Source organism: Azospirillum agricola, from assembly GCF_017876095.1.
GTDB classification, from domain to species: Bacteria; Pseudomonadota; Alphaproteobacteria; order Azospirillales; family Azospirillaceae; genus Azospirillum; species Azospirillum agricola.
This window is the reverse complement of the sequence record NZ_JAGINM010000008.1, coordinates 111,414-166,970: the sequence shown is the minus strand read 5'-3', so window position 1 is coordinate 166,970 and position 55,557 is coordinate 111,414. Positions and strand designations below refer to the sequence as shown.

Genomic DNA, 55,557 nt, shown 5'->3' with positions numbered 1-55,557 from the left:
GGCGCTGGGCCGGCCGCCGCGCTTCGGCGACCTGTTCCGCCACTACCATGTCTTCGCCGCCTGCCTGCTCGACCGCGTCTTCTTCCTGAACGACCAGACCGCCGCCTTCGACATCCGCGTCCATGGCGAGGACATCGCCATCGAGCTGATGGAACGGGGGGAGGGCTGCCTGCTGCTCGGCGCCCACATGGGCAGCTTCGAGGCGGTCCGCGCGCTCGGCCGCCGCCAGCGCGACCTGCGCGTCAGCCTCGTGATGTACGAGGAGAACGCGCGCAAGATCAATTCGGTGCTGAACGCCATCAACCCGGCGCTGTCGCTGGAGGTGATCGCGCTGGGCCGGCCGGAATCGATGCTGAAGGTGCGCGAAAGCCTCGATCGCGGCCATTTCGTCGGCATGCTCGCCGACCGCACGCTGGACGGCGAGGAGGAGATCCGCCTGCCCTTCCTGGGCGAGCCGGCGGCCTTCGCGCTGGGCCCCTTCCAGCTCGCCGCCATGCTGAGGCGGCCGGTCGTGCTGATGGTCGGGCTCTACCAGGGCGGCGGACGCTACGACGTGCATTTCGAGCGGATCGCCGACTTCTCCGACGTGCCGGCCGCCGAACGGCCCGGCCTCGTGCGCTGGGCCGTCGGGCGCTTCGCCGACCGGCTGGAGCACCACGCCCTTTCCTCCCCCTACAACTGGTTCAATTTCTATGATTTCTGGAAATAGCCCGGCCCGGCGCCGCATCGCGGCGGCCGTCGCCGCCCTGCTGGCCGCCGCCCTGCCGCCGGCCGGAGCGGGCGCGGCGGACCGGCCGTGGGGGCTGACGGAGCTGTTCGCCGCCTTCGCGCAGGTCCAGGCCTCCAGCGCCCGCTTCACAGAGACCCGGACGGTCAGCCTGCTCGACACCCCGCTGGAGAGCAGCGGCACCCTGACCTACCGCCGCCCCGACCGGCTGGAGAAGACGACGCTCCAGCCCCAGCAGGAGAGTCTGCGGGTCGAGGGCGACCGGCTGACCCTGACGCGGGCGGACGGGGCGTCGCGCAGCCTGTCGGTGTCCTCCATGCCGGAAATCCAGACCTACGTGGAGAGCATCCGGGCGACGCTGCGCGGCGACGTCCCGACCATGATGCGCTTCTACGACGTCGCGCTGGAGGGCACGCCGGAGGGCTGGCTCATGCGGCTGACGCCGCGCGCGGCCGAGGCCCGCGCCATGGTCGGGCGGATCGAGATCGCCGGCCGGAAGGCCGGGATCGGCCGGATCGACGTCCATCAGGCCGACGGCGACCGGTCCAGCATGACGATCCTTCCGGATCCGCCGTGACCGTCGCCGCGCGGGGCAAGGCCGGATGGTGGGCGGTGGCGCTGTGGCTGGCCGGGCTGGCCGTCTGCGCCCTGCTGGTGGCGCGGGCGACCGTCACCGCCGACATCTCCGCCTTCCTGCCCCGCTCGCCCTCGGCCGCCCAGCAGGTGCTCGTGGACCAGCTGCGCGACGGCGTCGTGTCGCGCCTCGTGCTGGTGGGGCTGGAGGGGGCGGCGCCGGACAGCCTGACACGGCTCAGCCGCGCGACGGCGGCCCGGCTGCGCGGCGACCCCCTGATAGCGGCGGTCGAGAACGGCGAGCGGACCGGGCGCGGGGCGGACGCCGCCTATCTCTGGACCAACCGCTACCTGCTCAGCCCGGCCGTCACGCCGGAACGCTTCACCGCCGAGGGGCTGCGCCGGGCGCTGGAGGAGGATCTGCGCCTGCTGCAATCCCCCGCCGGGATGTTCCTGAAACAGGCGCTGCCGAACGACCCGACCGCCGAGATCCTGACCCTGACCGACCGGGTGCTGGGCGAGGCCGGCGGGCCGGCCAGCCGCGACGGGGTGTGGGTGTCGGCGGATGGCGCGCGCGCGCTGCTGCTGGTGCAGACCGCCGCCCCCGGCTTCGACATCGACGCGCAGCAGCGCGCGCTGGCGCTGATCCGCGCCGCCTTCGAGGAGGCCCGCGCCGCCACCGCCAGCGCCGACGCCAGCACCAACGCCGCCGATGGCGCTGCCGGGGCCGGGGCCGGGGCCGGGACCGCCCGGCTGGTTATGACCGGGCCGGGCGTCTTCTCCGTCCAGACCCGCGACCGGATCGAGGCCGACGCGACCCGCTCCTCCATCCTGGCGACGGCGCTGGTGGCGGGGATGCTGCTGCTGGTCTACCGCTCGCTCGGCGCGCTGGCGCTGTCGCTGCTGCCGACGATCAGCGGCGCCCTGGCCGGAGTCGCGGCGGTCAGCCTGGGATTCGGCACGGTGCACGGCGTCACGCTGGGTTTCGGCGTGACCCTGCTGGGCGAGACCGTCGATTACGCCGTCTACCTCTTCACCCAGACGCTGCCCGGACAGACGGCGCGCGACACCCTGCGGCGGATCTGGCCGACCCTGCTGCTCGGGGTCGCCACCTCGATCGTCGGATTCGCCACCCTGCTGTTCTCCAGCTTCAGCGGTCTGGCCCAGCTCGGCCTCTTCTCCATCACCGGGCTGGCGGTGGCGCTGGCCGTCACCCGCTGGGTGCTGCCCGTCCTGCTGCCGGACGGCTTCGCCACGCAGCGGCCGGCGCGGCTCGCGGCGCTGCTGAACGCCCTGACCGGCGCCGCCCCGCGCCTGCGGATTCCGCTCGCCCTGGCGACCCTGCTGTCGCTCGGCTGGCTGGTCCATCTCGGGCCGACGGCGTGGTCGGGCGAGCTGTCGAGCCTGAGCCCGGTGGCCGAGGCCGACCAGCGGCTGGACGAGGCGCTGCGCCGCGACCTCGGCGCCCCCGACGTCAGCCATCTGCTGGTCATCGCCGCTCCCACGCCGGACGGGGCGCTCGCCGCCGCCGAGCGGCTGGCGACGCCGCTCGACGCGCTGGTCCGCCAGGGGGTGCTGGGCGGCTACGACTCCCCGGCCGTCCACCTGCCGAGCCTCGCCACCCAGCGCGCCCGGCAGGCCGCCCTGCCCGAGCCCGACCGCCTGCGCGATGCCCTCGCCCAGGCGTCGCAAGGTCTGCCCTTCCGGCCGGACGTCTTCGCGCCCTTCCTGGCCGACGTCGCGGCGGCGCGGACCATGCCCCCGCTGACGCGCGCGAGCCTGGAGGGCACCGGCCTGAAGCTGAAGCTCGACTCGCTGCTGGTTCGCGGCGGCGCCGGCTGGACCGCGATGCTGCCGCTGCGCGGCGTCGCCGACCCGCCGGCGCTGGCCGCCCGGCTGGCCGGGGATCCCTCGGCGCGGGGCGCCGTCCTGCTGAACCTGAAGGAGGAATCCGACCGGCTCTACCGCAGCTACCGGCAGGAGGCGCTGACGCTGGCGCTGCTCGGCGGGCTGGCGATCACCGCGCTGCTGGCGGCGGCCCTGCGGTCGCCGCGCTCGCTGGTGGCGGCGGTGCTGCCGCTGGCGGCGGCGGTGGTCATCACCGTGGCGCTGCTGACCGCGCTGGGCCAGGCGCTGTCGATCTTCCATCTGGTCGGGCTGCTGCTGGTCGTCGGCGTCGGCTCCAACTACTCGCTGCTGTTCGAGCGGCCGGAGCCGTCGCCCCCCCTGCGCGAGCGCACCGTCGTCTCGGTGGTCGTCGCCAACCTGTGCGCCGTCATCGGTTTCGGCACGCTGGCCTTCTCCGGCATCCCGGTGCTGCACGGCATCGGCATGACCGTCGCCATCGGCGCCTTCCTCAGCCTCGCCTTCGCCGCCGTGCTGGGCGGTCCGGCGCCCGTGGGCGCGGGGAGGTCCGGCCATGGCTGAGCCCCGGCGCTGGTCGCCGTCGCCGCTGATCCGCGCCTCGGCGGTTCTGCACGCCGCCGCCCTGGCCGGCGTCGCGGTCCAGCCCGCCGCGTGGCCGTGGGCGCTTGGGGCGCTGGCCGGCAACCACGCGCTGCTCGGCGCCCTCGGGCTGTGGCCGCGCAGCGCGCTGCTCGGCGCCAACCTGCGGCGCCTGCCCGCGCGCAACGCCCGGCTCGGCCAGATCGGCCTGTGCTTCGACGACGGGCCGGACCCGCAGGTGACGCCCGCCGTGCTCGCCCTGCTGGCGCAAGCCGGGGCCAGGGCCAGCTTCTTCTGCATCGCCGGGCGGGCGGCCGACCACCCCGGCCTGGTCCGCGCCATCGTCGAGGGCGGCCACACGGTGGAGAACCACAGCTGGCACCATTCCCACCGCTTCGCCGCGATGGGCATCGGCGCGCTGCGCCGCGAGGTGGGGGAGGCGCAGCGCATCCTGACCACGCTCGCCGGCCGGCCGCCGCGCTTCTTCAAGCCGCCGGCCGGGCTACGCAACCCGCTGCTCGACCCGGTGCTGGCCGGCTTCGGGCTGCGGCTGGCGACCTGGACCCGGCGCGGCTACGACGCCGTGCGCCGCGACCCGGCGGGGGTGGAGCGGCGGCTCCTGCGCGACCTCGCCGCCGGAGACCTGCTGATGCTGCACGACGGTTCCGCCGCGCGCACGGCGGACGGACGGCCGGTGGTGCTGGAGGTTCTGCCCCGCCTGCTCGATGCCTTCGCGGCGCGCGGGCTGGCGGCGGTGTCGCTGGCGGCGGTGTCGCTGGAGGTGGCCGCCGATGACTGACGCCGTCTTCCGGGATCTGGTCGCGGCTGCGGCCCGGCCCTACCGCCCCTGCGGCCGTTACGCCTGGCACTTCGCCAGGGGCAAGCTCGGCGGCGATCCGGTCTTCCGCCACCTGATGCGCCACCCGGTGCTGCCGGCCGGCGGGCGGCTGCTCGACCTCGGCTGCGGACAGGGGGTGCTGATGGCGCTGCTCCGCGCGGCGGCGGAGCGCCACGCGGCGGGAGGCTGGCCGCCCGGCTGGCCGGCGCCGCCGACCGGCCTCGCCTGCCAGGGCGTCGAGCTCGCGGCGCGGCGGGTGCGGACGGCGCGGACGGCGCTGGGCGCCGCCAGCGTCCGGCAGGGCGACATCCGCGACGTCCCGCTGCCGGCCAGCGACGCGATCGTCATCCTCGACGTGCTGCTCTATCTGAACCGGGAGGAGCAGGCCGCCGTGCTCGCCCGCTGCGCCGAGGCGCTCGCCCCCGGCGGGATCCTGCTGCTGCGCGAGGCCGACGCGGAGGGCGGTCTGCCCTTCCAGGCGACCCGCTGGGCCGAGCGGCTGGCCTGCGCCGCGCGCGGCCGGCCGCGCCAGCCCCTGACCTACCGCCCCGCGCGGGAATGGGCCGAACTGCTGGCGAAACCGGGCTTCGCCGTGGCCACCCGGCCGATGAGCGAAGGCACACCCTTCGCCAACACCTTGTTCATAGCCCGCAGGGTTTCATAGGCCGTTCAAGCAAAGGCAACGGTCCAATTTGCCCTTTCTCCGCACAAACGCCCGGTGCTAGCATTCCCCCGACAATGGAACCGCAACACCCAGCCCGTCCTGTCCAAAAGCAAAAAGACTCCCAGCCGTGCAGACACTTGCCCTAAGCCATATGAGCATCGTCAGCAGCCTCGGCGCCGGGCAGGATGCCACCCTGGATGCTTTGCGCAACGGCCGGGGCGGCCTGACGCCCTGCCGGTTCGAGACGGCGACGCTGGACACCCACATCGGCGAGGTCGCGGGCGTCGGGGACATCCGCCTGCCGGCCGGGCTGGAGGGCTACGACTGCCGCAACAACCGGCTGGCCGAGCTGGCGCTGCGCCAGGACGGTTTCGAGGCGGCGGTCGCGGCGGCGCGGGCGCGCCACGGGGCGCACCGCATCGGCGTGTTCCTCGGCACCAGCACCTCCGGCATCCATTCCGCCGAGCTGGCCTACCGGGAGCGCGCGCCGGACAGCGGCGCCCTGCCGGCCGCCTTCCGCTTCGCGACCACCCACAGCACCGGCTCGCTCGGCGCGTTCGTCCGCCGCCGGCTGGGGCTGGCGGGGCCGGCCTTCGTCGTCTCCTCCGCCTGCGCCACCAGCTCGAAGGTGTTCGCCAACGCCGCGCGGATGATCTCGGCCGGGCTGTGCGACGCCGCGGTGGTCGGCGGCGCCGATTCCCTGTGCCTGACGACGCTCTACGGCTTCCATTCGCTGGAGCTGGTCTCCCCCGCCCCCTGCGCCCCCTTCGACCTCCATCGCGGCGGCGTCTCGCTCGGCGAGGGCGCCGGCTTCGCCCTGCTGGAACGGCCCGGCCCGCGCCCGCCGCCCGGAACGGTCCATCTGCTGGGGACCGGCGAGAGCAGCGACGCCCACCACATGTCGACGCCGCACCCGGAGGGTCTGGGCGCCCGGCTCGCCATGGAGCGGGCGCTCGCCGCCGCCGGGCTGCGGCCGGGCGACATCGACTACGTCAACCTGCACGGCACCGCCACCCCCCACGGCGACGCGGCGGAGGACCGGGCGATCATCACGCTGTTCGGCACGCGGACCCCGGTCAGCTCGACCAAGGGCTACACCGGCCACACGCTGGGGGCGGCCGGGATCGTCGAGGCGGTGATCAGCGTGCTCGGCCTGCGCGCCGGCCTGGCTCCCGGCAGCCCGCAGACCCGCGACCTCGACCCCGCCCTGCGCAGCCGCTACCTCCAGGCCAACGAAAGCGGGCGCATGGACCGGGTGATGACCAACTCCTTCGGGTTCGGCGGCAGCAACAGCAGCCTGATCTTCGGATGGGCCGCCTGATGCGGGCCTTCGTCGAGGGCGTCGGCCTGCTCGGCCCCGGTCTGGCCGGCTGGGAGGAATCGCGCCCCGTCCTCGCCGGCCGCCTGCCCTACCGGCCGGCGCCGGCCCCGCTGCCGCCGAGCCCGCTGCTGCCCCCGGCCGAGCGGCGGCGCAGCGTGCCCACCGTGAAGCTCGCCATGGCCGTGGGGGCGGAGGCGATGGCCCAGGCCGACCGCGACCCGGCCGGCGTCGCCACGGTCTTCACCTCCTCCAGCGGCGATCCCGACACCCTCCACCAGATCCTGGAGACGCTGGCGTCGGAGGATCGCGGCATCTCGCCGACGCGCTTCCACAACTCGGTCCACAACGCCCCGGCCGGCTACTGGAGCATCGCCACCCGCTCCCACGCGCCCTCGACCAGCCTGTCCAGCCACGACGAGAGTTTCCAGGCCGGCCTGCTGGAGGCCATGGCCGAGGTCGCCGCCGAGGGCTGGACGGTCGGGCTGATCGCCTACGACCTGCCCTACCCCGAGCCGCTGCACGCCGTCCGTCCGATCGCCGCCCCCTTCGGCATGGCGCTGGTGCTGACGCCGGAGCCGACCGGCCGGTCCTTCGCCCGGCTCGACATCGCCCTGTCCGACAGCGGCGAACCGCCGAGCCGGATGGCGGACGACGCGCTGGAGGCCCTGCGCGCCGGCAACCCGACCGCCCGCGCCCTGCCTCTGCTGGCCGCCCTGGCGCGCGTGTCGGCCGGCGGCGCCGGGGAAACCGTCGTGCTCGACCTGCCGCCCGGCGGCCGGCTGCTGGTGACGGTCGGCGCGCCATGACTTTGACGCGGGACGAGCCGATGCGGGACAGGTTGGATCGGGACAGGTTGGATCGGGACGGGCTGGCCCGCCTCATTCCGCACGCCGGCGCCATGCGCCTGCTCGACGGCGTCCTGTCCTGGGACCGCAGCCGCATCCGCTGCACCGCCTCCAGCCACCGCGATCCCGGCAACCCGCTGCGCCACGCCGGGCGTCTGGCCGCGCTGTGCGGGGTGGAATACGCCGCCCAGGCGATGGCGGCCCATGGCGGGTTGACCGGGGCGGCGGAGGGCCGCCCGCCGGCCGCCGGCTATCTCGCCAGCCTGCGCGACCTCGCCTGCCACGTCGGGCGGCTCGACGACATCGCGGGCGACCTCGTCGTCGAGGCGGAAAACCTGACCGGAGAGGGCAACCGCGTGATCTACGCCTTCACCATCCACGCCGACGGCGCCGAACTGCTGAGCGGCCGCGCCGCCGTGGTCATCGACGCGGCGCCCGGCGGCGCGCCGGCCAACGGCATGGGCCCGCCGTGAGGCGGGCGCTGGTCACCGGCGGCAGCGGCACGCTGGGCGCCGCCATCGCCAGGGCGCTGGCCGCCGACGGCTGCCATGTGCTGATCCACGCCAACGCCGCCGCCGAGCGCGCCCGGAGTCTGGCCGGGGAGATCGCCGCCGCCGGCGGGTCGGCCGAGGCGGCGGTCTTCGACGTCACCGACGCCGGGGCGACCGCCGCCGCGCTGGAATCGCTGCTGGAGGCCGGCCCCATCCAGATCCTGGTCAACAACGCCGGCATCCACGACGACGCGGTGATGCCCGGCATGCGGCGCGAGCAGTGGAGCCGCGTCATCGACGTCTCGCTGAACGGCTTCTTCAACGTGACCCAGCCGCTGCTGATGCCGATGATCGGCACCCGCTGGGGCCGGATCGTCAACCTGTCCTCGGTCGCGGCGATCGCCGGCAACCGTGGCCAGACCAACTACGCCGCCGCCAAGGCCGGGCTGCACGGCGCCACCAAGTCGCTGGCGCTGGAGCTGGCGCCGCGCGGCATCACCGTCAACGCGGTGGCGCCGGGGATCATCGCCTCGCCGATGGCCGACGGCGCCTTCGACGCCGACGCGGTCAAGAAGCTGGTGCCGATGAAGCGCGCCGGACGGCCGGAGGAGGTGGCCGACCTCGTTGCCTTCCTGGCGTCGGAGCGGGCCGCCTACATCTCCGGACAGGTGATCGCCATCAACGGGGGGATGATCTGAGCCGGGCCGACGGATCCCGCAGCGAGCGGATCCGCCGGTGCGCCAGCAGCGGCAGCCGGGCGAGGAAACCCAGCATCAGCCGCGTGTGCATCCAGGTCAGCAGCGCGTTGTCCCGGCCATAGTTGAAGTGGGAGACGCCGCCCTCCTCCGGCTTGAAGTAGCGCACCGGGGCCGGCACGTTGATCGTCGGCACGCCGCGCCAGCACAGCCGCACGGCGGCCTCCGGGTCGAAGTCGAAACGGCGCATCCACGGATTGCGCTCCATCACCGCCCGCAGGGGCGCGATCGGGTAGACGCGGAAGCCGAACAGCGAATCGCCGATCCCGCCCCACAGTGTCTCCAGGTTGGCCCACCAGTTCGAGATCCTGCGCCCGCCGACCCGCAGGCGCGGCGCCGTGGCGTCGAACACCGGCCGGCCAAGCACCAGCGCGCCGGGGTTGGCCTGCGACACCCCCTGGAACTGCGGGATGCGGTCGGCCGGGTGCTGGCCGTCGGCATCCATGGTCAGGGCGTGGGTGAAGCCGTGGCGCTCCGCCTCGACCAGCCCGTGCAGCACGGCGGCGCCCTTGCCACGGTTGGCCGGCAGCACCAGCACGCGCAGGTGCGGATCCCCGGCGGCCATGCCGGCCACCTCCGCGCCGCTGCCGTCGGTGCTACCGTCGACCACCACCCAGACCGGCGCCCAGTGGCGGCGCGCGGCGCGCACCGTCTCGGCCAGCTTCGGCCCGGTGTTGTAGCTGGGAATCAGGACGAGGTGGCTGGTGGAGGCGTCGGGAATGGCGGCAGCGATGGGAGTGGCGTTCACAATTGCGACCTGTAATAGCCTTCGAGATCGTCGACGAGGCGGCGGACGTCGGCCGGCGGCTCGAAGCGCCGGCCGAGCCGGACCGTGTAGACCAGCGGGAACTCCGGCTTGCGGAACAGCGGCCAGCCCTTGCCGAGGAAACGGGTGTTGGTGTCGATCAGGACGGTCTGCACCGGCGCGCCGGCCGTCTTGGCGATCAGCGCGAATCCGCCCTTCAGCGCGCCGACCGGCGGGCGGGCGGTGCGGGTGCCCTCGGGGAAGATCAGGAGCTGCCGGCCGGCCCGCACCTCCCGCGCCGCCAGCTTGACCAGCGAGGCCGGCGAATCGTTGCGGATGTAGCCGGCCATGCGGGCGCCGCCGCCCAGGCACAGGTTGTCGTACACCTTCGCCTTGGCGATGCAGGCGACGTTGGGCAGGTGGGAGATCAGCAGAACCGCGTCGAGCAGCGAGGGGTGGTTGGGGCAGAGGACCAGCCCCTCGTCCCCCTTCAGGGCGTCGAGCGCCGACAGGTCGGTCTTCAGGATGCCGCAGGCCCGCAGGACGCCGAGGTAGCCACGGAAGCCCGAGCGGATCGCGAAACGGCCGAGCGGCCGGGCGATCCGGCGCGGCAGCAGCGGGTCGAGCAGCGCCGCCGTCAGGCTCCAGGCCAGCGACATGAGGCCGAACAGGAGCAGCAGCAGGTAGAACAGCGGGTATTCCCAGCCCCGCCGGACCGCTCCGGCAAGGCCGGCGAAGCCGCCGGCAAGGGTCAGACCACCTCGCCCACGGGGGCGCGGACGTTCTGTCGCCGTTTCCGCCATGCCGCATGGTTCCTTCTGAAGTCGAGCAGGGCGTTCGCGTAGTAGATCACCTTGAAGATCCGCAGCCGCGCCCGGATCGGCGACGGGCGGAAGACGTCGCCGGCCAGCAGGGACAGCAGCGCCTCCTCCACCCGCAGGACGTTGCGCGGCCCCATGAACAGGTTGCGCAGGGCCGGCGTCGTCACCCGGTAGATGTACCAGGAGAAGGTGCCGATTCCCCGCCGCACCGAGCGTTCGAACCGCTTCAGCACCTGCTGCTGGCGCGTCGGCTCGCGCAGGCAGGCGTCGACCGCCTCGGCGCCCTCGAAGGCGCTGTTCATCGCCAGATAGACGCCGGTCGAGAAGACCGGGTCGATGAAGGCGAAGGCGTCGCCCAGCATCACGTAGCCCGGTCCCGCCATGCGGTCGGACTGGTAGGAGAAGTTGCCGGTCCCCGTCACCGGCCCGGTCAGCTCCGCTCCCTCCAGCCGCTCCGCCAGCGCCGGGCACAGCGCGACGGTGTCGAGGAAGAAGCGGGTCTGGTCCGTCTTGCGCGTCTTGAAGTAATAGGGCCAGCAGACCGCGCCGACGCTGGTGGTGCCGTCGGCGAGCGGGATGAACCAGAACCAGCCATGGTCGAACCAGAAGACGGTGATGTTGCCTTCCGCCTTGCCGGGCAGCCGCCGGGCGCCGGTGAAATGGCCGAACATCGCGGCGCTGTTGTGCTTGGCGTTGCGCCGCTTGATGCCGAAGCGCGAGGCCAGCAGCGTGTCGCGGCCGGACGCGTCGACCAGGAAGCGCGCGCGGATCGTCCGCGTGGTGCCGTCGTCCCGGCGGGCGGTGGCGACGGAACCGCCCTCCCCGACCTCGACGTCCGTCACCTTGCAGCCCTCGACGACGGTGGCACCCTTGGCGGCGGCGTTGCGGATCAGGATGTGGTCGAACTCCGAGCGGCGGACCTGATAGGCGTAGGGGCGGCTCTTGTCCCAGGCGTTGGCGAAGTCGAAGGTGACGGCCTTGCCGTGATAGGGCGAGACGAACTCGGCCCCGTATTTCAACATGCCGATCCGCTCGACCTCCTCCAGCACGCCGAGCCGCTGGAGCAGCGGCAGATTGCAGGGCAGCAGGGATTCGCCGATGTGGAAGCGCGGGTGGCGGTCCTTTTCCAGCAGGACCACCCGATGGCCCTTCTCCGCCAGCAGCGCCGCGGCCGTCGAGCCGGCGGGGCCTCCGCCAACCACCAGAACGTCGCAGTCGCAATCCGAACCGTTCGACAGCATGCGCGTTGCCGCTCTCTTCAGTGTTCGACCAGAAGTCACCGAATCCCTTCTATCAAAACACGTCGCGCGCGATCCAGAGGCAAAACAAGAATTCGCCTGTTTGTTCGGCTGCTGGCCGAAAGACATATCCTTTCAGTTCCGCCTTCGGGATTTCATCATCGGCGGCCATGTCCTCGTCATACACCGAAATGATTACCCACCCCACTCCGAATGATTTCCGCTTGCCCGCCGGACCCGGCCCGCCGAAGATGCGCGTCCTGTCGGATCCCGCGTGTCGCAGGACGGAGGAGGATGGCCGTGCCGATCGAGCAAGCCCCGCGAGCCGGCGGCCCCCCCGCGCCCACGGTCGAGCCGCATCCGGTCCTCGACTCCTACTACCCGGACACGGCCCAGCGGCTCCGCTTCGTGCGCGGGCTGTTCAACCGCACCGCCCACCATTACGACCGCATCAACGCGATCTTCGCCCTGGGTTCCGGCTCCTGGTACCGCGCGCAGTGCCTGCGGCGGGCCGGGCTGCGGCCGGGGATGCGGGTGCTCGACGTCGCCATCGGCACCGGGCTGGTCGCCCGCGAGGCGGTGGCGCTGTGCGGCGACGCGGCGGACGTCATCGGGCTGGACCTCAGCGAGGCCATGCTGGCCGAGGCGCGGCGGACCCTGCCCATTCCGCTGATCCAGGGCGTCGCGGACTCGCTGCCGCTCGCCGACGCCAGCGTCGATCTGGTGACGATCGGCTACGCCCTGCGGCATGTCGGCGACCTCGCCGCCACCTTCCGCGAGTTCCACCGCGTGCTGCGGCCGGGCGGGATCGTGCTGGCGATGGAGATCGGCCGGCCGTCCCGCCCCTTCACCCGGCGTCTGACCGGCGCCTATCTCGGCATGGTCGTGCCGGCGGTCTCCCGGCTCAGCGGCGGCGGCGAGAGCGGGCGCACGCTGATGCGCTACTATTGGGAGACGATCGACCGCTGCGTCGCGCCGGAGGTCATCACGCGGGCCATGGCCAGCGCCGGGCTGGAACAGGTCGAATGCCGGACCGACTACGACCTGTTCCGCAACTACAGCGGCCGCCGGGCCGGCGTTCCGACGCCGTGACCGCCCGCCCGGCGCATCCCACCGTCCTACCCCCTCCGGGCCCGTCTCATCCGCCTTTGCCAATATCGCGCCGGGACGATCCAACCCATAGTTGGCGCCGATCGGCAACGGCCGACACACGACACAGGGTGGGGAGCGACGACATGGCGGGAAGGATGATCCGGGCGGCGTTGCCGGTTCTGGCCCTGCTGGCCGGCTGCGCCGGGCAGCAGCAGGGCGCGGCCTCCGCGAGCGGGCCCGGCGCCAGCGCCTCCGCGGCGCCCTCGACGCCGGGCGCGCGGCTGGTGAAGTCGCGCGACGGCCGTTTCGAGGGCGAGATGATCGGCACGCCGGCCGCCGGCAGCCGCTTCGCCAAGCTCCAGATCGGCATGACGATGGAGGAGGTGTCGGGCCTGATCGGCGCGCCGGACAACATGATCCGGCACGAGACCGGCAAGCGCTGGATCCCCTTCTATTTCGGCAACGACGCCCAGCGGCTCCAGGTCATCTACCGCAACGAGGGCTGCCTGACCTACACCGGCGGCAACGTCTTCGGCGGCGGCAGCGCCGAACTGATCCGCATCACCGTCGCCCCGAAGGGCGGCTGCCTCGACACCTGACCGGGGCGGCCTCCCCATGGCGGCGGCGGTCAGGCCGGCGGCGCGGCCTCCGTGCGCAGAGCGATGCGGCCGACGCCGGGCAGCTTGACCGCGAGATCCAGTGGATCGACGCCGACGGTGAGGCCGAGCAGGTTGAGCTCCAGCCCCTCCTCCCACGCTACCAGCAGACCGGCGACGCCGAACAGGCTGAGCTGCCAGCCGGTGCCGCTGGGCGCCCGCGCGACCAGCCCGCTCCCCAGATAATCCTTGCCGAGCGCCGTGGAGGGCAGGTCGAGCCGCAGTTCCGGAACGGCGCGGGCCACCCAGGCGGCGAAGGTGTTGCTGTTGGGGCCGGGCCACACCCGGTATTCCCCGGCGTAGGGGTAGCTGCCGGCCGCCGCCGCGATCCTGGGGATGGCCGCCGCCGCCGCCGCGCCGCGCAGCTCCGCCAGCACGACCGGCTGGGCGCCGAACCAGCGCCCGTCCGGGTCGCGGTTGCTGACCGCCACGGCCGGCAGGCCACGGTAGACCCGCCAGCCCACCACCTCGTAGACGGTGTAGGCCCGCGCGCCGGCCGGCTTCACCGCGAACCAGGGATGCACGCCGAAGGCGCCGCGCCAGGACAGGGCGCGGGCGGCGTAGACCTGGACCACCGCCTCGGGCGTCGCGGCCGGATCGGGCGCGAGGCCGACCGGGCTGCGGTCCGCCCGCGTCCAGTCGACGCCCAGCGTCGCGGTGCCGGAGGCGATCACGAAGGCCGGCCCGGCGAGCAGCAGGACCAGCACCAGCAGACACGTCAGCAGCACCACCTTCACGGCCCCTCCCGCCTCATGAACCCCCGTCGCGGGAGGCCGCCACGGCTCAGCCGGCCGCCGCCGTTTCCCGTTCGACCGCCGGCACGACCAGCACCTTGTCGATGCGGCGCCCGTCCATGTCGACCACCTCGACGCGCACGCCGTCCTGCACGAAGGCCTCCCCCGCCTGCGGCACATGGCCGAGGCGGTGCAGCACGAGGCCGGCGACGGTGTGGTAGTCGCCCTGCCCGCGCAGGCCGCGCAGGCCCACCGTGTCCTCGAACTCGTCCACCGGCATCCAGCCCTCGACCAGCCAGGACCCGTCCTCGCGGCGGATGGCGGCGGTTTCCGGAGCCTCGCCGACCTCCGGCAGGTCGCCGGCGATGATCTCCAGGATGTCGGTCAGCGTGACCAGCCCTTCAAGGCTGCCATACTCGTCCACCACCATGGCCAGATGGTGGCCCGTGGACTTCATCAGGTCGAGCAGCTTGAGGATCGGCGTGCCGTCATGGACGATCATCGGCTTGGCGGCGCTCGTCGCCAGATCGAACGGCCGGCCCTGCACCGCGTCGTCGAGCAGGTCGCGGGTGTGGACGACGCCGACCAGCTCGTCCAGCGCGCCACGGCACACCGGGTAGCGCGAGTGGGCGCCGGCGCGGATCGCCGCCAGCAGGTCGGCCTGCGGCTTGCCGAGATCGAGCCAGACGACGTCCGGCCGGGGAACCATGATGCTGCGCACCGTCCGGTCGGCCAGCCGCAGCACGCCGTCGATCATCTCCTTCTCGGCCGGGGCGAAGACGCCGGCCTGGGTGCCCTCGGAGATCATCGAGCGGATTTCCTCCTCCGTCACCGTCTCCTCGCGCTCGCCCTGGAGGCCGAGCAGGCGCAGCAGCAGGTCGGTCGAGGCGCCCAGCAGCCAGACGAAGGGGGCGGCGACGCGCGACAGCAGGCGCATCGGCTGGGCGATCAGCGAGGCGATGCGCTCGGGGCTCTTCAGCGCGATGCGCTTGGGGATCAGCTCGCCCAGCACGATCGACAGGTAGGTGATGGCGACCAGCACGCCGCCGACGCCGACCACCTCGCCCTTGCCGGCGAAGACGGGGATGGTGTCGAGCCACTGGCCGAGCCGGTCGCCAAGCGTGGCGCCGCCATAGGCGCCGGCGATGACGCCGACCATGGTGATGCCGATCTGGACGGTGCTGAGGAAGCGGCTCGGATCCTCGATCAGCCGCAGCGCCGCGCGGGCGCCCCGGTCGCCGCGCTCGGCCAGATGCTGGAGCCGGGCCTTGCGGGACGAGACGACGGCCAGCTCCGACATGGCGAACACGCCGTTGAGGAGCGTCAGCGCGACGATGATGGCGATCTCAAAGGTGAGCATCGGGGGGTTCCTGGTTGGAAAAGGCAGGCGCCGCCGGCCGGGCGCGCCAAAGCGCGCCGCCGGAGCGGACGGGGCCATGGAAGGGGCCGTGGGAGGGGGAGCGGTCGGGATGGCGCGCGCGGCCGGGGCGGCGGCGCGGAGCGGAGGACGGACGGAGCATCGCCGTCCAGGACAATCGAGACGGCCGCGCCGTCCGGGAATTGGGGCCGCCGCGGACGACCGGAGATCCGATCCCCCGCGGCCGTCGGGGGCCGCTTGGCGTGCTGTCCATTCATACCCCGCCCGGCGGGCGGGATTGCTCCATCCTGATTTCGCGCGGCGGTTCATATGGGGAGGGAGGGGCACTTTGCAAGCCGCCGGATCATGACAATAAATTCATGAAAAAGATCGCTCCCGGCGGGGATTAAGGGCGGGGCGCCCGGCGTATGCTGGGGGTTGGAACCGTCGACAGGGAGAGCATGGACATCTCACGCCACCTCGGGCTGCTGCGCCGCTACGCGCTGGTGCTGACGCGCGACCGCGAGCGGGCGGACGATCTGGTGCAGGAGACCGCCCTGCGCGCCCTGGAGGGAAGCCACGGCTTCCAGGAGGGCCGGGACGTCAAGGGATGGCTGCTCGCCATCGTGCACAACGCCCATGTCTCCCGCTGCCGCCGCCGGCGGACCGAGAGCGAGGCCGAGGCGCTGCTCGCCGCCCAGGCCGGCGACGCCCACGTCCCCGACCAGACCGACCGCATCGCGCTGAACGAGACCATGCGGGCCATGATGGCCCTGCCCGAGGACCAGCGCGCGGTGCTGACGCTGGTGGCGATCGACGGGATGAGCTACCGCGACGCCGCCGACTGCCTGGGCATCCCCCTCGGCACCCTGATGTCCCGGCTCGGCCGGGCCCGCGCGGCCCTGCGCGCCGCCGGCCAGACGCCGGCCTCGCATTTGCGCCTGGTGAGGTGAAGCATGCCGTCCCCCATCCTTGAAGCGGACCTGCTGGCCTATGTCGACGACCAGCTCGACCCGGCGCGCCGGATCGAGGTCGAGGCCTATCTCCAGGCGAACCCGGTGCTGGCCGCGCGCGTGATGCAGGATCTGCGGCAGCGCGACGAGATCCGCCTGTTCCTGCACGGCGACGCCGCCGTGCGGGAGACGGTGGACGAGCCCGCGCCATCCCCCACTCCGGCTGCCGCTCCGGCCGCCGCCAACCAGCGCGGACGGCACCCGCCCCGCCGGCTGCGCATGGCGCTGACGGCGGCGGCCCTGGTCGGCATCGGCTGGACCGCCCACACCCTGGTCGGCAACGTGCTGATCGATCCGGTCGCGGCGGCGCACCCGATCCCCGTCTTCGCCGACGAGGCGGTCGAGGCCTACCGCACCGCCGTCACCGCCGGATCGGCCGATCTCGGCATGGCGCCGGAGAACAGCTCGGGGCTGGCCAAGGTCATCTCGCGCGCCGTCGGCGCGTCGCTGCCGATTCCCACCTTCCCCGACCGCCTGATCCCGCTCGTCTCGCGCATCGTGCCGTGGGACGAGGGCAGCGCGGTCCAGGTGGTCTACACGACCACCGAGTTCGAGCGGGTCACGCTGTTCGCCGCGGACGACGACCGCTTCGCGGTGACCGCGCCAGAGGCGGCGATCCTCAACGGCGTGTCGGTCGTCTACTGGCGCCAGGGGCACCACGTCTACGCGCTCTGCGCCGACCTGCCGCCCGACACGCTCCTCACCCTGGCCGAAGCGGCGCACGCCTCCTGGTTCTGACCGTCCGCCGACGCTTTCCCCGGCACACCACCTTCTCCCTCACGAGGCCATCATGTGGAACCAACACCCCAACAACCAGCAGCCGTACGGGGCCTTCGGCCACGGCGTCGACCAGGCCGCCTTCGACCAGGGCCTGCGGCAGCACATGCTGCGGGTCTACAACTTCATGGTGCTCGGCCTCGCCCTCACCGGCGTGGTCGCCTTCCTCGTCTCCAGCACCCCGGCGCTCTACGTGCCGATCTTCACCACGCCGCTGAAATGGGTGGTGATGCTGGCGCCGCTGGCCTTCATCATGGTGCTGTCCTGGCGCTTTGAGCGGATGTCCGCCAGCGGCCTCCAGGGGCTGTTCTGGGCCTTCTGCGCCGTCATGGGCGTGTCGATGGCCTCGATCTTCCTGGTGTTCACCGGCGCCAGTGTCGCCCGCGTCTTCTTCATCACCTCGGCGATGTTCGCCGGCATGAGCCTGTGGGGCTACACCACCAAGAGCGACCTGTCGAAGATGGGCTCGTTCCTGGCGATGGGCCTGATCGGCATCGTCATCGCCAGCCTGGTCAACATCTTCGTCGGCTCCAGCGCGCTCCAGTTCGCCATCTCGGTGATCGGCGTCGTCGTCTTCACCGGCCTGACCGCCTACGACACCCAGCGCATCAAGGAGGAGTACGCCGAGCATTACGGCCAGGAGACCAACACCAAGCTGGCCGTCATGGGCGCCCTGTCGCTCTACCTGAACTTCATCAACCTGTTCCAGATGCTGATGCAGCTCATGGGACAGCGCGACGAGTAAGGCGCCGCCTTCCCCCTACCCCCTTCAATCCGTCGAGCACACGAGCATCGCCATGGACCAGACCGAACGCCAGATCATCGACGACCTGTTCGCCAAGCTGCGTCAGGCCGAGGCCCAGTCCGGCCCCCGCGACCCGCAGGCCGAGGCCCACATCCGCGACAGCGTCGCCCGCCAGCCGGCGGCCCCCTACCTGATGGCCCAGGCCGTCGTCATGCTGGAGCAGGCGCTCGCCGCCTCCCAGGCCCGCAACGAGGAGCTGGAGCAGCAGCTCCGCGCCCGCCCGCCCGCCCAGGCCCCGGCCGGCGGCGGCGGGCTGTTCGGCGGGCTGTTCGGCGGCGGCGGCCGGCCGGCCCCGGCTCCGGCGGCCCCGCAGCGCCCGGCCGGCTCGCCCTGGGGTGCGGCGGCGGGCGCCACGCCGGCCGCGCCGGCCTACGGCGACCCGCGCGTCGCGGCCTACGCCCAGCAGCCGCGCGCCGGCGGCGGCTTCATGGCCGGCGCCATGCAGACGGCGGCGGGTGTCGCCGGCGGCATGCTGATCGGCAGCGCGCTGTCCAGCATGTTCTCCGGCGGCGGCGAGGCCAACGCGGCCGAAGCGCAGCCGCAAGCTCAGCCCGAGCCGGAACCCGAAGCCGGCGGCTGGGACGAGGATCCCGGCTTCGGCGGCGACGAGGATTTCTAAGCCGGCCGCAGCGATGGCGTGACGGGGGGTGGGGTGGATCGCCCCGCCCCCTTTTTCTTGGCGCCCCCTTTTTCTTGACTCATCCGCCGGTCCCGGCGGCGCCCCGGCCGCGCGCCGGCCCCGATCCGTGCCCGGCCTGCCGGCGCAGGAAGGCGACCACCTCGGGCGAATCCCACTCCACCGCGCCCTCGACGCGGCCGAGTTCCCGGCCCTCCGGGTCGACCAGCAGGGTCGTCGGCAGGCCGCGCAGGCCGAGCGCCTGCATCGACGCGCTGCCGGGATCGAGGAACACCGCCAGATTGCCAAGGCCGGTCTTCTGGTAGAAGGGCTCGACCGCCGCCTTGCCGCCACGGTCGAGCGACAGCGCCACCACCTGGAAGCGGTCGCCGCCCAGTTGCGCCTGGAGGCGGTCGAGCGCCGGCATCTCCTTCACGCAGGGGCCGCACCAGGTCGCCCACAGGTTCAGCAGCACCAGCTTGCCGGCGAACTCCGACAGGTCGACGCGGCGGCCCTCGCCGTCGGCGAAGGCGAGCGGCGGCACCGGCTTGGCCTCGCCCGTTCCCTTGAGCCGTTCCAGCGTTCGCTCCAGCCCGGCCGCCGCCGGGGCCGCGCCGCCGCCCGCGGCCGGAGCGGGCGCGTCCAGCCGGAGCACCTCGGGCGCCGCGGCGGGGCCGGAGGACGCGTTCCACCACAACCCGGCGCCGGCCAGACCCACACAAACCGTTGCGGTGGCCGCCAAAGTCCGCATACTCACGCTTCCTCACCCCCCTGACCGAATGCCGTCGACATGAGCGCCGATCAAGCCCCGCAGAAAAACGCCCCCGCCGCCAGCCAGATGTGGGGCGGCCGCTTCGCGCGCGGCCCCGCCGCCATCATGGAGAAGATCAACGCCTCCATCGGCTTCGACAAGCGCCTCGCCGACCAGGACATCGCGGGCTCCAAGGCGCACGCGGCGATGCTGGCCAAGCAGGGCATCATAACCCAGGCCGACGCCGACGCCATCCGCGACGGGCTGGACCGGGTGAAGCAAGAGATCGACGCCGGCACCTTCACCTTCAAGGTGGAGCTGGAAGACATCCACATGAACGTCGAGGCCCGGCTGGCCGAGCTGATCGGCGAGCCGGCCAAGCGCCTGCACACCGGCCGCTCGCGCAACGACCAAGTGGCGACCGACTTCAAGCTGTGGGTGCGCGACGCGCTCGACCGGCTCGATTCCGGGCTGATGGCGCTCCAGAGCGCGCTGATCGACCTGGCGGAGCAGAACACCGACACGGTGATGCCCGGCTTCACCCATCTCCAGGCGGCGCAGCCGGTCTCCTTCGGCCACCATCTGCTGGCCTATGTCGAGATGTTCGGGCGCGACCGGAGCCGGATGCGCGACGCCCGCTGCCGGCTGAACGAATGCCCGCTCGGCTCGGCGGCTCTGGCCGGAACCCCCTACCCGATCGACCGCTTCATGACGGCGGAGGCGCTGGGCTTCAACCGGCCGACCGCCAACTCGCTGGACGCGGTGTCCGACCGCGACTTCGCGCTGGAGTATCTGTCGGCGGCGTCGATCTGCGCCATGCACCTGTCGCGCTTCGCCGAGGAGATCGTCATCTGGTGCTCGGCCCAGTTCCGCTTCATCCGGCTGTCGGACGCCTACACCACCGGCTCCTCGATCATGCCGCAGAAGAAGAACCCCGACGCGGCCGAGCTGGTGCGGGCCAAGGCCGGCCGGGTCATCGGCACGCTGACCGGCCTGCTGGTCGCCATGAAGGGCCTGCCGCTGGCCTATTCCAAGGACATGCAGGAGGACAAGGAGCCGGTCTTCGAGACCGACGACACGCTGGCGCTCTGCATCGCCGCGACCGAGGGCATGGTGCGCGACATGCAGCCCAACAAGCCGGCGATGCGCGAGGCGGCCGATCGCGGCTTCCTGAACGCCACCGACCTCGCCGACTGGCTGGTCCGCGAACTCGACATGCCCTTCCGCGAGGCGCACCACGTCACCGGCCGCGCCGTGAAGGCGGCGGAGGACCGCCGGGTCGGGCTGACCGACCTGACGCTGGCCGAGCTCCAGGCCATCGAGCCGCGCATCACCGAGGCCGTCTACCCGGCGCTGAGCATCGAGGCGTCGCTGGACAGCCGGCGCAGCTTCGGCGGCGCCTCCCCCGTCCGTGTCAAGGAGGCGGTGAAGGCCGCCCGGGAGCGTTTCCTGTGAGCCGGCCGATCACCCTGACCATCCTGGGACTGGCCTGCGCGCTGGCGCTGGCCGGCTGCGGCAAGAAGCCCAAGCACGTCGACAGCCCGCGTCCGGAAGGGGAGGTCGATCCCTTCCCGCGCGCCTACCCGAATCCGTCGCTCGATCCCAAGCCGGGCCAGCCGGCCCCCGGAGTCCGCTTCCCATGACCGCCGCCCGCAGCAGCTTTCCAAAGGGTGGCTCGCCCATGAGCGTCTTCGCCTACCGCGACGGCGTCCTGCACGCCGAATCGGTGTCGCTGGCCGAGGTCGCGCGCTCGGTCGGAACGCCCTTCTACCTCTACTCCACGGCGGCGCTGGAAGCGCACTACAGCGCCTACGCCGGGGCCTTCGCCGGCCAGGACGCCGGCGTCTGCTACGCGCTGAAGGCGAACTCCAACCTGGCGGTGGTCCGCACCTTCGCCCGGCTCGGGGCCGGCGGCGACGTGGTGTCGGTCGGCGAGATGAAGCGGGCGCTGGCCGGCGGCATCCCGGCCGAGCGCATCGTCTTCTCCGGCGTCGGCAAGACGAAGGACGAGATGCGCGAAGCCCTTGAGGCCGGCATCCACCAGCTCAACGTCGAATCGATCCCGGAGCTGGAGGCGCTGAGCGAGGTCGCGTCCTCCATGGGCGTGGTGGCGCCGGTCGCCTTCCGCGTCAACCCGGACGTCGACGCCAAGACCCACGCCAAGATCGCCACCGGCAAGAAGGAAAACAAGTTCGGCATCGACTACGACCACGCGCGCGCGGTCTACCGCCGCGCCGCGTCGCTGCCGGGCATCAAGGCGGTCGGCATCGCCGTCCACATCGGCTCGCAGCTCACCGACCTCGCCCCCTTCCGCGCCGCCTACGAGCGGGTGGCCGCCTTGCTGCACCAGCTCCGCGAGGACGGCCACGACATCCAGCGGCTCGACCTCGGCGGCGGGCTCGGCATCACGTACAGGAACGAGGCGCCGCCCGACCTCGCCGACTACGCGGCGATGGTGCGTTCGATCACCGGGAACCTCGGCTGCCGCATCACGCTGGAGCCGGGGCGGTCGCTGGTCGGCAACGCCGGCGTCCTGGTCAGCCGGGTGATCTACGTGAAGCAGGGGCTGCACCGCCGCTTCGCCATCGTCGACGCGGCGATGAACGACCTGATCCGCCCGTCGCTCTACGAGGCCTACCACGGCATCGTCCCGGTCGCCGAGCCGGCCGGCGACGCCGCGCTGGAGCCCTACGACGTGGTCGGCCCGGTGTGCGAGAGCGGCGACACCTTCGCCGTGCAGCGCCCGCTGCCGCCGCTGGCCGACGAGGATCTGGTGGCCTTCCTGTCGGCCGGGGCGTACGGGGCGGTGATGTCCTCCACCTACAACACGCGCCCGCTGATCCCGGAGGTGCTGGTGAACGGTGACCGCTTCGCCGTCATCCGCCCGCGCCCGACCGTGGAGGAGATGCTGGCCGCCGAACGGGTGCCCGACTGGCTGTGAGGCGGCGCTCCCGCTCCTTTCCCCCCGCAAGTTTACCCCTCTCCCCCCAGGGAGAGGGAATCATGAGCATGGGGACCACCCGCCGCCCGCTGCTCGACGTCGCGCGCGGCATGGCGCTGGTCGCCATGGCGGCCTACCACGCCAGCTGGGACCTGACCTTCACCGGGCTGGCCGATTTCGACCTGTTCGGCAACCCGCTGTGGCTGACCGCGCGCACTCTGATCGTGTCGAGCTTCCTGCTGCTTGCCGGCATCGGCCTCGTGCTGGCGACCGCCGCCGGGCTGGACGAGCCGCGCTTCCGGCGGCGCTTCGTCGTCCGCCTCGCCCGGATCGCCGCCGCCGCCGGGGCGGTGTCGGCGGTGTCCTACGCCCTGTTTCCCGACAGTCCGATCTTCTTCGGCGTGCTGCACCACATCGCCGTGGCGAGCGTCCTGGGGCTGGCCTTCGTCCGCCTGCCGGCCCCGGTGACGCTGGCCGCCGCCGTCGCCGCCTTCCTGGCCGGCGACCATCTCGCCTTCCCCGTCTTCGACAGCCCCTGGCTGCGCTGGATCGGCCTGACCACAGTCCCGCCGGACTCCAACGACTATGTGCCGCTGCTGCCCTGGACCGGCGCCCTGCTCGCCGGCATCGGGCTGGCCCGCCTGTGGCCCGGCATCGGCGCCGGCCCGGCGCCGGCCAACCCCGTCGGCCGCGCGCTCGCCTGGGGCGGCCGGCACAGCCTCGCCGTCTATCTGATCCACCAGCCCGTGCTGTTCGGGCTGGCCTGGCTGATCGCCCAGGGCGTCGGGGTGGAGTCGCCGCAGGCCCGCAATTTCCACCAGTCCTGCGTGACGAGCTGCACCCAGGCGGGCGGCGGGGCGGCGCTGTGCGAGAGCAACTGCCGCTGCGTCCGCACCGAGCTGGCCCGCACCGGCCTGTGGGAGGATTTCCTCGCCAACCGGCTCGACGAGGGCGGACGGCTCGGGGTGTCCTCCGCCGTCCAATCCTGCCGGAGCCGCTGAGCCCCGGCAAACCCGCTCAGGCCCGCCGCTTGCCCAGCGTGTCGGCGACGTAGGCGTCGCGCTGGCCCATCGGCTTGTCGCCGTGGCCGTTGCTGCGCTTGGTGGTGTCGCGGGCGGTCTGGTGCTCGATCTCGGCGTTCAGCTCGGCGCCCAGCAGCACGACGTAGGTGGTCAGGTTGAACCACAGCAGCAGCACGACCACCGCGCCGACCGATCCGTAGGTCTCGTTGTAGCTGCCGAAATGCGAGACGTAGAGCGAGAAGCCCGCCGAGCCGAGCAGCCACACCACCGTCGCCACCGCCGAGCCCCAGGTGACCCAGCGCCATTTCGGCTCGCGCCGGTCGGGGGCGTAGCGGTAGAGCGTCGCCAGCACCAGCATGATCGCCACCGCCAGGATCGGCCAGCGCGCGAGGCTCGCCGCCCAGCCGATCACCGTGTCCTGCAAGCCGATGATGGCGATCGCGGCGGGCACCGCGACGATCATCACCAGCGTCACGATGATGAACAGCAACCCGGCCAGGGTCAGCCCCAGCGACAGCAGGGCCAGCTTGACGAAGCTGCGCCGCTCCTCCTCGCCATAGGCGATGTTCAGCGCCGACACCAGCGAGCTGGTGCCGCGCGACGCGCTCCACAGCGTCAGCGTCAGGCCGAACAGGACCCCCAGCCCCAGCCCCTGGGACGGCGCGGAGGCGACCTTGCGCGCCTGGTCGCTGATGATCGACAGCGCGTCGGGCGGCAGCAGCCCGGCCATCTGGCTGATCTGGCCCTCGATCACCATCGGGTCGGCGACCAGCCCGTAGATCGACACCAGCGCCGCCACCGCCGGGAAGATCGCCAGCAGCCCGTAATAGGCCACCCCCGCCGCCAGCATCGACACGTTGTCCTTCGACTGCTCCTCCCAGGTGCGCCAGAGGATGTCGAGCCAGCCGGCCTTGGGAATGTCGCCCGGACTGTCGGCGGCGCGCCCGCGCCCGTCGTTGGCGGCGGGGTTCATCCGTGCGTAATGGTGGCGGCGGCTCAGGCCCAGCATGCGTCCGCCCCCCCTAGGCCACGGCTTCGCGCAGCGCGCCGACGCGGTGGCGCACCGTCTCGACCTCGTGGAACTGGGCGCCGACGGCGACCTGGAGATGCTCGGGCAGCGGGCTGCGCAGGGCGTCGTGGAACAGCTCCAGCGTGCCGTCCAGCCCGCTCTCCAGCCCCCTCAGCACCTCGCCCCGCGCCCGCGACCCGTCGAAGGCGTCGTGCAGGCCGTGCCAGACCGGATGCAGATCCTCGTCCGGCCCGAGCGGGCCGCCGTAGCGGGGCAGCTCGGTCTCCAGCGCCATCGCGCTGCGGTCGAGCTGGTCGGCGACCTGGGTCAGGCGGCCGGACAGGGTGGAATCATCGATCACCATGTCGGCGCGGCGGAAGCCGGTGGCGCCATGGCGGCAGGACTGGATCAACCCGATCAGCAGCAGCCGGGTGCGCCGGTCGGGCAGTTCGCCACCCAGCGGCCCACCACCACCCATCTGGCCGGCGGCCAGCGGCGGGTGCTCGGGCGTGCGCGACACCGCCCAGCCCAGCCACAGGGCTCCGATGCCCATCAGGGCGACGGGGATTGGGTTGGCGCGGATGGCGCGGGCGATGCGGCCGGAGGTGCCCTCGCCACCGCCCTGGATGACGTCGCGCACGACGTCGACGACGCCGCCGGACATCTGGCCGGGCGACAGGCGGAACTCGATCTCGTCGATCACCGAGTCCATGCGGGCGCGGATGTCGCCGATCTCGCGCTCGATGTCCTCGGGACGCCGCCGGTCGGACAGGTCGGCGTGCGGCGGGTTGGACGGACGGTCGTCGGTGTGCTGGGTCATGCCGGACATCTCCCTGAGGCTGCCGGCAAGCAACGCGCCGCCGGGCCGAAGGTTCCGGCCCGGCGGGATCGTCGAAGGGTCACATCAGATGGGAGAAGACCAGGACCTCGACGCTGCCCCGATAGATCATCTCGAAAGCGACGTAGGCGATCACCACGAGGCCGATGTAGGCGATCCAATGGAAGCGGTTCAGCAGGCGGGCGATGACGCTGGCCGCGGCGCCCATCAACGCCACCGACAGCAGCAGGCCGAGCGCCAGCACCCACAGATGCTCGCGCGCGGCGCCCGCCACCGCCAGCACGTTGTCGAGCGACATCGACACGTCGGCGACGATGACCTCCCAGATGGCGGTCCCGACCGACTTGCCGCCGACGGCGGCGCCCGCCGCCGCGGCCGCGGCCTCGTCCTCCGACATCAGGGCGGCGGCCTGGGCCTCCTCGCGCTGGGCGCGCAGCTCGCGGAACAGCTTCCAGCACACCCACAGCAGCAGCAGGCCGCCGGCCAGCGTCAGGCCGATGACCGCCAGAAGCTGCGTGGTCAGCAGGGCGAAGATGATGCGCAGCACGACGGCGGCGGCGATGCCCCAGAAGATGACCTTGGCCCGCTGGGCCTGGGCGACGCCGGCGGCCGCCATGCCGACCACGATGGCGTTGTCGCCCGCCAGGACCAGATCGATGAACACGACCTGGCCGAGCGCGATCAATTCCGGAATCAGGGAATCCACGGCGGGTATCCAGTGACAGTTGTCAGACAGGTTGGGTGCTAGCCCTATAGCGCGTGAACAGGGCCCCACGCAACCTTATCCCCATCCGCCGCCCGAAAATTGTCCGGCCCGCCGGGAAAGCCGCACGCATCTGGGGAATGCCTGAAAATCAGCCATTTCCGCCGTTCGCAGCCCCTTCCTTCATCCCCCCGTGCGCACCCGCGCCACCGCGTCCCGCCAGCCGGCGTAGAGCCGGTCGCGGCGCGCGGCCTCCATGCGCGGCTCGAAGCGGCGCTGCGAGCGCCACGCCGCCGACACCGATTCCAGCCCGTCGAACACCCCGACGCGCAGGGCGGCGAGGCTGGCGGCCCCCAGCGCGGTCGTCTCGATCACCTCCGGCCGCTCGACCGGCATGGCCAGCAGGTCGGACAGGAACTGGCAGAGCCAGTCGTTGGCGGCCATGCCGCCGTCGACTCGCAGCGCGTTGATGGTGCCGCCCCAGTCGCCGGCCATCGCCTCCATCAGGTCGCGGGTCTGGTAGGCGACGGCCTCCAGCGCGGCGCGGGCGATGTGGGCCGGGCCGACGTCCAGCGTCATGCCGAAGATCGCGGCGCGCGCGTTGGGATCCCAGTGCGGGGCGCCCAGCCCGACGAAGGCCGGCACGAAATAGACGCCGTGGCTGTCGGGCACGCGGGTCGCCAGATCGTCGGTCTGGCTGGCGTGGGTGATGATGCCGAGCCCGTCGCGCAGCCACTTGACGGCGGCACCCGCCACGAAGATCGAGCCCTCCTGCGCGTAGCTCGCCACCCCGTCCAGCCGGTAGGCGACGGTGGTGAGCAGGCGGTTCTTCGACACCACCGGGGTCGTCCCGGTGTTGATCAGCGCGAAGCAGCCGGTGCCGTAGGTCGATTTCGCCATGCCGGGCGCCAGGCAGGCCTGCCCGAAGGCCGCCGCCTGCTGGTCGCCGGCCACCCCGGCGATGGGAATCGGGCGGCCGAGCAGTTCGGCCTCGGTGGCGCCGAAATCGTCGGCGCTGTCGAGCACGCGCGGCAGCATGGCGCGCGGCACGCGGAACAGGGCCAGCAGCTCGTCGTCCCACTCCTGGGCGTGGATGTCGAACAGCAGGGTGCGCGAGGCGTTGGTCGCGTCGGTGGCGTGCACCGCCTTGCCGGTCAAATGGAAGATCAGGAAGCTGTCGATGGTGCCGAAGCACAGCTCGCCGCGCTCGGCCCGCGCGCGGGCTCCGGGAACGTGATCGAGGATCCAGGCGATCTTGGTCGCGGAAAAGTAGGCGTCGATCAGCAGGCCGGTCTTCGCCCGCACCGGCTCGGCGTGGCCGGCGGCGGCGAGGTCCTGGCACAGCGCCGAGGTGCGGCGGTCCTGCCAGACGATGGCGCGGTGGATCGGCTCGCCGGTGGCGCGGTCCCAGACGACGGTGGTCTCGCGCTGGTTGGTGATGCCGATGGCGGCGATGGCGGAGACGGGGATGCCGGATGTCTCCACCGCCTCGCGGGCGACGGCGCGGACGTCGCGCAGGATGTCGGCGGGGTCGTGCTCGACCCAGCCGTCGCCGGGGTAATGCTGGGGGAACTCCCGGCGCGCCTCGGCCAGCGGCGTGCCGCGCCCGTCGAACAGGATGGCGCGCGACGAGGTGGTGCCCTGGTCGATGGCGAGGATGTGGCCGGTCCGGCTCATGGATGCGTGTCCCCGAATGTCTTCACGTCGCTCGTGGCCCTCTCCCGCCCCGGAAGAGGGAGGGGACCCATGCGGCAGCATGGGGAGAGGTGAGGGGCTGTCGGGACATGGATTGAAGTCGCACGCCCGATCGCCCCTCACCCATCCCGCTTTCAGCGGGCCCCTTCCCTCTCCCGAGGCGGGAGAGGGAAATCAAAGGGCCCTTATTACTGGGCGCGGCCTTCCTTCCAGGCCTTCAGCAGATCCTCGTAGGCGATGGTCTGGCCCTTGGGCTTCTCGTTGTCGAGCTTGGCCTTGGGCGCGCCGGGGGCGGCGAACCACTCCTTGGGATCCTTCTTCGGGTTCAGCTTCGGCGCGCAGTCGCCGCCGATGTTGGCCCGCTCCATGCGGCCCATCACCTGCTCCATCTGCTCGGCGAGGTTGTCCATCGCCTGCTGCGGGGTGCGCTCACCGGTCACCGCCTCGGCGATGTTCTGCCACCACAGCGGGGCCAGCTTCGGGTAGTCGGGCACGTTGGTGCCGGTCGGCGACCACGCCACGCGGGCCGGGCTGCGGTAGAACTCGACCAGACCGCCGAGCTTGGGCGCCGCCTGGGTCATCGCGTCGGACTTGATGTCGCTCTCGCGGATCGGCGTCAGGCCGACCAGCGTCTTCTTCAGCGAGGCCGTCTTCGACACGGTGAACTGGGCGTAGAGCCACGCCGCCTTGCGGCGCTCCGGCGGGGTCGACTTCAGCAGGGTCCAGGAGCCGACGTCCTGGTAGCCGAGCTTCATGCCCTGCTCCCAGTAGGGGCCGTGAGGCGAGGGGGCCATGCGCCACTTCGGCGTGCCGTCGGCGTTGACCACCGGCAGGCCGGGCTTGGTCATGTCGGCGGTGAAGGCGGTGTACCAGAAGATCTGCTGGGCGACCGCACCCTGGGCCGGCACCGGGCCGGCCTCGGAGAAGGTCATGCCGCCGGCCTCGGGCGGGGCGTACTTCTTCAGCCAGTCGATGTATTTGGTCAGCGAGTAGACCGCCGCCGGGCCGTTGGTGTCGCCGCCGCGCGCGACCGACGCGCCGGCCGGGCGGCAGCCCTCGACGCGGATGCCCCATTCGTCGACCGGCAGGCCGTTGGGCAGGCCCTTGTCGCCGGCGCCGGCCATCGACAGCCAGGCGTCGGTGAAGCGCCAGCCGAGCGACGGATCCTTCTTGCCGTAGTCCATGTGGCCGTAGACGCGGACGCCGTCGATCTCCTTCACGTCGTTGGTGAAGAACTCGGCGATGTCCTCATAGGCCGACCAGTCCTGCGGGACGCCCAGCTCGTAGCCGTACTTGGCCTTGAACTTCTCCTTCAGGTCGGGACGGGCGAACCAGTCGGCGCGGAACCAGTAGAGGTTGGCGAACTGCTGGTCGGGAAGCTGGTAGAGCTTGCCGTCCGGGCCGGTGGTGAAGCTGGTGCCGATGAAGTCCTTGACGTCGAGCGTCGGCAGGGTGACGTCCTTGCCCTCGCCGGCCATGAAGTCGGACAGCGCCACCGCCTGCCCGTAGCGGACATGGGTGCCGATCAGGTCGCTGTCGTTGATGTAGGCGTCGTAGACGTTGCGGCCCGACTGCATCTGGGTCTGCAACTTCTCGATGACGTCGCCTTCCTGGATCAGGTCGTGCTTCAGCTTGATGCCCGTGAGGTCGCTGAACAGCTTGGCGAGGGTCTTCGATTCGAACTCGTGCGTCGTCAGGGTCTCGGAGACGACGTTGATGTCCATGCCCTTGAAGGGTTCCGCCGCCTTGACGAACCACTCCAGCTCCTTCATCTGCTCCTCCTTGGAGAGCGTGGAGGGCTGGAGTTCCTCGATGATCTTCTTGGCGACGGCCTCCTGGTCCGGCGTCAGCGCCGCGGCGGGAGCGGCCGAGCCCATGGCGAGCAGCACGCCGATGCCGCCGGCCATCACCGCGCCGGTCAGGCGGCGGCGCAGGCTGGGATCCTTTTTCGTGTCGTGAAGCATGATTCCTCCCATTTGGGTCGTCTTTGGTTGGGTCGAGCGTTGAACCTGATCGTCTTTTCCCCCTCCCCAGGGGAGGAGAGGGTTGATTTTTCTCCCTGTCTCAGCCGAAGCGGATGACGAAGGCGGTCCACAGCAAGGAGACCGCGAGCGCCCCCCACAGCGTGGCATCGGTCGCCGCCAGCCATCCGAGATGGAGGAAGGCGCTGCCCAGCAGCCCGATGAACAGACGGTCGCCACGCGTCGTGCGCATCGGCAGGAAGCCCTTGGCCTCGGCGGTGGGGGAGACCAGCTCCCACACCGTCATCGCCGCCAGCATCACCGCGATGCCGACGAAGAAGAGCGCGGTCGGCAACGTCCACGCCATCCATTGAAAGTCCAGGATGGGGAAATCCATGACGGCGGCCCCCTCAGACGCGGCCCAGGGCGAAGCCCTTGGCGATGTAGTTGCGGACGAACCAGATCACCAGCGCGCCCGGCAGGATGGTCAGCACGCCGGCGGCGGCCAGGAGCCCCCAGTCCATGCCGGACGCGCTGACCGTGCGGGTCATCGTCGCGGCGATCGGCTTGGCGTCGACCGAGGTCAGGGTGCGGGCGAGCAGCAGCTCGACCCACGAGAACATGAAGCAGAAGAAGGCGGTGACGCCGACCCCGGCGCGGATCATCGGCAGGAAGACCGTGGTGAAGAAGCGCGGGAAGCTGTAGCCGTCGATGTAGGCCATCTCGTCGATCTCGCGCGGCACGCCCGACATGAAGCCTTCGAGGATCCACACCGCCAGCGGCACGTTGAACAGGCAGTGCGCCAGCGCCACGGCGATGTGGGTGTCGAACAGCCCGACCGTCGAGTAGAGCTGGAAGAAGGGCAGCAGGAACACCGCCGGCGGCGCCATCTTGTTGGTCAGCAGCCAGAAGAAGACGTGCTTGTCGCCGATGAAGCGGTAGCGCGAGAAGGCGTAGGCCGCCGGCAGCGCCACCAGCAGCGAGATCACCGTGTTCAGCGTCACGTAGTGGATCGAGTTGATGTAGCCGCTGTACCAGCTGGGGTCGGTGAAGATCGTGGCGTAGTTGCGCAGGGTCGGGTTGTGCGGGTAGAGCGTCAGGCCCGACAGGATCTCCTCGTTCGTCTTGAAGGACATGTTGACCATCCAGTAGATGGGCAGCATCAGGAAGACGATGTAGAGGACGAGGATCACCGTCCGGCGCGAGACCCGCGCCGAGGATCGGCGGATGTTGGCCGGCGTGGCGAGCGCGGCCGGAGAAAGGGCGGCAACCTTGCTCATTGTTTGTCCCCTTCGCCGGTGTGGGTGATGACGGTGTAGAAGACGAAGCTGAACAGCAGCACGATCAGGAAGTAGATGATCGAGAAGGCGGCGGCCTTGCCGATGTCGAACTGCCCGACCGCCATCTGCGTCAGATACTGGCTGAGGAAGGTGGTGGAGTTGCCGGGGCCGCCGCCGGTCAGCACGAACGGCTCGGTGTAGATCATGAAGCTGTCCATGAAGCGCAGCAGCACGGCGATCACCAGCACGCCCCGCATCTTCGGCAACTGGATGTAGCGGAACACCGCCCATTTCGAGGCGCCGTCGATCTTGGCCGCCTGGTAGAAGGCCGGCGGGATCGATTGCAGCCCGGCGTAGCAGAGCAGCGCGACGAGGCTGGTCCAATGCCAGACGTCCATCACCAGCACCGTCACCCAGGCGTCGATCGAGTTGCTGGTGTAGTTGTAGTTGATCCCCAGCGCCCGGAAGGTGGCGCCGGCCAGCCCGATGTCGCCGCGCCCGAAGATCTGCCAGATGGTGCCGACCACGTTGAAGGGGATCAGCAGCGGCAGGGCCAGCAGCACCAGCGTCAGCGAGGTCCTGGCGCTGCGCCCGCCCGGCATGCCGAGCGCGATGACGATGCCGAGCGGAATCTCGATGGCGAGCACCGCCAGCGAATAGACGATCTGGCGGACCAGCGCGTCGTGCAGCCGCTCGTCGGCCAGCACCGCCTGGAACCATTCGGTGCCGACGAAGAAGGTCTGGCCGGGGCCGAAGATCTCCTGGACCGAATAATTGACCACCGTCATCAGCGGCAGGATGGCGCTGAAGGCGACGATGACGAAGACGGGGATGATCAGGAACCAAGCCCGGTTGTCCTGGACCTTATCCATGGTGCCGGCTCCTTAGGACACGAGGTGGCTGTCGCGGTAGAGCTTGGTCCACCGGCTGGGGAAACGGATGGCGGCGTCGAGCGCCGGGATCTCCTGGTCCTCGGACAGCCGCGCCTTCAGCGTCTGGCTGCCCATCCGCAGGGTCGCCAGCTTGGAGGTGCCGAGATCGTCCACCCCCACCACCTGCACCGGGACGGCGCCGGCGGTGCCGGTCCGGGTCAGCTCGATAAACTCCGGGCGGATGCCCAGCTCGAACTTGCCGCCGATCTGGGGGCCGCCGGCCTGCGCAATGGCGCGGTCGGGCAGCGGGATGGCGATGCCCTCGACCAGCGCGTGATCGCCGCCCAGCGTGCAGGGCATCAGGTTGATGCCGGGACTGCCGATGAAGTAACCGACGAAGGTGTGCAGCGGATTCTCGAACAGCTCCTGCGGGGTGCCGAGCTGGACCATGGCGCCCTCGTGCATCACCGCGACCTTGTCGGCGAAGGTCAGCGCCTCCACCTGGTCGTGGGTCACGTAGATCATGGTCAGGCGGTATTCCTCGTGGATCTGGCGCAGCTTGCGGCGCAGGATCCATTTCGTGTGCGGGTCGATGACGGTCAACGGCTCGTCGAACAGGATCGCCGCCACGTCCGAGCGCACCAGCCCGCGCCCCATCGAGATCTTCTGCTTGGCGTCCGGCGTCAGCCGCTTGGCCCGCTTCTTCAGATCGGCGGTGAGGTCGAGCGCGTCGGCGACCTGCCGCACCCGGCGGTCGACGTCAGCCTCCGGGACCTTGCGGTTGCGCAGCGGGAAGGCGAGATTCTCGTACACCGTCATGGTGTCGTAGATGACCGGGAACTGGAACACCTGGGCGATGTTCCGCTCCTCCGGCGTGCAGCGGGTGACGTCGAGCCCGTCGAACAGCACCCGCCCCTCGCTCGGCACCAGCAGGCCGGAGATGATGTTCAGCAGCGTGGACTTGCCGCAGCCCGAGGGCCCGAGCAGCGCGTAGGCCTTGCCGTCCTCCCACTCCTGCGACAGGCGGCGCAGCGCGTAGTCCGCCGGCTTGCTCGGGTGCGGGTGGTAGGAATGGCCGAGATTGTCGAAATGGATGGTCGCCATGCTCCCGGCCCCCTCAGGCGATGTTGCGCAGCAGGCCGCGCCGGCCGTGCGGGGCGGCGACGAGCCGGCCGTCGGTGGAAAAGACGAAGACGCGGTCGGGATCGGCGTAGACCTGGATCTCCGAGCCGATCGGGTGGGTGTGCACCCCGTCCTCGCGCGCGATCAGCGTGGTGTTGCCATGGCGCAGATGGATGTAGGTCTCCGACCCGCTGATCTCCGACAGCTCGACCCGGCCGCGGATCGGCACCAGCCGGTCGGAGCGGCGCAGCACCGTCAGGTGGTTGGCGCGGATGCCGACGCGGCAGGGACCGGCCGGCAGGTTGCGGTCATGCGCCGACAGCGGCAGGTTGGTGCCGTCGGCCAGCGCCACCCGGTCGTTGGTCAGGATCGCCTCGACCACGTTCATCGGCGGGTCGCTGAACACGTCGGCGCATTCCTCGGTCGCCGGGGCGTGGAAGACGGCGGCGGTCGGGCCGGTCTGCAACAGCCGCCCCTCGTGCAGCACCGCCACCGAACCGCCCAAGGTCAGCGCCTCCTGCGGCTCGGTGGTGGCGTAGACCACCGTCGTCTTGCCGTCGGCGAAGATGTCGCGCAGCTCGGCGCGCAGCTCCTCGCGCAGCTTGTAGTCGAGGTTGACCAGCGGCTCGTCGAGCAGCAGCAGCCCGGCGCCCTTGACCAGCGCGCGGGCGATGGCGCAGCGCTGCTGCTGGCCGCCCGACAGCTCGGCCGGCAGCCGGTCGAGGTAGGGGTCGATGCGCAGCATCGCCGCCGTGCCGCGAACCTTGCGGTCGATCTCGGCCGCCGGCTTGCCCTGGCGGCGCAGCGGCGAGGCGATGTTCTCGAACACCGTCATCGCCGGATAGTTGATGAACTGCTGGTAGACCATGGCGATGTCGCGGCTGCGCACGGAAGCGCCGGTGACGTCCTTGCCGTTCTCGTAGACCCGGCCCGAGGCGGGGGCGTCGAGGCCGGCCATCAGCCGCATCAGCGTCGTCTTGCCGGCCAGCGTGCGGCCGAGCAGGACATTGAAGGTCCCCGGCTGAAGCTCCAGCGACAGGGGGTGGAGATGCTGCTCGGCGCCGACCTTCTGGGTCACGCCGTCGAGTGTGACGGTCACCGCTGTCCTCCCATCGACCGCAGCCCGGCTTCGGGCGGGGCCGCCGCGTTGCGGCGCCGGTCGAACCAGTCGCCGATGGCCTCCCGGATCGTTCCGTCCAGGTGCAGCCCGAGTTTGGAGCGCCGCCACAGGAAATCGTCGCCGGTGACGGCGAACTCCTCCCGCGCGGCGTAGTCGAGCTCGGCCTCGTGGACGCCGCCGCCGAAATGGTGGCCGAGGTCGGCGAGGCCGGTCGCCCCGTGCAGCAGCCGCTCCACCCGCGTGCCGTAGGCGCGCGCCAGCCGCAGTGCCAGCGCCTCGGGCAGCCAGGGGTGGCGGCGGCGCAGATCCGCGAGGAAACCGGCGAAGTCGGCCCCGGCGATGTCGCCGCCGGGCAGCGGGAAATCGGCGGTCCAGCTTCCGCCGCCGCGGCCGAGCGCCGCCAGCAGCTTGTCGGTCGCCTCCTCCGCCAGCCGGCGGAAGGTGGTGATCTTGCCGCCGAAGATCGACAGCATCGGCGCCCCGCCGGCCGGCGTGTCCATCTCCAGCACGTAATCGCGGGTGACGGCGGACGCGTTGCCGCTCTCGTCGTCGAACAGCGGGCGGACGCCGCTGTAGGTCCACACCACGTCGGATTCCACGACCGGCGTCTTCAGGTAGCGCGACACCGCCCGGCAGAGATAGGCGATCTCCTCCGGGCTGATGGCGACGGCGCCTGGGTCGCCGGCGTAGTCGAGGTCGGTGGTGCCGATCAGCGTGAAGTCGCGCTCGTAGGGGATGGCGAAGACGATGCGGCGGTCGTCGTTCTGGAAGATGTAGGCGTGGTCGCCCTCGAATTTCCTCGGCACGACGATGTGGCTGCCCTTGACCAGCCGCACCGACTTGTCGACCGTGACGCCGGTGCGCCGGGTCAGCATCTCGCGCACCCAGGGGCCGGCGGCGTTGACCAGCGCGCGGGCGCGCACGGTGCGCGTCTCCCCGGTTTCGGTCGAGACCAGCGTCGCCACCCATTCGCCGTCGCGCCGCACCGCGTTTTCGCAGCGGGTGCGCGTCAGGATTTGGGCGCCGCGTTCGCGCGCGTCGATGGCGTTGAGCACGACCAGACGGCTGTCCTCGACCCAGCAATCCGAATATTCGAACGCCCTGGTGAAGCCGCCGGCCAGCGGACGGCCCACCGGGTGGCTGGTGAGGTCGACCCCGTGCGAGGCCGGCAGCAGCTTGCGCTTTCCCAGATGATCGTAAAGGAACAGGCCGATGCGCACCATCCAGGCCGGGCGCTGGTTGTGGTCGTGCGGCAGGATGAAGCGCAGCGGCCAGATGATGTGCGGAGCGGCGCGCAACAGAACCTCGCGCTCCTGCAACGCCTCGCGGACCAGCCGGAACTCGTAATATTCGAGGTAGCGCAGGCCGCCATGGATCAGCTTGGTGCTGGCCGAGGAGGTGGCGCCCGCGAGGTCGCCCTGTTCGCACAGCAGCACCGACAGGCCGCGCCCCACCGCGTCGCGGGCGATTCCCGCGCCGTTCACGCCGCCGCCGACGATCAGCAGATCGACCGCGTCGCCGGATCCCGCGTTGGAAGCGTTTGCCATAGTTCCTCTCCGTGTCGTGTCGGCCTGTGGAAGGCGCGGCCACTTTCGTTTCGGAACATACGATGTTCGTTTGCGTCTGAAAAGGAAAATGTTTGTTCAGCGGACCATGCGTCGAGGCTACGCCCAAAGCGGGCTTTTGCCTATGGAAAATATGGACGGGCGATCGCGCTTGAACGTCACATCTTTTGCAAAAGACTGCCGTCATCCCCGCGAAGGGGGGATCCAGGCGCCACAAGGCGGACCTGATGGAAAAGCCTGGATCCCCCCTTCGCGGGGATGACGGAAAATCCAGGAACGGGACTGAGGTTTTTCACACGATGCGCGTCCGTATTCGGAAAGAAACATGCTTGTATCACGAACAGTTCGCGCCTACCGTGATGCCCACGCCGCCGGACGGGTCCGGCCGCGCCGCGCCGGTCGACGCGCGTTTTCGCTTTGCCTCATTCCGCGCATCTGATTCAGTGGGCGCCCCAACCGCCCCCCGCCGGAGAAGCCACCCTATGGACGCGCGCATGGACGCCGAACGCCGCCAGCAAGAGATCGTCGCCCTGGTCCACGCCAAGGGCATGGTGCAGATCCAGTGGCTGGCCGAGCATTTCGACGTCACGCCGCAGACCATCCGCCGCGACATCGAGCTGCTCGCCGGCCAATCGGCGGTCCGCCGTTTCCGCGGCGGCGTCACCGTGCCGTCGAGCGTCGAGAACATCGCCTACACCACCCGCCAGACCCTGATGGCCGAGGAGAAGCGCCGCATCGCCGAGCTGACCGCCCGCCATGTGCCGGAGGACGCCTCGCTGTTCCTCAACATCGGCACGACGACGGAGGCGGTGGCCCAGGCCCTGCTCGGCCACAAGCGGCTGCGGGTGCTGACCAACAACCTGAACGTCGCGACCATCCTGCACAAGAACACCAACTTCGCCCTGTCGATCGCCGGCGGGCAGGTGCGCGAGCGCGACGGCGGCATCATCGGCGAGGCGACGGTCGAGTTCATCCGCCGCTACAAGGTCGACATCGGCATCATCGGCATCAGCGGCATCGATTCCGAAGGCGACCTGCTGGATTACGACGAGCAGGAGGTCCGCGTCGCCCGCGCCATCATCGAAAGCTCGCGCCGGGTGTTCCTCGTCACCGACCACACCAAGTTCGGGCGCAACGCGATGATCCGCATGGCCGACGTCGGCGTGCTCGACGACCTGTTCACCGACCGGCTGCCGCCGCCGGAGCTGCTCGACGTGCTGACCGCCGCCGACTGCCAGGTCCATGTCGCCGACGGGACCGAGGCGTCGGCGGTGGCCGAGGACGCCGCCTTCGAGGAGTAGTTTGCGCTTCCACAAAGACCCGGCCACGGAATTGTGTTGCCCTGGCCGGGTCTTCGCGCGGATTCTCCGCGCGGGGACGCAACCCGTCAGCGTCGCCCGTCCAGCCAGCGAGAGTGCCAGCGAGGACCGAACGCTCGCACACCCTCTCGCCCGATGGACGCCGCCATGCTCCGCATCACCCGCCGCACCGCGCTCGCCGGCCTCGGCGCCGCCCTGGCCGTGCCGGCGCGCCGTTCCGCCTTCGCCGCCGCCCCCGCGCCGCTGCCGGAGCTGACGCTGTGGGGGCCGCCGGCCGGCCCCTCGATCACGCTGGTCCACGCCATCGCGTCGGGCCTGCTGCGCCCGGTCGCCGACAAGGTGGTGTTCAAGGCGTGGCGCACCCCCGACGAGCTGCGCGCCGGCCTGACCTCCGGCACCATGCGGACCTTCGTGCTGCCCACCCAGTCCGCCGCCAACCTGTTCAACAAGGGGCTGGGCGTCCGGCTGGTCAACGTGATGACCAACGGTCTGCTGCAACTGGTCTCGGCCGACCCGTCGCTTTCCTCCATCGCCGCGCTGAAGGGGCGCACGGTGGCCCTGCCCTTCCGCAACGACACGCCGGAGTTCGTTTTCCGCCGGCTGCTGGCGGCCGAAAAGCTCGCCGTCGAGACCGCGCCCGGCGGGGCCGGAGTCGCGGTGCAGTTCACCGGCACGCCGATGGAGGCGATCCAGCTTCTCGTCACCGGCCGCGCCGACGCCGCCCTGCTGCCCGAGCCGGCCGCCTCCGCCGCCATCCTGCGCGCCGGACAGGCGGGCAGGACGGTCACGCGGGTGCTCGACGTCCAGCAGGCGTGGGGAACCGCCACCGGGCTCGGCACCGACCTGCCGCAGGCCGGGCTCGGCGTCTCCGCCGCCTTCCTGGCGGAGCACGCGCCGGCCGTCGAGGCGCTGCACGCCGCACTCGCCGCCGCCACCGCCTCGGTCAACGCCGATCCGGCGCGGGCGGCGAGCGACGCCGCCGCCCCGCTCTCCCTGCCCTGGCCGGTGATCGAGCAGGCGATCCCCCATTCCCGCCTCGTCTGCCAGCGCGCCAGCGCGGCGCGGGAGTCCCTGGAGTCCGTCTTCCGCGCGGTGTCGGAGTTCGACCCCAGGATCATCGGCGGCGCGCTGCCCGCCGCCGATTTCTACCTGTAGGCGCGCCATGGCCAAGGCGATGGTTCGGGCGATCCTTCCCATGTTCCTCGACCGGCTCGGCCGGGTCGGGCAGTTCCTGTGGTCGGGCTGGGCCGGGCTGGCGGGGCTGGCGCTGTTCGCGGCGCTGTGGCAGGCCGGGCACGAGCGTTACGGCGACTTCATCCTGCCGGCGCCGCTGGCGACGCTGGCCGCCGGCGCCGTCATCGCCGCCGATCCCGCCGCCTGGGCGCTCGCCGGGCAGACGACGCTGCGCGCCGTCGAGGGCTTCGCGCTCGCCGCCCTGGTCGGAGCGGCGGGGGGACTGGCCGCCGGCTATTCGGCGGCGACGATGCGGCTGGCGCGGCCGATCCTGACCGTGCTGCTGGGCGTGCCGCCGATCGCCTGGATCGTGCTGGCGATGATCTGGTTCGGCTCGACCGACGGCACCATCATCACCACGGTGCTGGTCGCCGCCACCCCGGTGGTCTTCGTCGGCGTCGCCGAGGGCGCCGTCACCCGCGACCGCGGGCTCGACGACATGGCGCGCGCCTTCGGCGCCGGTCCGCTGGCCCGGCTGACCACGCTCGGCCTGCGCCACGTCGCCGCCTTCCTGTTCCCGGCGCTGACGGTGGCGCTCGGCTCGGCCTTCAAGGTGGCGGTGATGGCCGAACTGCTCGCCAACACCGGCGGCATCGGCGGCGCGCTGGCGACCGCCCGCGCCAACCTCGACGTCGCCGAGGCGCTGGCCTGGGTGCTGATCGCCGTGGCCGGGCTGATCCTGGTCGAGTATGTCCTGGTCCACCCGGTCCGCTCCGAGTTCGACCGCTGGCGCAACGCCGCCCGCCCCTGGGGGGTCAAGCGGTGAGCGGCCCCGCCTCCACCTCCACCCGGCCCGGTCCGGAGGACTGGCGCAAGATTCGCGCGGCGAGCGTCTTCGCCTCGCTCGGCGACGGGGATTTCCGCCTGATCGCCAGGGAGCCGCGCTGCGACGCCCGGCTGGAGGGCCAGTCCCTGTTCTTCCAGGACGAGCCGGCCGACGCCTTCTTCGTCGTGCTCGACGGCTGGGCGGTGCTGTCGCGCGACACCAGTGAGGGCGTGCGCACCGTCATCAAGATCGTCGGGCCGGGCGAATCCTTCGCCGAGGCGCTGATCGCCGAGGGCGCCCGCTACCCGGTCGGCGCCGAGGCCGCCTCGCCGCTGCTGCGCGTCGCCCGTTTCGAGACCGCCCGGCTGCGCGCGCTGGTCGCCGCCAACCCCGGCCTGGGGCTGTCGATCGTCGCCGCGACCTTCCGGCAGATGCAGCGCCTCGTCGAGCAGATCGAGCATCTGAAGAGCTGGACCATCGAGCGCCGGGTCGCCGCCATGCTGCTCCAGATGTGCGGGGACTGCCCGGCGAACCGGGCGAATGGGCCGTCGGACGGCTGCCGGTTCGAGTTGCCGATCGGCCAGACCCTGATCGCCGCCCGTCTGGCGATCACCCCCTCCACCCTGTCGCGCACCCTGAAGGGGATGAAGGCGCTGGGCGTCGAGGCCCGGCGCGGGCACATCGCCATCCGGGAGCGCGACCGCCTCGCCCGTTTCGTCGCCGGGCAGACGCCGGACGGCCACTAGAAAATCGACCGCACACCTTCTTTTTCCTCCCCGACTTGACCACGGACAAGTCGGGCGCCGACCGCACCGGCTAACATACGAATGAGTATCATTCGCATCAACGCCGGCAAACGGCCGTTTCGGGGGATTCCAGCATCATGACTATACGGGCGCACAGCGGGGGGCACAGCAGCCGGAAGCCGCAAGGCGGCAGGACAACCGCCGGCCGGAAAGCCGCCGGGACGGCGCTGGCCGGTCTGGCCGCCGCCGCGTCGCTCGCCGTCCTGGCGCCGCCGCAGGCCGCCCATGCCCAGTCGGCGGCTCCGGGCGCCGCCGTCGTCCTCGCCCCCGTCACCGTCGAGGGCCGGGCCAGCGCGGAAGCCGTCGCCCGCAAGCGTCTGGAGGCCATCCCCGGCGGCACCGGGCTGGTGGTGGAGGAGGATCTGGCCGGCAAGGCCAACGTCACCGTCTCCGACGCGCTGGCCGGGGTGCCGGGCGTCGTGGTGCAGAACTTCTTCGGCGGCAACGACCAGCCGCGCATCCAGATCCGCGGCTCCGGCCTCCAGCAGAATCCCGTCGAGCGCGGCATCCTCGCCTTGCAGAACGGCCTGCCGCTGAACCGCGCCGACGGCTCCTACATCGTCGGGCTGGCCAACCCGCGCCAGGCCGAGATCACCGAGATTTATCGCGGCTACACCGCCAACCGGCTGGGCGCCAGCGTGCTGGGCGGGGCGATCAATTTCGTCTCCCCCACCGGCTCGTCGGCCCCGGGATTCCTGCTGGGCGTCGAGGGTGGCAGCTTCGGCCAGTTGAACAGCACCGCCCAGGCCGGCGGCCGCGCCGGCACGCTGGACGGGCTGATCCAGCTCCAGCGCAGCCGGCGCGACGGTTTCCGCGATTACAACAGCTCCGAGCGCACCGGAATCGACGCCAACGCCGGCGCCGAACTGACGGAGAACGTCACCACCCGCTTCTTCGCCGGCTACACCGACCTGTCCTTCGACGTCGCCGGCCCGCTGACCAAGTCGCTGCTGAAGTCGAATCCGGAGCGCGTCTTCACCGGCCCGACATTGGTCAACGGCGTCGCCACCAACCCCGGCCCCAACGTCGTCCGCGACCGGCCGCGGCGCGAGGCCAGGCAGTTCCGCGTCGGCAACCGCACCACCGCCACCTTCGGCCCGCACCTGATCGATCTGGCGCTCGGCTACACCCACACCGACGACACGTTCCGCTTCCCGATCTCGTCGGGCATCCGCAAGACCGAGGGCGGCGACGTCACCGCCGTCGCCCGCTACGCCTACAGCCCCGATCCGAGCCAGCCGCTGCCGCTGTTCGAGACGACGCTGCGCTACGTCGTCGGCTCGGCCGACCGCGAGGACTATCTGAACAACGCCGGCAGGCAGGGCGCGCTGTTCGGGCGCAGCAGGCTGGACGCCACCACGCTGGCGATCCACAGCGGCCTCAACCTGCCGGTCGGCGCCGACGTCACCCTGTCGCCGGGCCTGACCATCGCCCACGCCACCCGCAAGAACGAGGACCGCTTTGGCGCCGCGCGGCGGCCGACCATCGCCTTCAACCCGGCCAACCCGTCGGTGGCGCTGCCCGCCGGCTCGATCCCGGCCGGCAACACCAGCTACGACCGCGGCTACGACGGCTTCAGCCCGAGCCTCGGCGTGAGCTGGAAGCCGCTGCCGGACCACACGCTGTTCGCCGCCGTCAGCCGCAGCTTCGAGCCGCCGACCCACGACGACCTGATCGCCACCGTCAACGGCACCCCCAACAGCAGCGCCGGCCGCCCCAACCCGCCGCAGCCCGCCTTCGTCTCCAGCGCCTTCCGCACCCCCGACCTGAAGGCGCAGACGGCGACCACCGTCGAGGCCGGCTGGCGTGGCCGGCTGGGTCCCCTCGCGGTCGATGCCGGGACCTATTATTCCTGGGTGAGGAACGAGCTGTTGAGCCTGCGCGACGTCACCGGCGCCTCGCTGGGCGCGGTCAACGCCGACGAGACCCGGCATCTCGGCGCCGAGCTGGGGCTGTCGGCCAGCCTGACCGACAGCCTGAGCGGCCGGGTCGCCTACAGCTTCCAGGATTTCCGTTTCCACGACGACCCGGTGCGCGGCGACAACCGGCTGGCCGGCGCGCCGCGCCACGTCATCAACGCCACCGCCCGCTACGCCATCACGCCGGCCCTCGCCGTGCAGGCGGAGGTCGACTGGTACCCCGGCAAGACGCCGGTGGACAACATGAACAGCGTTTACACCGACGGCTACGCCACCGTCGACCTGCGCGCCACCTACGACGTCACCGATCATGTCAGCGTCTATGGCGAGGCGCGCAACATCTTCGACAAGACCTACGCCTCCTCCACCCTGATCGTCGATCAGGCCTCCCCCACCCAGGCGGTCTATCTGCCGGGCGACGGGCGGGCCATCTACGCCGGCCTGAAAGCAAGGTTCTGACCGCCATGACCAACGCCGCCACCCTCTCCGACCCCGATCCGTCCCTGAGCCTGTCCGGCGTCGGCCACGCCTATCTCGGGCGCACCGTGCTGGACGGGATCGACCTCAGCCTCGCGGCCGGGGAGGTGGTGGCGCTGGTCGGCCCGTCGGGCTGCGGCAAGAGCACGCTGGTCCACATCGCCGCCGGGGTGGTCGAGCCGTCGCGCGGCCGCATCGCCCGGCGCTACCGGCGCCACGGCATGGTGTTCCAGGACCCGCGCCTGCTGCCCTGGGCGACGGCGCGGGCCAACATCGCCTACCCGCTGCGGCTGCTCGGCCTGCCCCGGCGCGAGCGGCGCGAACGGGCCGAGGAGGCCGCCCGCCGGGTGGCGCTCGACCTCGCCGACCTCGACAAGTTCCCGGTCGAGCTGTCGGGCGGGATGCGCCAGCGCACCGCCATCGCGCGGGCGCTGGCGGTCGATCCCGACCTGATCTATTTCGACGAGCCCTTCACCGCCCTCGACGTCGCGCTCAAGCGCCGCATGCAGGATCTGGTGATCGCGGCCTCGCGCGCGGCCCGCTTCGGCGCCCTGTTCATCACCCACGACCTGATGGAGGCGGTGCGCATCGCCCACCGCGTCGCCGTGATGGATTCGCACGGGCGCGGCATCGCCGGGGAACGCCCGGTTCCGGGCGAGCCCGGCGGGCGCGACGACGCCGGGCTGTACCGGCTGGTCGCCGGCCTGCTGGCCGACGACCCGTTGTTCCGCCACATCCACGACGTCGACGAAAGGCGGTTGCCATGACCGCGCCGGCCATGTTGCAGACCCACCCCCGCACAGCCCCCGGCCTCGCCCGCATCCTCGGCGACGAGGGGCTGCGGCTGTTCTTCCCGCTGGCCGCCCTGCACGCCGCCCTGTGGCCGCTGCTGTGGGCGGTGGTCAACGGCTTCGACCTGCCCTTCGCCACCGCGATCCCCCCCGGCCTGTGGCACGCGCACGAGATGATCCTCGGCTCCTTCGGCGCGGCGCTGATCGGCTTCATCACCACGGCGGTTCCCGAATGGACCGACAGCCGGCGGCTCCGAGGCCGCGCGCTCTACGCGCTGGCCGGGCTGTGGGCGACCGGGCGGGTCGTCGGGCTGTTCGGCGCCGACGCGCTGGCCTGGGTCGCCGCCATCGCCGACACGGCGTGGCTCGTCGCCCTGCCGCTCTACGTCGCCGCCGTGTCCTGGCGCAAGCGCTCGACCCGGCAGCTCGGCGTGCTGTTCTGGCTGGGCTCCCTCGCGGCGGCCGGCAGCGCCGCCAACATCGGGATGGCGCTCGGCGACGCCGACATGGCGCGGACATGGCTGCACGCCGCCGGGCTTGTCTTCCTCGGGCTGCTCGGCCTCGTGCTGGCGCGCGTCACGGTGCCGGTCACGAACCTCGTGCTCGACCCCAGCGAGGCGAGTTCGCCCTACCGGCCGCATCCGGGGCGCCTGAACCTCGCCCCCGGCCTCGTCGCCGTCGCGGTGGCCGGGGATCTCGCCGGGCTGTCGCCGGCGGTCAGCGCCTATCTGACCATCGCCGCCGGGGCCGCCTTCCTCGACCGCGTCGCCGAGGCCTTCGTCGGCCGCGAGATCCTGCGCGCCGAGATCCTGGCGCTCGCCGGGTCGAGCCTGCTGGCTGGAAGCGGGCTGCTGCTGGTCGGCGCCGCGCGGCTGGGCGCGCCCTTCCCCGAGACGCCGGCCCTGCATCTGGCGCTGATGGGCGGGCTCGGGCTCGGCGTGCTGGCGGTCTTCGCCATCGCCGGGCTGTTCCACACCGGACGGACCCTCCCCGTGCCGGCGGCGGCGCGTCATGCCTTCCTGATGCTGGTGGCGGCGGCGCTGCTGCGGGTGTTGCCGGATCTGGGCATCCTGCCGCCGTCCCCCGGCCCGCCGCACGCGCTGGCGGCGCTGCTGTGGGCGGGGGCCTTCCTGCTCTGGCTGAAAGCCTACTGGCCCTTCCTGTCGACACCGCGCCTGGGGGACAGCGACCGATGCTGAACAAGCTCAAGAATCCGGTCAAGCCGACCACCCCCAAGCCCACCACCCCCAAACCCACCACCATGGAGCGCTCCCGCGACTGGCGGGGACCGGCCATCCTCAGCTTCGGCTTCCGCCCCTTCTTCCTGTTCGGGGCGCTCTACGCCGCCGGGCTGATCGCCGTCTGGGTGCCCTGGTTCCTCGGCCTCGTCAGCCTGCCGACGGACTGGCCGCCGGTCGCTTGGCACGCCCACGAGCTGCTGTTCGGCTATGTGCCGGCGATCGTCGCCGGTTTCCTGATGACGGCGGTGCCGAACTGGACCGGGCGGCTGCCGGTGGTCGGCTGGCCGCTCGCCGCCCTGTTCGCCGCGTGGCTGGCCGGGCGGCTCGGCATGGCGGCGTCGGCGGAGCTCGGGCCGCTGGCGACCGCGCTGGCGACCCTGCTGTTCCCGGTGGCGCTGGCCGCCGTCTTCGGGCGGGAGATCGTCGCCGGGCGGAACCATCGGAACCTGAAGGTTCTCGGCGTGCTCGCCGCGCTGATGGCTGCGCAGGGCCTGTTCCATTGGGAGGTCGAACGCTACGGCCACAGCGCCCTTGGGGCCCGGCTGGCGGTGGCGACGACGGTGACGCTGATCATGCTGGTCGGCGGGCGGATCATCCCGAGCTTCACCGGCAACTGGCTGAAGAAGCAGGGGGCCGCCCGGCTGCCGGCGCCCTTCTCGCTGTACGACAGGCTGGCGACCGGGCTTGCCGTGCTCGCCCTGGCCGGATGGGTGCTGCGGGATGGGGTGGGGTTCGACGCCCGCCTCGCCGGTCTCCCGCTGCTCGCCGCCGGGATCGCGCAAGGAGTGCGGCTGGTGCGCTGGCTGCCGCACCGCACGCTGGGCGAACCGCTGGTGCTGGTGCTGCACGGCGCCTACGCCTTCGTGCCGGCCGGCTTCCTGCTCGCCGGCTGGGCGGCGCTGGCCGGCGGCCCGGCGCAGGACGCGGCGGCGCTGCACGCCTGGACGGCGGGCGCCGTCGGCGGCATGACGCTGGCGGTGATGACCCGCGCCACGCTCGGGCACACCGGACGGCCGCTCGCCGCCTCCTGGCCGACCATCGTCATCCACGCGGCGGTCGGGGTGGCGGCGGTCGCCCGCGTCGCCCTGGCCCTGGCCCCGCAGGAGACCATGCGGCTGATGCCGCTGGCCGGCGGTGCCTGGGTCGTCGCCTTTCTGGGATTCGGGGTGGTCTACGGCCGGATGCTGGCGACGCCGCGGCGGGGGTGACGCTTCAGGACAGCGCCTTGCCCGGCGGCTCGTCCTCATCCTTCAGGCCGCTCTTGAAGGACTTCACGCCCTTGGCGAGGTCGCCCATCACGCTCGGCAGCTTGCCGGCGCCGAACAGCAGCAGGACCAGCACCAGCACGACCATCCAGTGCATCAGGCTGAAACTTCCCATCATCGTCTCCAGTGGTTCGAAGGAGGTCAGGCCGCCAGCCGCAGCACGCCGCCGTCGGGACGGGTCAGGCGGGCGGTCACGCCGGGAAAGCCGGCCAGCAGGGTCTCGGCCTTGCCGGCGGGGAGGATCGACAGCGCGGTCGACAGCGCGTCCGCCGTGGTGGCGTCGGCGGCGACCACCGTGACCGCCGACCAATGCGCGGCGCTGCGGCCGGTGGCCGGGTCGAACAGGTGGGAGAAGCGCCCGGCGGCGTCGAAGCGCGTGCCGTAGCCGCCGGAGGTGGCGACCGCCCGGTCGGCGATCTCCAGCGTCTCAGACAGGCGGGACTCGTCGGCCGGATCCTTCAGGCCGACGCGCCAGGGCCGTCCGTCCGGACGGGATCCGAGCGCGCGGATCTCGCCGAGATCGACCATCACCCGGTCCATCCCCTGCCGGCGCAGCAGCTCGCCCACCCGGTCGGTGACGTAGCCCTGGGCGATGCCGTTCAGCGTCGCCGCCATGCCGCCACGGGCGAAGGCGACGCGCTCCGGCGACACGCGCAGGCCGCGCCAATCCACCAGCCCGCGCGCCGCCGCCACCGCCGCTTCCGGCGGACCGGCCGGATCGGCGCCGGGCCGTCCGAAATGCGCGGCGTGGAGCTGCCAGAGCGGCTGCACCGTCACGTCGAAGGCACCGTCCGTCCGCCGCCCGAAGGCGACCGCCTCGGACAGCAGCCGCAGCAGGTCGCCCGGCGGCTCGGCCAGCGAACCGTCGCGGTTCAGCCGGCGCAGCGCCGAATCCGGCCGGTAGAGGCTGAACAGCCGCTCCAGCCGCGCGACCTCCTCCAGGCACAGGCCGATCAGCCGGTCGGCCTCGGCCGGGTCGGGATGGGCGAGCTGGATGCAGGCGTCCGCCCCCAGCGCCACGCCGGTCCAGCTCCGCATCACAGGCTCGGCCGCGCGCAGCCGCCCCGGCAGCAGGGCGGTGCCGGCCAGCGCCGCGCCGATGGTCAGGAAACGGCGGCGGGTCGCCGGTGCCGCCAGGACGGTACCCGTCATCACATCGCCCCCTTCGCGCCGTGCCCGCCGTGCGCCCCGCCGTGCACCCCGTCATGCGCCCCGTGCTCGGGCGGCGGAACGGCCCCCGGCTCCGGCGGCTGGCCGGGCATGAGGATCTCCTCCTCGGTCAGCTCGGCGAAACGCTTCACCGTGCCGCCGTTGGCGGCGGCGAAGCGGCGGGCGGCGGCCTCCTCGCCGAAGGGCAGGGTCTCGGCCTCTCCCATGCCGCCGGTGCGGCCGCTGTTCAGCACGTACCAGGCCTGCCGCGCCTCGACCCAGGCCGACAGGTCGGGCCTGTCCGGGTCGGCGGCGCGGGCGAGGTCGGTGACGTAGACGGCGCGGTAGTCCTTCGGCTCCTCCGGCAGGGCGGTGAAGGCCAGCGTGTCGCGCACCGACGACAGCCAGACCGGCTTGTCGCTGCCCTTGAGGATCACCTGCCCCTTCGGCCCGGCATGGTCGGCGAGGTTCATGCCGCAATAGCGCCCCACCGCATCGGCGGCGATGGCGTGGGGCGGCGGCGGGGCCTCCGCCTTCTCCTGTTTGCAGGCGGACAGCGGCATCAGCAGCGCCGCCGCCAGCAGCGTGGTCTTGAGGATGGTCCGCATCAGATTTGCTTTCTTGAAAAGAGCAGGACCGCCAGCCCCAGCGGCGCCGCCACCCAGGCGGCCAGCACGCCGAGCAGCACCCCGCCCGAGACCTGCACCTGCGAGGCCAGCCCGGCGGTTCCCGCCAGCAGGCTGACGTTCTTGAAGCCGGTCAGGTTGAACAGCCGGTAGGCGTCGGCCGGGTTGGCGAGCAGCAGCGCGTTCAGCAGCTCGGCGTTCACCGTCTTGCCGCCGTCGGCGACCAGCAGCCCGAGCAGCCCCATGTCGTAGAGCAGGACGAAGCCGAGCCAGAGCGCCACCGCGATGCCGGCCGCCGTCCCACGGTCGCGCACCAGCGTCGAGGCGAGGTAGCCGAGCGCGGTGAAGGCCGCCCCCAGCAGCACGCTCGATCCGATCATGGCGCCGTAGGCCTGCCAGCTCTCCGGCCCGACCGCCGCCCCGCTCCAGGCCAGCGCCGCCCCGGCGGAGCCGTAGCCGAGCACCGTGGCGAAGGCGATGATCGCCGCGTGGCCGAGGAACTTGCCGAGCAGCACCTGCCAGCGCGCCACCGGGTAGGAGAGCAGCAGCGTCATGGTGCCCCGGTCGATCTCGCCGACCACCGCGTCGAAGGACAGCAGCAGCGCGATCAGCGGCAGCAGGAAGATGGTCAGGCTCGACAGGCTGACGATGGTGACCTCGATCCGGCCGACGCCGACCGTGCCGGTGGGCGCGGCGCCGAGGAAGCTCAGCGTCAGGGCGAGCGCCGCCATCAGCAGCGTGGTGGCGACGACCCAGCGGTTGCGAAAGGCCTCGCGGATTTCCTTGGCGGCGATGATGAGGAGCGTGGTCATTCGGCGGCCTCCGCCAGGCTGTCCGGCCCCAGCGCATCGGGCCGGCGCAGGAAATGGGCGTACATCTCGTCCAGGCTCGGCTGCACGATCTCGATGTCGCGCACCGCCGGCCCGTCGCAGGCGATGCGGCGGACCAGCCCGACCTTGTCGTCGTTGGCGCAGGCCAGCTCGACCACGCCGCCGGCCAGACGGGTCAGCGCCGCCCCCTCGCCGATCCGGCGGGCGAGGCCGTCGACATCGCCGTCGGCCAGGGTCAGGCGGATGCGCACCGGCAGCCGCGCCAGCCCGCGCAGCGTGGCGAGCGAGCCGTCGGCGACCTTGCGGCCCCGGCTCATCACCACGACGCGGTCGGCCTGCCCCTCCAGTTCGGTCAGGGCGTGGCTGCACAGCAGCACGGTGGTGCCGGCGTCGCGCAGGTCGGCAACGATCTCGTAGAAGCTCTGGCGCAGCGCCGGGTCGAGGCCGGTCGTCGGCTCGTCGAGGAACAGCACCCTCGGCCCGCCGAGCAGCGCCTGCGCCAGCGCAAGCCGTTGCCGCATCCCCTTGGAATAGGTGCCGACGCGGCGCGCCACGGCGGCGGGCTCCAACCCGACGCGCTCGAACAAAGCCGGGTTGCCGGCGGTCGCGACACCCTTCAGCCGGGCGTAGAAGTCCAGCGTCTCGCGCCCGGTTATGCTGGGGTGGAAGGCGACGTTCTCCGGCAGGAAGCCGACCTGGCGGCGGATGGCGGAGGCGGCGGCGCTCGCCGGGTCGCCGCCGAGCACGGTCAGGCGCCCCTCGGTCGGCGTGGTCAGCCCGAGCATCAGCTTGATCAGCGAGCTCTTGCCGGCGCCGTTGTGGCCGACCATCGCCACGCATTCGCCGGGCATCAGCGCCAGATCGACGCCGCGCACCGCGTATTGCTCGCCGTAGCGCTTGGAGACGCCCTCCACCCTGATGGTGGGTTCCTTGCTCATGGTGCGGTCCTTTCGGCCAGTTGCGGCCCGGCGGGGGGCGCCATCAGGGGCGCCGAATCGATCACGCCGCCGGGGTGCAGGGCGGGGAACTGCTTCTGCGCCCAGCGGATCACCTGCATGCCGGGGCTGTTCATCAGCAGCTTGGCCGCCGGGTAGGCCCACATGACGCGGTCCACCACGTCGTTCGGCCGGTAGGCCTCGTCGGCGATGCCGTCGCCGTTCAGGTCGAAGGCGGCGTTGTCGCTCCAATAGTTGCCGCGCCCCTTCTCCGACCAGTCGAGCGAGCGGGTGCCGACATACTTGACCTGGGTGCGGTTGCCGACGAAGGCGTTGCCGGTCATCGCGTTGCGCTCCGACCCGGCGGTGAAGTGGACGCCGATCTCGCAGCCGTCGAAACGGTTGCCGACGAAGCGGTTCTTGTTGGCGTTGTAGATGAAGACGCATTTCCAGGTGCCGCTGCGCAGCCGGTCGCTCATCGCCTCGCTGTCGCGCGGGATGTCGCTGTCGGGCAGCGCCTCGCCGCTGTCGGAGGTGGCGCCGGCGAAGCGGCCCTGCACGCTGTTGCCCTCGATCACCGAGCCGTTGGCGGCGTTCAGCAGCATTCCATGCTCGCGGTCGGCGACCGAGCGGTTGTTCCGGATCGTCAGCCTGTTCGAGTACATGATCGCGTAGCCGATGTTGTTGCCGAGCGAGACGTTGCCCGACACCTCGGAATCATCCGTGTACATGTAGTGGACGGCGAAGCGGACCCGCTCGAAACGGTTCCCGGCGAAGACGTTCCGGCGCGAGGTGGTGGTGAAGATGCCGTCGCGCCCGTCCCGCACGCTGTTGTCGAGGACCTTCGCGCCCGGCGCGTTCCAGATCTGGATGCCGTTGCCGCGCTCCGACACGCGCAGGTCGGTGCGGCCGGCGACGTCGTTGCGGCGGACGAGGCTCTCGTCGGCGCCCCAGACATAGATCCCGATCAGGTTGTCGCGCAGCCGGTTGTCCTCGACCACCGCCCGCTTGGCCGCCTTGCCGAGGAAGATGCCGGCGTTCTGCTCGAACAGGCTGAGGCCGGAGTTGCGGACCTCGACGCCGCGCACGGCGACGTCGGGGGCGAGCACGGTCAGCACGCTGCCCCGCCCGCCGCCGTCGATCACCGCGCCCGGCTCGCCCTCCAGCGTCACGCTGGTGGAGACCGTCACCGGGCCGGGATGGACGCCGGGCGCCAGCCGCAGCGTGTCGCCGGGTTGCGCGGCGGCGAGCGCCGCCTCCAGCCCGCCCGGCGGCACCGCGACGGTCGCGGCCAGGGCCGGGCCGCAGAGCGCGGCAACGGCAGCGGTGGCGGCGATCGGCAGGGTGAGACGGAGAAGCATGGCGTGACCTATCGTCGGCTGTCCCCCTCTCCCGCCCCGGGAGAGGGTGGCCCGCAGGGCCGGGTGAGGGGCGAGCGGGACATGGATTTCGTTCCACGCCCGACAGCCCCTCACCCTTCCCTCTCCCGGGGCGGGAGAGGGAGGGTTCACATCAGGTGCTGCGCGGCTCGACGAGCATGCGGCCACCCATCTCCATGTGCAGGGCGTGGCAGAACCACTGGCAATAGTACCAGTGCACGCCGGGACGGTCGGCCGTGAAGGTCACCGACGCGGTCTGCTGCGGCCCGATCTCCATGCACACACCATGGTTGGTCATGGTGAAGCCGTGCGTCAGGTCGTCCACATCGTCCATGTTGGAGATGAAGACCGTCACCTCGTCGCCTTGGCGGACCTTGAATTCCTCCAGGCCGAAGGCGGGCGCCCGGCTCCACATGTAGACGCGGACCTTGTTGCCGTCGCGGATCACCTTGGCGTCGTTGTCGAGATCGACCCCGTCCTTCTTCGCCTGCTGGCGGGCGTCCTCCCACATCGGGTCGTCGCGGGTGTAGACGCTCTTCGGGTTCACTTTGGAGCGGTGGACGATCAGCGTGTCGTGCGGCTCGGCGAAGGTGGGGCCGTCATGCACCAGCTTCATCTCGTCGCCCGAGATGTCGATGAGCTGGTCGTTCTCCGGCTTCAGCGGGCCGACGTTGAGGAAGCGGTCCTTGGAGAACTTGTTCAGCACGATCAGCCACTTGCCGTCGGCCTCCTTGGTCTGCCCCATGGAGCTGTGCAGGTGGCCCGGCTGGTAGTGGACGTCGAGCTTCTGGATGATGGGATCGACCTTCTCGCCCTTGAAGGCGCGGACCGCCTTGTCGATGTTCCACTTCACCACCTGGCTGTCGAGGAACAGGGTGGTGTAGGCGTTGCCGCGCCCGTCATAGGCGGTGTGGAGCGGACCCAGGCCGACCTGCGGCTCGGCGACGATGACGTCGCGCGGCTTGATCTTGTCGTCGAACAGATCGTCGAGCTTGCGCACGTCCATGACCGAGACGGTCGGCGACAGCTTGCCGTTGATGGTGACGTGGATGCCGTCGGGCGCGGTGTTGACGCCGTGCGGGCTGTTGGGGATCGGGATGTAGCGGGTGTAGGGGGTGCCGTGACGGCCGTCCACCACGGGGACGCCGTTGTGCATCTCGACCTTGCCGGCCTTCACCGCCTCCTCGATGCGCTTGATGTTGAAGACGACCAGCCAATCCTGCTCGTTGCCGGTCATCTCGGCGGTGGTGACGCCCTCCTCCGAGTTGTAGCAGGTCGAGAAGACGTATTTGCCCTGGTAGTCGGCGTCGGTGTTGTCGAGGTTGCCGTCCACCCGCACCTGCCACGCCACCTTCATCGCGTCGCCGTCGATGGCCGTGAAGTGCGAGCGGTAGCTCTTGGGTTCGTCGAGGATCTTGCCGTCGTTGGGCGTCGGCACCCGCTGCTCGCCGTTGCAGAAGACGTAGCCGGTGCGCGGGTACTTCTGGAGGCGCAGGCCGTGGATGCCCGAGGCGTTCGGGATCTCGATGATCGTGTCGGCCTTCATGATGTCGCAGCGGATGCGCACGACCCGCGAGTTCGCCTTGTCGTTGGCGAAGATGTAGCGCCCGTCGTAGGTCCCGTCGGTGAAGGACATGTGCGGGTGGTGCAGGTCGCCGTTGAAATACTCGCCGCCGCGCGTCTCCAGGAACTTCTTCGTCTCGGGAGTCTGGTGGGCCAGCAGGATCTTGCGGCTCTCGTTGGTCAGGCCCCAGCCGGTGGCCGAGCAGCGGTTGAACACCGGGATGCGCATCAGCTCGCGCATCGACGGCGCGCCCATGATGCGGACCTCGCCGGAATGGCCGCCGGAGTGGAACACGTAATACTCGTCGAGATCGCCCGGCTTCACCTCGTAGACCTGCTTGCCGGGGGCGGCGGTCGCCGCCTGGGCCGGGGCGGCGCCCATCAGCGAACCGCCGCCGATCGCGGCACCACCGGCGGCGCCCGCCAGCCCGGCCAGCGCCGCGACCTTCGCGGTGCCGCCCAGCAGATCGCGCCGGTTCACGGCGCCCAACACCGGTTTGGCCTTCTCGTCCGTCATGTCCTTCTCCGTTCTTGGCCCCGTCGCGGGGGCTTTCCCGGCCGGGAGGCCGGGTGTTGGTTGGTCCGTTTCTTCAGGGCCGGGCGGTAAGCCGCCCGGTCGCGGGGTCGCTGGTCAGCACCGGCGCGCGCGGCGCGGCCTCGGCCGTGGCGCTCGCCTCGCGGCGCTCCCGCTTCAGGCGCTTCTGGATCACCACCGGGCATTTGCGGTCGTGGTGGTAGAGCACCTGGCAGTGGAGGCACTGGATGCATTCGTTGGGGTTGATCGATCCGTCGGGGTGGATCGCCTGCACCGGGCATTCGTTGGCGCAGCGCCGGCACGGGCTGCCGCATTCGCTGTAGCGCTTCAGCCAGTCGAACATCCGCATCCGGCCGGGGATCGCCAGAGCCGCGCCCAGCGGGCAGAGGTAGCGGCAGAAGAAGCGCTCGACGAACAGCCCGGCGGCGAGCAGCGCCACGGCGAACAGCACGAACCACCAGTCGCGGATGAAATGCAGGATGATGGCGGTCTTGAACGGCTCGACCTCGGCCATCCGCTCGGCCGTGGCCAGCGAATAGAAGGACAGGCCGAACAGCGCCAGGAAGACGATGTACTTGATCGGCCACAGCCGCTGGTGCAGCCCGAAGGGCACCGCGATCTGGCGGATGCCGACTTTCTTCGCCGCCTTGCTCGCCAGCTCCTGGAGCGCGCCGAACGGGCAGAGCCAGCCGCAGAAGGCGCCGCGCCCCCAGAACAGCAGCGATGCCGCCACCGAGCACCAGAGGATGAACACCAGCGGGTCCATCAGGAAATAATCCCAGCGGAAGTCGGTGCGCAGCGCGTTGGCGAAGGTCAGGACGTTGACGACCGACAGCTGGGCGTGGGCGATCCAGCCGAGCCAGACCAGCGTGAAGACCAGGAAGCCCAGCCGCAGCCGCTCGTACAGCGCCGGCCGCTTCACGATCTGGTCCTGGAAGAAGAAGATGCCGGTCAGCAGCAGGATGGCGACGCTGGTGATGGCGATGTCGACCAGCCGGTTCTCCCAGATGCGCTGCCACAGCGGCACCTCGGCCGGCTCCGCCGCCTCCGGTTCGACCGGATCGGCTGCGGCGACGGAGGACGCGGGCGCGGCGGGAGCGGCGGCAACGGCGGGGGCCGCGACCGGCTCGCTCTTCAGGTACTTGTCCGGCGGCTGGTAGCCGAGGTCGAAGGTGACGAACGCCTTGTCGAGCGCCGCCGTCGCCCGCTGCACCAGCAGTTGCAGGCGCCACGGGTCGGCCGGGTTGAACTCGGTGCCTTCCGGCAGGATGAACAGGCCGGCTTCCGGGAAATCGGGGGCTCCCGCCGCCGCGACGCCGCCCAGCCGCTTGTGCGTCTTGTCGCGGAAGCGGACGGCGCCCTCGTGCTGGATCAGCTCGAAGCGGTCGAAGATGCCGCCGCGCACATAGCCCGACCCCTTGAAGGAATAACGGCCCTGGCCGGCGACGACGATGGCGTGCTGCCCCGGCTTCAGCCGCTGGAGCATCGCCTCGTACTCCGCGTCGCCGAGCAGCGAACGGCCGATCACGGGGATGGTGGCGAGGCCGGCGTAGAGGTCGATGAAGGTCTCGTCGGCGGCGCCCGGCTCGGGGCGGGCGATGGCCTCGGGCTTGCCAGTGCGCTCGAAGGCGGCGTTGACCTCGCCGACCGTCAGGGTCAGGCGGCGGACCGAGCCGTCGCCGACCAGCGTCGCCCAATCCTCGGTGCCGGTCCTCGACGGGTCGATGCCGCGGACCACCGCCGGGGTGGCCGCCTCGGCGCCGCCCTTGCCGAGCGCCTGCATCACCTTCTTGCCGGAGCGGATGATCGAATCGCCGATCACCATCACCGTCACGGTGGCGCCCGACACGATGTCCACCGGCGGGCTTGAGACGTTTTGCCGCGCCAGCTCCAGCACGTTGCGCCCGACATAGCCATCGATGAAGCTGGTGATGCGGGCGATCGGGATGCCGACCAGCACGATCGGCTCGTGATGGTCGACCATCCTGGCGCCGGTCACGACACCGTCGGGGCTCAGGCCCACCAGCACATGGATCGGCCGGCCGGAATAGCCGGTGGTGTTCACGAAGTCGGAGGTCAGATAGGCATGGCCGACCAGCGCCGAGCCCTTGTAGACCGGCAGGATCGGCGCGTTCGCCGCCGCCGGCCCGAAGCGGTCGGCGCCGGGCACGAGGTCGCCCGGCTGCACCATGCCGATGAAGCGCTCGACGACGGCGCCGCCGCGTGGCTCCGCCGCCAGCGCCCCGCCGGTCCCGCCGCACAGCAGAAGGCCCGCGAGGCAGCCGGCGCGCAGCCGGCTCCAGAAACCCCCGGCCCTGAGAGATTTGGCCCGGAGAGATTTGGCCCGGAAACTCTTGGCCCAGAAACTTGTGGTCGAACCCGTCAGCATGAGAAGCGCCGTTCAGCGTCGTTTCCGATGTGGCCGTCCGCGTCGGAGGCGCGAGGCATTCACACTAGGGACCCGTTGAACCGGACCATCCTTGACCGCGGTCAAGTCGCTCAAAAGTTTAAACCTTTATCATTTTATGCAATCTTGCAGAGAAAATCCCCGAGGAAGGAGGTTGCGCCGATGCCGCTGCTGCACCAGGAACCGCCCGCCAGGATCGACGACCTCGACGTTCTGCTGGGCATCGCCATGGCGCTGGAAGCCGAGGCGGTGCTCCGCTACGGGCAGCTCGCCGTCCTGATGGAGCAGCGGGGGGAGGCCGACACCGCCGCCACCTTCCGCAGCCTGATGGCCGAGGAGGAGGTGCACACCACCGCCATCGGCCGCTGGGCGTCGGATCTCGGCCGCGCGGCGCCCGACGGCGGCTCCTTCCTGTGGCTGCTGCCGCCGGACATCGCCGCCTCCTGGGACGATCTGGTCGATCGCACCCGGCTGACGCCCTACCAGGCGCTGTCGCTGGCGGTGGTGAACGAACAGCGCGCCTTCGCCTTCTACAGCCACATCGCGGCGGGGACCGGCGACGACGCCGTGCGCCGCCACGCCGAATCGCTGGCGCGCGAGGAGCTGGGCCACGCCGCCCTGCTGCGGCGCGAGCGGCGCAAAGCCTTCCACCGCCAGAATGGCGCCGCCGCGAAGCCCGCCCGGGCCGACAGCCCGGCCGCGCTGGACCGGCTCGCCCACTCCCTGCTGGGCGCCGCCGCCGCCGTGCACGCCGCCCTGTCGGAGCGGCTCGCCACCGACGGGGACGCGGCCGGCGCGGCGCTTCTGGCGGAGATCGCGCGCGAGGAGGCGGCGGTGGCCGGCGACGGACCGGCCGCCCACCCTCCAACCGACACCGACACCGATACCAACACCGGCGCAACGGCCGACCCCTGGTCCGCCGCC

53 protein-coding genes (2 of these 53 running past the window's edge) are annotated in these 55,557 nt (G+C 71.6%); 28 read left to right on the top strand and 25 right to left on the bottom strand.

Annotated elements, in window-relative coordinates:
- From J2847_RS14115 to fabG, 9 genes are all read left to right on the top strand, one after another.
- On the top strand, positions 1-709 hold the 3' portion of the coding sequence (locus tag J2847_RS14115) for an LpxL/LpxP family acyltransferase (protein ID WP_209779570.1). 164 nt of this gene lie to the left of the window's left edge; only the last 709 of its 873 coding nucleotides appear in the window; its start codon lies off the left edge, out of view; its stop codon occupies positions 707-709.
- Positions 693-1,304, top strand: a complete 612-nt coding sequence (locus tag J2847_RS14110; RefSeq protein WP_209779569.1) for a LolA family protein — start codon at positions 693-695, stop codon at positions 1,302-1,304. Before J2847_RS14115 ends, J2847_RS14110 begins: the two co-directional genes overlap by 17 nt.
- Positions 1,301-3,727: an MMPL family transporter gene (locus tag J2847_RS14105; RefSeq protein WP_209779568.1), complete on the top strand. Its 2,427-nt coding sequence runs from the start codon at positions 1,301-1,303 to the stop codon at positions 3,725-3,727. Before J2847_RS14110 ends, J2847_RS14105 begins: the two co-directional genes overlap by 4 nt.
- Positions 3,720-4,544, top strand: coding sequence for a polysaccharide deacetylase family protein (locus J2847_RS14100; protein ID WP_209779567.1), 825 nt, complete (start codon positions 3,720-3,722; stop codon positions 4,542-4,544). Before J2847_RS14105 ends, J2847_RS14100 begins: the two co-directional genes overlap by 8 nt.
- Entirely contained in the window at positions 4,537-5,247 is a 711-nt protein-coding gene (locus tag J2847_RS14095) for a class I SAM-dependent methyltransferase (RefSeq protein ID WP_209779566.1), read from the top strand. The genes J2847_RS14100 and J2847_RS14095 overlap by 8 nt, the downstream gene beginning before the upstream one ends.
- Before the next feature lie 127 nt (positions 5,248-5,374).
- Complete coding sequence (locus tag J2847_RS14090) at positions 5,375-6,568, top strand: beta-ketoacyl-[acyl-carrier-protein] synthase family protein (protein WP_209779565.1); 1,194 nt, start codon at positions 5,375-5,377, stop codon at positions 6,566-6,568.
- On the top strand, positions 6,556-7,374 hold the full coding sequence (locus J2847_RS14085) for a beta-ketoacyl synthase chain length factor (protein ID WP_209779564.1): 819 nt from the start codon (positions 6,556-6,558) through the stop codon (positions 7,372-7,374). Before J2847_RS14090 ends, J2847_RS14085 begins: the two co-directional genes overlap by 13 nt.
- Complete coding sequence (locus J2847_RS14080) at positions 7,371-7,886, top strand: hotdog family protein (protein ID WP_209779563.1); 516 nt, start codon at positions 7,371-7,373, stop codon at positions 7,884-7,886. Before J2847_RS14085 ends, J2847_RS14080 begins: the two co-directional genes overlap by 4 nt.
- Positions 7,883-8,602: a 3-oxoacyl-ACP reductase FabG gene (gene fabG / locus J2847_RS14075; RefSeq protein ID WP_209779562.1), complete on the top strand. Its 720-nt coding sequence runs from the start codon at positions 7,883-7,885 to the stop codon at positions 8,600-8,602. Before J2847_RS14080 ends, fabG begins: the two co-directional genes overlap by 4 nt.
- Here fabG and J2847_RS14070 read toward each other — a convergent pair.
- From J2847_RS14070 to J2847_RS14060, 3 genes are read right to left on the bottom strand one after another with little or no spacing between them, the layout of a single operon-like run.
- The gene (locus J2847_RS14070) at positions 8,583-9,407 is read right to left on the bottom strand and encodes a glycosyltransferase family 2 protein (protein ID WP_325169409.1); all 825 of its coding nucleotides are present in this window, start codon (positions 9,405-9,407) and stop codon (positions 8,583-8,585) included. The two genes, fabG and J2847_RS14070, sit on opposite strands and share 20 nt — an antisense overlap.
- Complete coding sequence (locus J2847_RS14065) at positions 9,404-10,207, bottom strand: lysophospholipid acyltransferase family protein (RefSeq protein ID WP_209779561.1); 804 nt, start codon at positions 10,205-10,207, stop codon at positions 9,404-9,406. The genes J2847_RS14070 and J2847_RS14065 overlap by 4 nt, the downstream gene beginning before the upstream one ends.
- The gene (locus J2847_RS14060) at positions 10,156-11,466 is read right to left on the bottom strand and encodes an NAD(P)/FAD-dependent oxidoreductase (protein ID WP_209779560.1); all 1,311 of its coding nucleotides are present in this window, start codon (positions 11,464-11,466) and stop codon (positions 10,156-10,158) included. The genes J2847_RS14065 and J2847_RS14060 overlap by 52 nt, the downstream gene beginning before the upstream one ends.
- A 297-nt stretch (positions 11,467-11,763) precedes the next feature.
- On the opposite strand from J2847_RS14060, the gene J2847_RS14055 reads away from it, so the two are divergent.
- Positions 11,764-12,555 carry a class I SAM-dependent methyltransferase gene (locus J2847_RS14055; protein ID WP_325169408.1) on the top strand — a complete coding sequence of 264 codons (792 nt, stop codon included), beginning with the start codon at positions 11,764-11,766 and terminating at the stop codon, positions 12,553-12,555.
- Positions 12,556-12,698: 143 nt separating this feature from the next.
- Positions 12,699-13,154: a hypothetical protein gene (locus tag J2847_RS14050; protein ID WP_209779559.1), complete on the top strand. Its 456-nt coding sequence runs from the start codon at positions 12,699-12,701 to the stop codon at positions 13,152-13,154.
- A gap of 29 nt (positions 13,155-13,183) precedes the next feature.
- On the opposite strand, the gene J2847_RS14045 is transcribed toward J2847_RS14050, so the two are convergent.
- Positions 13,184-13,948 (bottom strand): DUF3750 domain-containing protein, encoded by a 765-nt coding sequence (locus J2847_RS14045; protein WP_209779558.1) that lies wholly within the window; start codon positions 13,946-13,948, stop codon positions 13,184-13,186.
- A gap of 46 nt (positions 13,949-13,994) precedes the next feature.
- Positions 13,995-15,305 (bottom strand): hemolysin family protein, encoded by a 1,311-nt coding sequence (locus J2847_RS14040; RefSeq protein ID WP_209779557.1) that lies wholly within the window; start codon positions 15,303-15,305, stop codon positions 13,995-13,997.
- 458 nt (positions 15,306-15,763) lie between these two features.
- On the opposite strand from J2847_RS14040, the gene J2847_RS14035 reads away from it, so the two are divergent.
- From J2847_RS14035 to J2847_RS14020, 4 genes are read left to right on the top strand one after another with little or no spacing between them, the layout of a single operon-like run.
- Complete coding sequence (locus J2847_RS14035; protein WP_209779556.1) at positions 15,764-16,255, top strand: sigma-70 family RNA polymerase sigma factor; 492 nt, start codon at positions 15,764-15,766, stop codon at positions 16,253-16,255.
- A 3-nt stretch (positions 16,256-16,258) separates the two neighbouring features.
- Positions 16,259-17,053, top strand: a complete 795-nt coding sequence (locus J2847_RS14030) for an anti-sigma factor family protein (RefSeq protein WP_209779555.1) — start codon at positions 16,259-16,261, stop codon at positions 17,051-17,053.
- A 52-nt stretch (positions 17,054-17,105) separates the two neighbouring features.
- Positions 17,106-17,837, top strand: a complete 732-nt coding sequence (locus J2847_RS14025; RefSeq protein WP_209779554.1) for a Bax inhibitor-1/YccA family protein — start codon at positions 17,106-17,108, stop codon at positions 17,835-17,837.
- Between the two features lie 52 nt (positions 17,838-17,889).
- Entirely contained in the window at positions 17,890-18,516 is a 627-nt protein-coding gene (locus tag J2847_RS14020) for a DUF2076 domain-containing protein (protein ID WP_209779553.1), read from the top strand.
- 79 nt (positions 18,517-18,595) lie between these two features.
- On the opposite strand, the gene J2847_RS14015 is transcribed toward J2847_RS14020, so the two are convergent.
- Positions 18,596-19,264, bottom strand: a complete 669-nt coding sequence (locus J2847_RS14015; RefSeq protein ID WP_209779552.1) for a TlpA family protein disulfide reductase — start codon at positions 19,262-19,264, stop codon at positions 18,596-18,598.
- Between the two features lie 39 nt (positions 19,265-19,303).
- Between J2847_RS14015 and argH the strand changes: the two genes are divergently transcribed.
- The 4 genes from argH (at position 19,304) to J2847_RS13995 (ending at position 23,206) form a co-directional block, all read left to right on the top strand.
- The gene (gene argH / locus J2847_RS14010) at positions 19,304-20,719 is read left to right on the top strand and encodes an argininosuccinate lyase (protein ID WP_209779551.1); all 1,416 of its coding nucleotides are present in this window, start codon (positions 19,304-19,306) and stop codon (positions 20,717-20,719) included.
- Entirely contained in the window at positions 20,716-20,907 is a 192-nt protein-coding gene (locus tag J2847_RS14005; RefSeq protein WP_209779550.1) for a hypothetical protein, read from the top strand. Before argH ends, J2847_RS14005 begins: the two co-directional genes overlap by 4 nt.
- A gap of 38 nt (positions 20,908-20,945) precedes the next feature.
- On the top strand, positions 20,946-22,205 hold the full coding sequence (lysA, locus tag J2847_RS14000) for a diaminopimelate decarboxylase (protein ID WP_209779549.1): 1,260 nt from the start codon (positions 20,946-20,948) through the stop codon (positions 22,203-22,205).
- 62 nt (positions 22,206-22,267) lie between these two features.
- Entirely contained in the window at positions 22,268-23,206 is a 939-nt protein-coding gene (locus J2847_RS13995; protein ID WP_209779548.1) for a DUF1624 domain-containing protein, read from the top strand.
- A gap of 16 nt (positions 23,207-23,222) precedes the next feature.
- On the opposite strand, the gene J2847_RS13990 is transcribed toward J2847_RS13995, so the two are convergent.
- The 11 genes from J2847_RS13990 to glpD all read right to left on the bottom strand — a co-directional run bounded on the left by J2847_RS13990 (position 23,223) and on the right by glpD (position 35,374).
- On the bottom strand, positions 23,223-24,236 hold the full coding sequence (locus J2847_RS13990) for a YihY/virulence factor BrkB family protein (RefSeq protein WP_209779547.1): 1,014 nt from the start codon (positions 24,234-24,236) through the stop codon (positions 23,223-23,225).
- Positions 24,237-24,249: 13 nt separating this feature from the next.
- Positions 24,250-25,056, bottom strand: coding sequence for a DUF3618 domain-containing protein (locus J2847_RS13985; protein WP_209779546.1), 807 nt, complete (start codon positions 25,054-25,056; stop codon positions 24,250-24,252).
- A 79-nt stretch (positions 25,057-25,135) separates the two neighbouring features.
- Positions 25,136-25,789, bottom strand: coding sequence for a YjbE family putative metal transport protein (locus J2847_RS13980; RefSeq protein ID WP_209779691.1), 654 nt, complete (start codon positions 25,787-25,789; stop codon positions 25,136-25,138).
- 171 nt (positions 25,790-25,960) lie between these two features.
- Positions 25,961-27,454 (bottom strand): glycerol kinase GlpK, encoded by a 1,494-nt coding sequence (gene glpK, locus J2847_RS13975; protein WP_209779545.1) that lies wholly within the window; start codon positions 27,452-27,454, stop codon positions 25,961-25,963.
- A gap of 206 nt (positions 27,455-27,660) precedes the next feature.
- Positions 27,661-29,379, bottom strand: a complete 1,719-nt coding sequence (locus J2847_RS13970) for an ABC transporter substrate-binding protein (protein ID WP_411800584.1) — start codon at positions 29,377-29,379, stop codon at positions 27,661-27,663.
- A gap of 157 nt (positions 29,380-29,536) precedes the next feature.
- On the bottom strand, positions 29,537-29,800 hold the full coding sequence (locus J2847_RS13965; RefSeq protein WP_233474514.1) for a DUF2160 domain-containing protein: 264 nt from the start codon (positions 29,798-29,800) through the stop codon (positions 29,537-29,539).
- A gap of 43 nt (positions 29,801-29,843) precedes the next feature.
- Positions 29,844-30,713: a carbohydrate ABC transporter permease gene (locus J2847_RS13960; RefSeq protein ID WP_179166044.1), complete on the bottom strand. Its 870-nt coding sequence runs from the start codon at positions 30,711-30,713 to the stop codon at positions 29,844-29,846.
- Positions 30,710-31,585, bottom strand: coding sequence for a carbohydrate ABC transporter permease (locus J2847_RS13955; protein ID WP_209779542.1), 876 nt, complete (start codon positions 31,583-31,585; stop codon positions 30,710-30,712). Before J2847_RS13955 ends, J2847_RS13960 begins: the two co-directional genes overlap by 4 nt.
- Before the next feature lie 12 nt (positions 31,586-31,597).
- A complete protein-coding gene (locus J2847_RS13950; protein WP_209779541.1) occupies positions 31,598-32,689 on the bottom strand; it encodes an ABC transporter ATP-binding protein in 1,092 nt (363 codons plus the stop codon).
- A gap of 13 nt (positions 32,690-32,702) precedes the next feature.
- Positions 32,703-33,806 carry an ABC transporter ATP-binding protein gene (locus tag J2847_RS13945; protein WP_209779540.1) on the bottom strand — a complete coding sequence of 368 codons (1,104 nt, stop codon included), beginning with the start codon at positions 33,804-33,806 and terminating at the stop codon, positions 32,703-32,705.
- On the bottom strand, positions 33,803-35,374 hold the full coding sequence (gene glpD / locus J2847_RS13940) for a glycerol-3-phosphate dehydrogenase (protein WP_209779539.1): 1,572 nt from the start codon (positions 35,372-35,374) through the stop codon (positions 33,803-33,805). The genes J2847_RS13945 and glpD overlap by 4 nt, the downstream gene beginning before the upstream one ends.
- A gap of 512 nt (positions 35,375-35,886) precedes the next feature.
- On the opposite strand from glpD, the gene J2847_RS13935 reads away from it, so the two are divergent.
- The 8 genes from J2847_RS13935 to J2847_RS13900 all read left to right on the top strand — a co-directional run bounded on the left by J2847_RS13935 (position 35,887) and on the right by J2847_RS13900 (position 45,152).
- Entirely contained in the window at positions 35,887-36,693 is an 807-nt protein-coding gene (locus tag J2847_RS13935) for a DeoR family transcriptional regulator (protein ID WP_209779538.1), read from the top strand.
- Positions 36,694-36,858: 165 nt separating this feature from the next.
- Positions 36,859-37,866 carry an ABC transporter substrate-binding protein gene (locus J2847_RS13930; RefSeq protein ID WP_209779537.1) on the top strand — a complete coding sequence of 336 codons (1,008 nt, stop codon included), beginning with the start codon at positions 36,859-36,861 and terminating at the stop codon, positions 37,864-37,866.
- Between the two features lie 7 nt (positions 37,867-37,873).
- Entirely contained in the window at positions 37,874-38,710 is an 837-nt protein-coding gene (locus J2847_RS13925) for an ABC transporter permease (protein WP_233474513.1), read from the top strand.
- The gene (locus tag J2847_RS13920) at positions 38,707-39,456 is read left to right on the top strand and encodes a Crp/Fnr family transcriptional regulator (protein WP_209779536.1); all 750 of its coding nucleotides are present in this window, start codon (positions 38,707-38,709) and stop codon (positions 39,454-39,456) included. Before J2847_RS13925 ends, J2847_RS13920 begins: the two co-directional genes overlap by 4 nt.
- 137 nt (positions 39,457-39,593) lie before the next feature.
- A complete protein-coding gene (locus J2847_RS13915) occupies positions 39,594-41,894 on the top strand; it encodes a TonB-dependent receptor family protein (protein ID WP_209779535.1) in 2,301 nt (766 codons plus the stop codon).
- Between the two features lie 5 nt (positions 41,895-41,899).
- A complete protein-coding gene (locus J2847_RS13910) occupies positions 41,900-42,679 on the top strand; it encodes an ABC transporter ATP-binding protein (protein ID WP_209779534.1) in 780 nt (259 codons plus the stop codon).
- Complete coding sequence (locus J2847_RS13905; RefSeq protein ID WP_233474512.1) at positions 42,676-43,902, top strand: NnrS family protein; 1,227 nt, start codon at positions 42,676-42,678, stop codon at positions 43,900-43,902. The genes J2847_RS13910 and J2847_RS13905 overlap by 4 nt, the downstream gene beginning before the upstream one ends.
- A complete protein-coding gene (locus J2847_RS13900) occupies positions 43,896-45,152 on the top strand; it encodes an NnrS family protein (protein WP_233474511.1) in 1,257 nt (418 codons plus the stop codon). The genes J2847_RS13905 and J2847_RS13900 overlap by 7 nt, the downstream gene beginning before the upstream one ends.
- Before the next feature lie 4 nt (positions 45,153-45,156).
- On the opposite strand, the gene J2847_RS13895 is transcribed toward J2847_RS13900, so the two are convergent.
- The 8 genes from J2847_RS13895 to J2847_RS13860 form a co-directional block, all read right to left on the bottom strand.
- Positions 45,157-45,327: a twin-arginine translocase TatA/TatE family subunit gene (locus tag J2847_RS13895; protein WP_411800578.1), complete on the bottom strand. Its 171-nt coding sequence runs from the start codon at positions 45,325-45,327 to the stop codon at positions 45,157-45,159.
- A gap of 23 nt (positions 45,328-45,350) precedes the next feature.
- On the bottom strand, positions 45,351-46,361 hold the full coding sequence (locus J2847_RS13890; RefSeq protein WP_233474510.1) for an FAD:protein FMN transferase: 1,011 nt from the start codon (positions 46,359-46,361) through the stop codon (positions 45,351-45,353).
- Positions 46,361-46,966: a nitrous oxide reductase accessory protein NosL gene (locus J2847_RS13885; RefSeq protein WP_209779533.1), complete on the bottom strand. Its 606-nt coding sequence runs from the start codon at positions 46,964-46,966 to the stop codon at positions 46,361-46,363. The genes J2847_RS13890 and J2847_RS13885 overlap by 1 nt, the downstream gene beginning before the upstream one ends.
- Positions 46,966-47,796 (bottom strand): ABC transporter permease, encoded by an 831-nt coding sequence (locus J2847_RS13880; protein ID WP_209779532.1) that lies wholly within the window; start codon positions 47,794-47,796, stop codon positions 46,966-46,968. The genes J2847_RS13885 and J2847_RS13880 overlap by 1 nt, the downstream gene beginning before the upstream one ends.
- Positions 47,793-48,752: an ABC transporter ATP-binding protein gene (locus J2847_RS13875; RefSeq protein WP_209779531.1), complete on the bottom strand. Its 960-nt coding sequence runs from the start codon at positions 48,750-48,752 to the stop codon at positions 47,793-47,795. The genes J2847_RS13880 and J2847_RS13875 overlap by 4 nt, the downstream gene beginning before the upstream one ends.
- Positions 48,749-50,110, bottom strand: a complete 1,362-nt coding sequence (locus J2847_RS13870) for a nitrous oxide reductase family maturation protein NosD (RefSeq protein ID WP_209779530.1) — start codon at positions 50,108-50,110, stop codon at positions 48,749-48,751. Before J2847_RS13870 ends, J2847_RS13875 begins: the two co-directional genes overlap by 4 nt.
- A gap of 151 nt (positions 50,111-50,261) precedes the next feature.
- Positions 50,262-52,208: a TAT-dependent nitrous-oxide reductase gene (gene nosZ / locus J2847_RS13865; RefSeq protein ID WP_209779529.1), complete on the bottom strand. Its 1,947-nt coding sequence runs from the start codon at positions 52,206-52,208 to the stop codon at positions 50,262-50,264.
- A 73-nt stretch (positions 52,209-52,281) separates the two neighbouring features.
- Positions 52,282-54,615 (bottom strand): NosR/NirI family protein, encoded by a 2,334-nt coding sequence (locus tag J2847_RS13860; protein ID WP_209779528.1) that lies wholly within the window; start codon positions 54,613-54,615, stop codon positions 52,282-52,284.
- Positions 54,616-54,795: 180 nt separating this feature from the next.
- On the opposite strand from J2847_RS13860, the gene J2847_RS13855 reads away from it, so the two are divergent.
- Positions 54,796-55,557, top strand: the 5' portion of a protein-coding gene (locus J2847_RS13855; RefSeq protein WP_209779527.1) for a ferritin-like domain-containing protein. It continues 147 nt past the right edge of the window; the window shows 762 of its 909 coding nt (coding positions 1-762); the start codon lies at positions 54,796-54,798; the stop codon falls past the right edge of the window.

Coding starts and splice junctions, on each gene's coding strand:
- J2847_RS14015 (WP_209779552.1), bottom strand. CDS start 19,264: ATGCGGACTTTGGCGGCCACCGCAACGGTTTGTGTGGGTCTGGCCGGC.
- J2847_RS13860 (WP_209779528.1), bottom strand. CDS start 54,615: ATGCTGACGGGTTCGACCACAAGTTTCTGGGCCAAGAGTTTCCGGGCC.
- J2847_RS14110 (WP_209779569.1), top strand. CDS start 693: ATGATTTCTGGAAATAGCCCGGCCCGGCGCCGCATCGCGGCGGCCGTC.
- J2847_RS13925 (WP_233474513.1), top strand. CDS start 37,874: ATGGCCAAGGCGATGGTTCGGGCGATCCTTCCCATGTTCCTCGACCGG.
- J2847_RS13890 (WP_233474510.1), bottom strand. CDS start 46,361: ATGACGGGTACCGTCCTGGCGGCACCGGCGACCCGCCGCCGTTTCCTG.
- J2847_RS13915 (WP_209779535.1), top strand. CDS start 39,594: ATGACTATACGGGCGCACAGCGGGGGGCACAGCAGCCGGAAGCCGCAA.
- J2847_RS14025 (WP_209779554.1), top strand. CDS start 17,106: ATGTGGAACCAACACCCCAACAACCAGCAGCCGTACGGGGCCTTCGGC.
- J2847_RS14100 (WP_209779567.1), top strand. CDS start 3,720: ATGGCTGAGCCCCGGCGCTGGTCGCCGTCGCCGCTGATCCGCGCCTCG.
- J2847_RS14030 (WP_209779555.1), top strand. CDS start 16,259: ATGCCGTCCCCCATCCTTGAAGCGGACCTGCTGGCCTATGTCGACGAC.
- J2847_RS14080 (WP_209779563.1), top strand. CDS start 7,371: ATGACTTTGACGCGGGACGAGCCGATGCGGGACAGGTTGGATCGGGAC.
- J2847_RS13910 (WP_209779534.1), top strand. CDS start 41,900: ATGACCAACGCCGCCACCCTCTCCGACCCCGATCCGTCCCTGAGCCTG.
- argH (WP_209779551.1), top strand. CDS start 19,304: ATGAGCGCCGATCAAGCCCCGCAGAAAAACGCCCCCGCCGCCAGCCAG.
- glpD (WP_209779539.1), bottom strand. CDS start 35,374: ATGGCAAACGCTTCCAACGCGGGATCCGGCGACGCGGTCGATCTGCTG.
- J2847_RS13875 (WP_209779531.1), bottom strand. CDS start 48,752: ATGAGCAAGGAACCCACCATCAGGGTGGAGGGCGTCTCCAAGCGCTAC.
- J2847_RS13990 (WP_209779547.1), bottom strand. CDS start 24,236: ATGCTGGGCCTGAGCCGCCGCCACCATTACGCACGGATGAACCCCGCC.
- J2847_RS13900 (WP_233474511.1), top strand. CDS start 43,896: ATGCTGAACAAGCTCAAGAATCCGGTCAAGCCGACCACCCCCAAGCCC.
- J2847_RS13995 (WP_209779548.1), top strand. CDS start 22,268: ATGAGCATGGGGACCACCCGCCGCCCGCTGCTCGACGTCGCGCGCGGC.
- J2847_RS13965 (WP_233474514.1), bottom strand. CDS start 29,800: ATGGCGTGGACGTTGCCGACCGCGCTCTTCTTCGTCGGCATCGCGGTG.
- J2847_RS13880 (WP_209779532.1), bottom strand. CDS start 47,796: ATGACCACGCTCCTCATCATCGCCGCCAAGGAAATCCGCGAGGCCTTT.
- J2847_RS14065 (WP_209779561.1), bottom strand. CDS start 10,207: ATGGCGGAAACGGCGACAGAACGTCCGCGCCCCCGTGGGCGAGGTGGT.
- J2847_RS14035 (WP_209779556.1), top strand. CDS start 15,764: ATGGACATCTCACGCCACCTCGGGCTGCTGCGCCGCTACGCGCTGGTG.
- lysA (WP_209779549.1), top strand. CDS start 20,946: ATGAGCGTCTTCGCCTACCGCGACGGCGTCCTGCACGCCGAATCGGTG.
- J2847_RS13870 (WP_209779530.1), bottom strand. CDS start 50,110: ATGCTTCTCCGTCTCACCCTGCCGATCGCCGCCACCGCTGCCGTTGCC.
- J2847_RS13960 (WP_179166044.1), bottom strand. CDS start 30,713: ATGAGCAAGGTTGCCGCCCTTTCTCCGGCCGCGCTCGCCACGCCGGCC.
- J2847_RS14085 (WP_209779564.1), top strand. CDS start 6,556: ATGGGCCGCCTGATGCGGGCCTTCGTCGAGGGCGTCGGCCTGCTCGGC.
- J2847_RS13985 (WP_209779546.1), bottom strand. CDS start 25,056: ATGACCCAGCACACCGACGACCGTCCGTCCAACCCGCCGCACGCCGAC.
- nosZ (WP_209779529.1), bottom strand. CDS start 52,208: ATGACGGACGAGAAGGCCAAACCGGTGTTGGGCGCCGTGAACCGGCGC.
- J2847_RS14050 (WP_209779559.1), top strand. CDS start 12,699: ATGGCGGGAAGGATGATCCGGGCGGCGTTGCCGGTTCTGGCCCTGCTG.
- J2847_RS13930 (WP_209779537.1), top strand. CDS start 36,859: ATGCTCCGCATCACCCGCCGCACCGCGCTCGCCGGCCTCGGCGCCGCC.
- J2847_RS14060 (WP_209779560.1), bottom strand. CDS start 11,466: ATGCTGTCGAACGGTTCGGATTGCGACTGCGACGTTCTGGTGGTTGGC.
- glpK (WP_209779545.1), bottom strand. CDS start 27,454: ATGAGCCGGACCGGCCACATCCTCGCCATCGACCAGGGCACCACCTCG.
- J2847_RS13935 (WP_209779538.1), top strand. CDS start 35,887: ATGGACGCCGAACGCCGCCAGCAAGAGATCGTCGCCCTGGTCCACGCC.
- J2847_RS14095 (WP_209779566.1), top strand. CDS start 4,537: ATGACTGACGCCGTCTTCCGGGATCTGGTCGCGGCTGCGGCCCGGCCC.
- J2847_RS13895 (WP_411800578.1), bottom strand. CDS start 45,327: ATGATGGGAAGTTTCAGCCTGATGCACTGGATGGTCGTGCTGGTGCTG.
- J2847_RS14040 (WP_209779557.1), bottom strand. CDS start 15,305: ATGCTCACCTTTGAGATCGCCATCATCGTCGCGCTGACGCTCCTCAAC.
- J2847_RS14020 (WP_209779553.1), top strand. CDS start 17,890: ATGGACCAGACCGAACGCCAGATCATCGACGACCTGTTCGCCAAGCTG.
- J2847_RS13970 (WP_411800584.1), bottom strand. CDS start 29,379: ATGGCCGGCGGCATCGGCGTGCTGCTCGCCATGGGCTCGGCCGCTCCC.
- J2847_RS13885 (WP_209779533.1), bottom strand. CDS start 46,966: ATGCGGACCATCCTCAAGACCACGCTGCTGGCGGCGGCGCTGCTGATG.
- J2847_RS13950 (WP_209779541.1), bottom strand. CDS start 32,689: ATGGCGACCATCCATTTCGACAATCTCGGCCATTCCTACCACCCGCAC.
- J2847_RS13955 (WP_209779542.1), bottom strand. CDS start 31,585: ATGGATAAGGTCCAGGACAACCGGGCTTGGTTCCTGATCATCCCCGTC.
- J2847_RS13905 (WP_233474512.1), top strand. CDS start 42,676: ATGACCGCGCCGGCCATGTTGCAGACCCACCCCCGCACAGCCCCCGGC.